At 66.2% G+C, this 54905-nt stretch carries 56 protein-coding genes and 2 pseudogenes (1 of these 58 running past the window's edge); 24 read left to right on the top strand and 34 right to left on the bottom strand.

Annotation, left to right across the window (positions count from 1 at the left end; all coding sequences use genetic code 11):
• Positions 1 to 88: the beginning of a GntR family transcriptional regulator gene (locus ASF72_RS02530; RefSeq protein WP_056596295.1), read on the bottom strand. It extends 617 nt beyond the left edge of the window; only the first 88 of its 705 coding nucleotides appear in the window; the start codon lies at positions 86 to 88; its stop codon lies beyond the left edge, outside the window.
• Between the two features lie 227 nt (positions 89 to 315).
• Between ASF72_RS02530 and ASF72_RS02525 the strand changes: the two genes are divergently transcribed.
• The 6 genes from ASF72_RS02525 to ASF72_RS02500 all read left to right on the top strand — a co-directional run bounded on the left by ASF72_RS02525 (position 316) and on the right by ASF72_RS02500 (position 7074).
• A complete protein-coding gene (locus tag ASF72_RS02525) occupies positions 316 to 1233 on the top strand; it encodes an ABC transporter permease (protein ID WP_056596292.1) in 918 nt (305 codons plus the stop codon).
• Entirely contained in the window at positions 1230 to 2171 is a 942-nt protein-coding gene (locus ASF72_RS02520) for an ABC transporter permease (protein WP_056596288.1), read from the top strand. Before ASF72_RS02525 ends, ASF72_RS02520 begins: the two co-directional genes overlap by 4 nt.
• Entirely contained in the window at positions 2168 to 3238 is a 1071-nt protein-coding gene (locus ASF72_RS02515) for an ABC transporter ATP-binding protein (RefSeq protein ID WP_082483971.1), read from the top strand. Before ASF72_RS02520 ends, ASF72_RS02515 begins: the two co-directional genes overlap by 4 nt.
• On the top strand, positions 3235 to 4245 hold the full coding sequence (locus ASF72_RS02510) for an ABC transporter ATP-binding protein (protein ID WP_082483967.1): 1011 nt from the start codon (positions 3235 to 3237) through the stop codon (positions 4243 to 4245). Before ASF72_RS02515 ends, ASF72_RS02510 begins: the two co-directional genes overlap by 4 nt.
• A gap of 61 nt (positions 4246 to 4306) precedes the next feature.
• Positions 4307 to 5872: an ABC transporter substrate-binding protein gene (locus ASF72_RS02505; protein ID WP_056596286.1), complete on the top strand. Its 1566-nt coding sequence runs from the start codon at positions 4307 to 4309 to the stop codon at positions 5870 to 5872.
• On the top strand, positions 5869 to 7074 hold the full coding sequence (locus tag ASF72_RS02500) for an amidohydrolase family protein (protein ID WP_056596283.1): 1206 nt from the start codon (positions 5869 to 5871) through the stop codon (positions 7072 to 7074). The genes ASF72_RS02505 and ASF72_RS02500 overlap by 4 nt, the downstream gene beginning before the upstream one ends.
• A 65-nt stretch (positions 7075 to 7139) precedes the next feature.
• Here the strand turns inward: ASF72_RS02500 and ASF72_RS02495 are convergent, their stop codons facing one another.
• From ASF72_RS02495 to ASF72_RS02485, 3 genes are all read right to left on the bottom strand, one after another.
• On the bottom strand, positions 7140 to 8135 hold the full coding sequence (locus tag ASF72_RS02495) for a hypothetical protein (protein WP_056596279.1): 996 nt from the start codon (positions 8133 to 8135) through the stop codon (positions 7140 to 7142).
• Between the two features lie 90 nt (positions 8136 to 8225).
• Positions 8226 to 9017 carry a TIM barrel protein gene (locus tag ASF72_RS02490; protein ID WP_056596276.1) on the bottom strand — a complete coding sequence of 264 codons (792 nt, stop codon included), beginning with the start codon at positions 9015 to 9017 and terminating at the stop codon, positions 8226 to 8228.
• Positions 9014 to 10135, bottom strand: a complete 1122-nt coding sequence (locus ASF72_RS02485; protein ID WP_056596273.1) for a Gfo/Idh/MocA family oxidoreductase — start codon at positions 10133 to 10135, stop codon at positions 9014 to 9016. Before ASF72_RS02485 ends, ASF72_RS02490 begins: the two co-directional genes overlap by 4 nt.
• Positions 10136 to 10238: 103 nt before the next feature.
• On the opposite strand from ASF72_RS02485, the gene ASF72_RS02480 reads away from it, so the two are divergent.
• Positions 10239 to 11240: a LacI family DNA-binding transcriptional regulator gene (locus tag ASF72_RS02480; RefSeq protein ID WP_056596271.1), complete on the top strand. Its 1002-nt coding sequence runs from the start codon at positions 10239 to 10241 to the stop codon at positions 11238 to 11240.
• 12 nt (positions 11241 to 11252) lie between these two features.
• Here the strand turns inward: ASF72_RS02480 and ASF72_RS02475 are convergent, their stop codons facing one another.
• Complete coding sequence (locus ASF72_RS02475; protein ID WP_050683975.1) at positions 11253 to 11519, bottom strand: hypothetical protein; 267 nt, start codon at positions 11517 to 11519, stop codon at positions 11253 to 11255.
• Positions 11520 to 11671: 152 nt separating this feature from the next.
• On the opposite strand from ASF72_RS02475, the gene ASF72_RS02470 reads away from it, so the two are divergent.
• From ASF72_RS02470 to ASF72_RS02465, 3 genes are all read left to right on the top strand, one after another.
• Positions 11672 to 12412, top strand: a complete 741-nt coding sequence (locus ASF72_RS02470; protein ID WP_056596268.1) for a YoaK family protein — start codon at positions 11672 to 11674, stop codon at positions 12410 to 12412.
• A 53-nt stretch (positions 12413 to 12465) separates the two neighbouring features.
• Positions 12466 to 12624: a hypothetical protein gene (locus ASF72_RS20235; protein ID WP_157370873.1), complete on the top strand. Its 159-nt coding sequence runs from the start codon at positions 12466 to 12468 to the stop codon at positions 12622 to 12624.
• A 76-nt stretch (positions 12625 to 12700) separates the two neighbouring features.
• On the top strand, positions 12701 to 13090 hold the full coding sequence (locus ASF72_RS02465; RefSeq protein ID WP_056596265.1) for a DUF7793 family protein: 390 nt from the start codon (positions 12701 to 12703) through the stop codon (positions 13088 to 13090).
• A gap of 131 nt (positions 13091 to 13221) precedes the next feature.
• Here the strand turns inward: ASF72_RS02465 and ASF72_RS02460 are convergent, their stop codons facing one another.
• Genes ASF72_RS02460 through ASF72_RS02450 form a run of 3 tightly spaced genes read right to left on the bottom strand, consistent with a single transcriptional unit; the run spans position 13222 to position 15110 of the window.
• Positions 13222 to 13599 (bottom strand): hypothetical protein, encoded by a 378-nt coding sequence (locus ASF72_RS02460; RefSeq protein WP_056596262.1) that lies wholly within the window; start codon positions 13597 to 13599, stop codon positions 13222 to 13224.
• A 30-nt stretch (positions 13600 to 13629) separates the two neighbouring features.
• Positions 13630 to 14313 (bottom strand): DUF4166 domain-containing protein, encoded by a 684-nt coding sequence (locus ASF72_RS02455; RefSeq protein ID WP_056596259.1) that lies wholly within the window; start codon positions 14311 to 14313, stop codon positions 13630 to 13632.
• Positions 14314 to 14330: 17 nt separating this feature from the next.
• Positions 14331 to 15110 (bottom strand): hypothetical protein, encoded by a 780-nt coding sequence (locus ASF72_RS02450; RefSeq protein ID WP_082483965.1) that lies wholly within the window; start codon positions 15108 to 15110, stop codon positions 14331 to 14333.
• A 43-nt stretch (positions 15111 to 15153) separates the two neighbouring features.
• On the opposite strand from ASF72_RS02450, the gene ASF72_RS02445 reads away from it, so the two are divergent.
• Positions 15154 to 15723 carry a DUF3995 domain-containing protein gene (locus ASF72_RS02445; RefSeq protein ID WP_056596254.1) on the top strand — a complete coding sequence of 190 codons (570 nt, stop codon included), beginning with the start codon at positions 15154 to 15156 and terminating at the stop codon, positions 15721 to 15723.
• Here ASF72_RS02445 and ASF72_RS21250 read toward each other — a convergent pair.
• Positions 15720 to 16304 (bottom strand): GNAT family N-acetyltransferase, encoded by a 585-nt coding sequence (locus ASF72_RS21250; protein WP_162242786.1) that lies wholly within the window; start codon positions 16302 to 16304, stop codon positions 15720 to 15722. The two genes, ASF72_RS02445 and ASF72_RS21250, sit on opposite strands and share 4 nt — an antisense overlap.
• A 92-nt stretch (positions 16305 to 16396) precedes the next feature.
• Between ASF72_RS21250 and ASF72_RS02440 the strand changes: the two genes are divergently transcribed.
• A complete protein-coding gene (locus ASF72_RS02440) occupies positions 16397 to 16834 on the top strand; it encodes a polyketide cyclase (RefSeq protein WP_050683880.1) in 438 nt (145 codons plus the stop codon).
• A gap of 15 nt (positions 16835 to 16849) precedes the next feature.
• On the opposite strand, the gene ASF72_RS02435 is transcribed toward ASF72_RS02440, so the two are convergent.
• Positions 16850 to 17329, bottom strand: coding sequence for a hypothetical protein (locus tag ASF72_RS02435; protein WP_050683881.1), 480 nt, complete (start codon positions 17327 to 17329; stop codon positions 16850 to 16852).
• Between the two features lie 143 nt (positions 17330 to 17472).
• On the opposite strand from ASF72_RS02435, the gene ASF72_RS02430 reads away from it, so the two are divergent.
• Positions 17473 to 18000: a hypothetical protein gene (locus tag ASF72_RS02430; protein WP_056596251.1), complete on the top strand. Its 528-nt coding sequence runs from the start codon at positions 17473 to 17475 to the stop codon at positions 17998 to 18000.
• Here ASF72_RS02430 and ASF72_RS02425 read toward each other — a convergent pair.
• Positions 17952 to 19058, bottom strand: coding sequence for a GmrSD restriction endonuclease domain-containing protein (locus tag ASF72_RS02425; RefSeq protein ID WP_056596247.1), 1107 nt, complete (start codon positions 19056 to 19058; stop codon positions 17952 to 17954). The two genes, ASF72_RS02430 and ASF72_RS02425, sit on opposite strands and share 49 nt — an antisense overlap.
• Before the next feature lie 191 nt (positions 19059 to 19249).
• Here ASF72_RS02425 and ASF72_RS02420 point away from each other — a divergent pair, with 191 nt between their 5' ends.
• On the top strand, positions 19250 to 19642 hold the full coding sequence (locus ASF72_RS02420; protein ID WP_056596244.1) for a VOC family protein: 393 nt from the start codon (positions 19250 to 19252) through the stop codon (positions 19640 to 19642).
• Here the strand turns inward: ASF72_RS02420 and ASF72_RS02415 are convergent.
• The 4 genes from ASF72_RS02415 to ASF72_RS02400 are packed head-to-tail and all read right to left on the bottom strand — an operon-like array spanning position 19639 to position 23549.
• Positions 19639 to 20667 carry a LacI family DNA-binding transcriptional regulator gene (locus ASF72_RS02415; RefSeq protein ID WP_056596241.1) on the bottom strand — a complete coding sequence of 343 codons (1029 nt, stop codon included), beginning with the start codon at positions 20665 to 20667 and terminating at the stop codon, positions 19639 to 19641. The two genes, ASF72_RS02420 and ASF72_RS02415, sit on opposite strands and share 4 nt — an antisense overlap.
• Positions 20668 to 20698: 31 nt before the next feature.
• Positions 20699 to 21430 (bottom strand): cupin domain-containing protein, encoded by a 732-nt coding sequence (locus ASF72_RS02410; RefSeq protein ID WP_056596341.1) that lies wholly within the window; start codon positions 21428 to 21430, stop codon positions 20699 to 20701.
• Between the two features lie 2 nt (positions 21431 to 21432).
• Positions 21433 to 22404 carry a PmoA family protein gene (locus tag ASF72_RS02405; RefSeq protein WP_056596239.1) on the bottom strand — a complete coding sequence of 324 codons (972 nt, stop codon included), beginning with the start codon at positions 22402 to 22404 and terminating at the stop codon, positions 21433 to 21435.
• A 26-nt stretch (positions 22405 to 22430) separates the two neighbouring features.
• Positions 22431 to 23549: a Gfo/Idh/MocA family protein gene (locus tag ASF72_RS02400; RefSeq protein ID WP_056596236.1), complete on the bottom strand. Its 1119-nt coding sequence runs from the start codon at positions 23547 to 23549 to the stop codon at positions 22431 to 22433.
• Between the two features lie 235 nt (positions 23550 to 23784).
• Here ASF72_RS02400 and ASF72_RS02395 point away from each other — a divergent pair, with 235 nt between their 5' ends.
• Positions 23785 to 26148 carry a glycoside hydrolase family 3 N-terminal domain-containing protein gene (locus ASF72_RS02395; protein ID WP_056596233.1) on the top strand — a complete coding sequence of 788 codons (2364 nt, stop codon included), beginning with the start codon at positions 23785 to 23787 and terminating at the stop codon, positions 26146 to 26148.
• A 35-nt stretch (positions 26149 to 26183) separates the two neighbouring features.
• On the opposite strand, the gene ASF72_RS02390 is transcribed toward ASF72_RS02395, so the two are convergent.
• The 5 genes from ASF72_RS02390 to ASF72_RS02370 all read right to left on the bottom strand — a co-directional run bounded on the left by ASF72_RS02390 (position 26184) and on the right by ASF72_RS02370 (position 32563).
• Complete coding sequence (locus ASF72_RS02390; protein ID WP_050683888.1) at positions 26184 to 26867, bottom strand: YesL family protein; 684 nt, start codon at positions 26865 to 26867, stop codon at positions 26184 to 26186.
• A 49-nt stretch (positions 26868 to 26916) separates the two neighbouring features.
• Positions 26917 to 28536 carry an ABC transporter substrate-binding protein gene (locus tag ASF72_RS02385; protein ID WP_050683889.1) on the bottom strand — a complete coding sequence of 540 codons (1620 nt, stop codon included), beginning with the start codon at positions 28534 to 28536 and terminating at the stop codon, positions 26917 to 26919.
• A 21-nt stretch (positions 28537 to 28557) separates the two neighbouring features.
• The gene (locus ASF72_RS02380; protein WP_157370876.1) at positions 28558 to 29427 is read right to left on the bottom strand and encodes a carbohydrate ABC transporter permease; all 870 of its coding nucleotides are present in this window, start codon (positions 29425 to 29427) and stop codon (positions 28558 to 28560) included.
• 74 nt (positions 29428 to 29501) lie between these two features.
• The gene (locus tag ASF72_RS02375) at positions 29502 to 30497 is read right to left on the bottom strand and encodes an ABC transporter permease (RefSeq protein ID WP_050683890.1); all 996 of its coding nucleotides are present in this window, start codon (positions 30495 to 30497) and stop codon (positions 29502 to 29504) included.
• Between the two features lie 8 nt (positions 30498 to 30505).
• Entirely contained in the window at positions 30506 to 32563 is a 2058-nt protein-coding gene (locus ASF72_RS02370; protein ID WP_056596231.1) for a beta-galactosidase, read from the bottom strand.
• Between the two features lie 371 nt (positions 32564 to 32934).
• Here ASF72_RS02370 and ASF72_RS02365 point away from each other — a divergent pair, with 371 nt between their 5' ends.
• Positions 32935 to 33408 (top strand): MarR family winged helix-turn-helix transcriptional regulator, encoded by a 474-nt coding sequence (locus tag ASF72_RS02365; RefSeq protein WP_056596227.1) that lies wholly within the window; start codon positions 32935 to 32937, stop codon positions 33406 to 33408.
• Positions 33405 to 34658, top strand: coding sequence for an MFS transporter (locus ASF72_RS02360; RefSeq protein ID WP_056596224.1), 1254 nt, complete (start codon positions 33405 to 33407; stop codon positions 34656 to 34658). The genes ASF72_RS02365 and ASF72_RS02360 overlap by 4 nt, the downstream gene beginning before the upstream one ends.
• A 112-nt stretch (positions 34659 to 34770) precedes the next feature.
• On the opposite strand, the gene ASF72_RS02355 is transcribed toward ASF72_RS02360, so the two are convergent.
• Positions 34771 to 35151: a VOC family protein gene (locus ASF72_RS02355; RefSeq protein WP_050683894.1), complete on the bottom strand. Its 381-nt coding sequence runs from the start codon at positions 35149 to 35151 to the stop codon at positions 34771 to 34773.
• 352 nt (positions 35152 to 35503) lie between these two features.
• On the opposite strand from ASF72_RS02355, the gene ASF72_RS02350 reads away from it, so the two are divergent.
• Positions 35504 to 37369, top strand: a complete 1866-nt coding sequence (locus tag ASF72_RS02350; protein WP_056596220.1) for a hypothetical protein — start codon at positions 35504 to 35506, stop codon at positions 37367 to 37369.
• Here the strand turns inward: ASF72_RS02350 and ASF72_RS02345 are convergent.
• Positions 37366 to 38322 carry a hypothetical protein gene (locus tag ASF72_RS02345; protein WP_157370872.1) on the bottom strand — a complete coding sequence of 319 codons (957 nt, stop codon included), beginning with the start codon at positions 38320 to 38322 and terminating at the stop codon, positions 37366 to 37368. The genes ASF72_RS02350 and ASF72_RS02345 overlap by 4 nt on opposite strands.
• Before the next feature lie 333 nt (positions 38323 to 38655).
• Between ASF72_RS02345 and ASF72_RS02340 the strand changes: the two genes are divergently transcribed.
• Positions 38656 to 39519, top strand: a complete 864-nt coding sequence (locus ASF72_RS02340) for a sugar phosphate isomerase/epimerase family protein (RefSeq protein WP_056596214.1) — start codon at positions 38656 to 38658, stop codon at positions 39517 to 39519.
• A gap of 9 nt (positions 39520 to 39528) precedes the next feature.
• Here the strand turns inward: ASF72_RS02340 and ASF72_RS02335 are convergent, their stop codons facing one another.
• The 3 genes from ASF72_RS02335 to ASF72_RS02325 all read right to left on the bottom strand — a co-directional run bounded on the left by ASF72_RS02335 (position 39529) and on the right by ASF72_RS02325 (position 41314).
• On the bottom strand, positions 39529 to 39873 hold the full coding sequence (locus ASF72_RS02335; protein WP_056596211.1) for an iron chaperone: 345 nt from the start codon (positions 39871 to 39873) through the stop codon (positions 39529 to 39531).
• A gap of 3 nt (positions 39874 to 39876) precedes the next feature.
• Entirely contained in the window at positions 39877 to 40347 is a 471-nt protein-coding gene (locus ASF72_RS02330; protein WP_056596208.1) for an SRPBCC family protein, read from the bottom strand.
• A gap of 61 nt (positions 40348 to 40408) precedes the next feature.
• Positions 40409 to 41314 (bottom strand): 2-hydroxyacid dehydrogenase, encoded by a 906-nt coding sequence (locus ASF72_RS02325; RefSeq protein ID WP_442854149.1) that lies wholly within the window; start codon positions 41312 to 41314, stop codon positions 40409 to 40411.
• Positions 41315 to 41594: 280 nt separating this feature from the next.
• Between ASF72_RS02325 and ASF72_RS02320 the strand changes: the two are divergent.
• Positions 41595 to 42850 (top strand): annotated as a pseudogene (locus ASF72_RS02320) (MFS transporter).
• Positions 42851 to 42880: 30 nt separating this feature from the next.
• On the opposite strand, the gene ASF72_RS02315 reads toward ASF72_RS02320, so the two are convergent.
• Positions 42881 to 43414 (bottom strand): hypothetical protein, encoded by a 534-nt coding sequence (locus ASF72_RS02315; protein ID WP_056596203.1) that lies wholly within the window; start codon positions 43412 to 43414, stop codon positions 42881 to 42883.
• 247 nt (positions 43415 to 43661) lie between these two features.
• Between ASF72_RS02315 and ASF72_RS02310 the strand changes: the two genes are divergently transcribed.
• The gene (locus ASF72_RS02310) at positions 43662 to 44408 is read left to right on the top strand and encodes an ArsR/SmtB family transcription factor (RefSeq protein WP_050683903.1); all 747 of its coding nucleotides are present in this window, start codon (positions 43662 to 43664) and stop codon (positions 44406 to 44408) included.
• Between the two features lie 13 nt (positions 44409 to 44421).
• Here ASF72_RS02310 and ASF72_RS02305 read toward each other — a convergent pair whose 3' ends face one another.
• The 4 genes from ASF72_RS02305 to ASF72_RS21245 form a co-directional block, all read right to left on the bottom strand.
• Positions 44422 to 44628: a hypothetical protein gene (locus ASF72_RS02305; RefSeq protein WP_056596201.1), complete on the bottom strand. Its 207-nt coding sequence runs from the start codon at positions 44626 to 44628 to the stop codon at positions 44422 to 44424.
• A gap of 47 nt (positions 44629 to 44675) precedes the next feature.
• Positions 44676 to 46037, bottom strand: coding sequence for an MFS transporter (locus ASF72_RS02300; protein ID WP_056596198.1), 1362 nt, complete (start codon positions 46035 to 46037; stop codon positions 44676 to 44678).
• An 86-nt stretch (positions 46038 to 46123) separates the two neighbouring features.
• The gene (locus tag ASF72_RS19905) at positions 46124 to 47092 is read right to left on the bottom strand and encodes a S1C family serine protease (RefSeq protein ID WP_235504637.1); all 969 of its coding nucleotides are present in this window, start codon (positions 47090 to 47092) and stop codon (positions 46124 to 46126) included.
• A gap of 415 nt (positions 47093 to 47507) precedes the next feature.
• Positions 47508 to 48122: a GNAT family N-acetyltransferase gene (locus ASF72_RS21245; protein WP_442854147.1), complete on the bottom strand. Its 615-nt coding sequence runs from the start codon at positions 48120 to 48122 to the stop codon at positions 47508 to 47510.
• A gap of 84 nt (positions 48123 to 48206) precedes the next feature.
• Between ASF72_RS21245 and ASF72_RS02285 the strand changes: the two genes are divergently transcribed.
• Positions 48207 to 48536, top strand: a complete 330-nt coding sequence (locus tag ASF72_RS02285; protein WP_050683908.1) for a DUF6457 domain-containing protein — start codon at positions 48207 to 48209, stop codon at positions 48534 to 48536.
• A 272-nt stretch (positions 48537 to 48808) separates the two neighbouring features.
• Here ASF72_RS02285 and ASF72_RS02280 read toward each other — a convergent pair whose 3' ends face one another.
• Positions 48809 to 51136 carry an FdhF/YdeP family oxidoreductase gene (locus ASF72_RS02280; protein WP_056596192.1) on the bottom strand — a complete coding sequence of 776 codons (2328 nt, stop codon included), beginning with the start codon at positions 51134 to 51136 and terminating at the stop codon, positions 48809 to 48811.
• 71 nt (positions 51137 to 51207) lie between these two features.
• Between ASF72_RS02280 and ASF72_RS02275 the strand changes: the two are divergent.
• Positions 51208 to 51510: pseudogene (locus ASF72_RS02275) on the top strand (DEAD/DEAH box helicase); the annotation flags it as partial.
• Between the two features lie 31 nt (positions 51511 to 51541).
• On the opposite strand, the gene ASF72_RS02270 reads toward ASF72_RS02275, so the two are convergent.
• Positions 51542 to 52150 carry a DUF1349 domain-containing protein gene (locus tag ASF72_RS02270; RefSeq protein ID WP_056596186.1) on the bottom strand — a complete coding sequence of 203 codons (609 nt, stop codon included), beginning with the start codon at positions 52148 to 52150 and terminating at the stop codon, positions 51542 to 51544.
• A 207-nt stretch (positions 52151 to 52357) separates the two neighbouring features.
• On the opposite strand from ASF72_RS02270, the gene ASF72_RS02265 reads away from it, so the two are divergent.
• Positions 52358 to 53554, top strand: a complete 1197-nt coding sequence (locus ASF72_RS02265; protein WP_056596183.1) for a TerC family protein — start codon at positions 52358 to 52360, stop codon at positions 53552 to 53554.
• A gap of 105 nt (positions 53555 to 53659) precedes the next feature.
• On the opposite strand, the gene ASF72_RS02260 is transcribed toward ASF72_RS02265, so the two are convergent.
• Both ASF72_RS02260 and ASF72_RS02255 read right to left on the bottom strand, forming a co-directional pair.
• Positions 53660 to 54106, bottom strand: coding sequence for a MepB family protein (locus ASF72_RS02260; RefSeq protein WP_082483959.1), 447 nt, complete (start codon positions 54104 to 54106; stop codon positions 53660 to 53662).
• A 42-nt stretch (positions 54107 to 54148) separates the two neighbouring features.
• The gene (locus tag ASF72_RS02255) at positions 54149 to 54838 is read right to left on the bottom strand and encodes a DsbA family protein (protein ID WP_056596180.1); all 690 of its coding nucleotides are present in this window, start codon (positions 54836 to 54838) and stop codon (positions 54149 to 54151) included.
• Positions 54839 to 54905: the final 67 nt, after the last annotated feature.

Here is a 54905-nt window from a genome sequence, read left to right as displayed (position 1 = left end):
TCCGGCCCGAGATGATGTCCTCCCGGAGCGCGGCAGCCACCCGCTCCGACAGGCCCGGACCGAGGTCCGCGGCTTCTGCTTGTTCCATGTCTGCACTCCTGTACGCCGGGGTCAAAACCCGGTTTGGTATGCCAATCGTGCACTTTCATCCCCAATAAAGCGAATATGGCGCTATTTGGTATTCAAAAGTTTCCGGCATGTTTAACCTCCATGACGATCCGGTCAACTCGGCGGAATGCCCAAAAACTGCCCTTACGCTGTGATCGGAGTCCCTGCCCCAGGGGTTCCCACCACCGACTTTTGAGAGGGGGCACCATGCCCCGCTACCTGCTCCACCGGATAGCCCAGGCGGCATTCACGCTCTTCTGCGTCCTCACCTTCGCGTTTGTCCTGGGCCGTGCCACGGGCAAACCGGCAGGCCTGCTGCTGCCGGACAACGCCACCGCCGCCGAAGTGGACGCGCTCAACGGGGCCCTCGGCTTCAACGAACCCCTGCACGTGCAGTTCGGCGCCTTCCTGGCCAACGTCCTGGCCGGCGACTTCGGCCAGTCCTACCGGCAGCGTGAGCCGGCCCTGGACCTGGTCATCGAACGGCTTCCGGCCACCTTTGAACTGGCCTTCTGGTCCTTCCTGCTGGGTCTGGTCCTGGCGTTGGCGGCTGCCCTGGCCATCCAGCTCACCGGCAGCCGGACGCTGCGCTCGCTGTTTATCTGGGGCGGATCGCTCCGCCAGTCCGTCCCGGATTTCTTTTTCGCGCTGCTGGCAGTGCTGGTGTTTTCCGTGGCCCTGGGCCTCCTCCCGTCCCTGGGCCGGATGAGCCCGGCCAGCCTGGTGCTGCCGGTCCTCACCATCGCCACCGGCCAGTTTGTGCTCTATGTCCGGTTGATGGACGCCGCGCTCAGCGACCAGGCCAGCCAGGACTACGTCCGGACCGCCTTCGCCAAGGGCCAAAGCCGGGCCCGGGTGCTGGTGTCCCACATGCTGCCCAACGCCCTGCTCCCGGTCCTCACCATGGCGGGGCTGAACCTGGGTTCGCTGCTGGGCGGCACCGTGGTGGTGGAAGCCGTCTTCGCCTGGCCCGGCCTGGGCCAGGTCCTCACCGACGCCGTCAGCCAGCGCGACTTCCCCATTGTCCAGGCCGGCCTGCTGGTGGTGGCCCTGATCTTCGTCACCGTGAACCTGGCCGTGGACCTCCTGTCCGCCAAGGTCGATCCGAGAGTGAGCCTGGCATGACCCAACAACTCCTTCCCGCCGGAACCCAGGTTCCCGCCACCGCGCCCACGGACCCGGACATCCAGGGAACTCCCGCAACCCCCACGCCCGCCAAGCGCAAGGGCCGCGGCACCTCCCCGGCCTTCGTCATCGGGTCCGCCATGCTGGGCCTGGTTCTGCTGCTGGCCGCGGTGGTTCCGCTGCTCCCGGGCTTCGACCCCTTCGGCCAGGACCTCTCGGCAGCGATGCGCGCACCCTTCACGGACCCGGATCATCTCCTGGGGACCGACTCGCTGGGCCGGGACCTGCTCAGCCGGCTGTCCCTGGCCAGTGCGGTGACGCTGGGAATCGCGTTCGCCGTCGTGATCCTCAATGCGGTGATCGGCACCACGCTGGGCATGGCTGCCGGCTACTTCGGCGGCCGCCTCGATTCGGCGGTGACCACTCTGGCGGACGTCAACCTGGCCATGCCCGTGGTGCTGCTGCTGATCGCCGTGGCCGCCGTCACCGGCCCCAGCGCCACCGTGACCATCGTGACGCTGGGCCTGACCTACTGGGTGGGCTACGCAAGGGTGAGCCGGAACCTGGCCCGGTCGCTGCGGCACCGTGACTTTGTCCTGGCGCCGCTGACGCAGGGTGGCGGGCACGGCTGGGTGATCCGCCGGCACATCCTGCCCAACGTCTTCTCCCAGACCCTGATCATCGGCGCAACGGACATCGCCACGATTGTGCTGATCGAGTCCTCACTGGAATACCTGGGCCTGGGGGTGCAGCCGCCGGTCCCCAGCTGGGGCTCCATGATCTTCGAAGGCCAGAAATACCTGGGCAGCAACCCCTGGTTGGCCATCCTGCCCGGCCTGGCCATGTTCCTCACCGTGGCCGGCGCCCAGTTTGTCAGCCAGCGCTTCACCGCCGAGGGCACCACCGGCGCCCTCCTCCGGAAGGGACGGACAGCATGAGCCCCGCAGCAGAATCCCGCATCCCGCTCCTGCAGGTGCAGGACCTCGCCATTGAGGCAACGGGCGACGCCGGCCCGGTCCGGTTGGTGGACGGCGTCTCCTTCGAGGTACACCAGGATGAGGTGTTCGCCCTGGTGGGCGAGTCCGGTTCCGGCAAGAGCCTGACCGTCCTGGCCATCATGGACCTCCTGCCGCCGGGCGTTCGCGTCTCAGCCGGCAGGATCCTGTTCCGGGGCCGGGACCTGACCAAACTTCCCGAACGGGACCTGCGCCGGATCCGGGGCAAGGACCTGGCCATGGTCTTCCAGGATCCGATGTCCGCCCTGAACCCGTTGCAGCGTGTGGGCCGGCAACTGGCGGAGGCCGTGAAACTGCACGCCACCGGGCTGAACCGGAAGCAGACCGCAGAAAAGGTCCACCGCCTGCTCGCCGCCGTCGGGGTCCCCGACCCGGCCGGCCGTGCGGCCGCCTACCCGCACCAGTGGTCCGGCGGGATGCGCCAGCGGGCCATGATCGCCATGGCCATGGCACACGACCCCGCCCTGCTGATCGCCGACGAGCCCACCACGGCCCTGGACGTCACCGTCCAGGCGCAGGTGATGGACGTCCTGGCTGCGGCCCGCAGCCGGGCCGGCTCGGCGATGATCCTCATCACCCATGACCTGGGCCTGGTGGCAGAGGCAGCCGACCGGGTTGCCGTGATGTACAGCGGCAAGGTAGTGGAAACGGCCGGCGTCCGGGACCTCTTCCACCGCCCGGCACACCCCTACACCGTGGGCCTGCTGGCCAGTGTCCTGGGCGAGGGCACTGCCGGCGGCCGGGCGTTCACCATTCCGGGTTCGCCCCCGGCAGCCGCCGACAGGCCAGCAGGCTGCGCCTTCGCACCGCGCTGCCACGCCAGCCTGGACCAGGGGACCTGCACCACCACCGCGCCCCTCCTGGAACTGCTGCCCACTCCCCCTGCCGGGGCCCACGGTCCCGGCCATCCCGCCGGGCCCCGCGCGGCGGCCTGCCATTTCGCCGGGGACAATGCCGGACAGCTTCTCCTGAAAGGACAGCAGGCATGAGGACAGATACTCCCGCAGCGCCGTTTTTGGACGTGCTGACCGTCCAGGACCTGGCCGTTGAATTCCCGGTCCGCGGACCACTGTTTTCCCGCACCACCCTCAAAGCCGTCAACGGGGTGTCCCTGCACGTGGCGCCCGGCGAGACGCTGGGGCTGGTGGGCGAGTCGGGCTGCGGCAAGTCCACCCTGGTCCGTGCCATCCTGGGCCTGAACAAACCCAGCTCCGGTGCGGTGGCCGTGGGCGGCCGCAACCTGGCCGGGCTGCTTAATGGCCGCCGCCGGCAGGAACGGGCGCGGATACAGATGGTGTTCCAGGACCCGTACTCGTCCCTCGATCCGCGCCTGACGGTGCACGAGATCATTGCGGAACCGCTCCGGATCAACGGCCAGTACACGGCAGCAGCAGTGACCGCCCTGCTGGAACAGGTGGGGCTCACCGCAGCCATGGGCCAGCGGAAACCCGGCGAGTTCTCCGGCGGGCAGCGGCAGCGGGTGGGGATTGCCCGGGCCCTGGCGCTCAAACCGGAGCTGCTCATCCTGGACGAACCCGTCTCCGCGCTGGACGTCTCCGTGCAGGCCCAGGTCATCAACCTCCTGCAGGACCTGCAGGCCGAACTGGGCCTGGCCTACCTGTTTATTGCCCACGACCTTTCGGTGGTCCGGCAGATCAGCCACCGCGTGGCCGTGATGTACATGGGCAGGATCGTGGAAACGGGCCCGGCCGCGGACGTTTTCACCAACCCGCAGCACCCCTATACCAAGGCCTTGATGTCCGCGGCCCCGGTGGCCGATCCGGACAAGGCTGCCAGCCGGCAGCGGGTCGTCCTGACCGGCGACCTGCCGGACGCCGCAAACCTGCCCTCCGGCTGCGCCTTCCGTACCCGCTGTCCGCAGGCAGAAGCGTCCTGCGCCGCCGTCGTGCCTTCCCTCCTGCCGCCGGTTCCCACTCAGGTGGATTTCCCGGTGGTCTCCGCCCACCAGTCGGCGTGCCTGCTGGTCCATCCCTGACCGTTCCCGTTCCCAATTTTCCGCCGGCCGTGCGCGGCCACCCATCCTTCGAGGAGAACGCATGTCTGCTTCCGCACCCCGCTCCCCCTTCCGCTCCGTGCTGCCGGTCCTCTCCGTGGGCCTCGCCGCCGCGCTGGCACTGTCCAGCTGCGCCGGCGGGTTCGAATCCAGCTCCGACGCGTCATCGTCCACAACCGGCGGGACCGGCGGCAGGATCGTGGCCGCCCTTCCCACCGACCCCACGTCCATGGACCCGGTCAAAACCGGCAGCCTGGTGGTGCTGTCCGTTTTCTTCAACACCTTTGACCAGCTCACCAAGATCACCGCGGACGGATCCCTGGAACCGAAGCTCGCCACCGAATGGACGCCCAGCGCGGACATGACCAGCTGGGACTTCACCCTCCGCGAAGGCGTCACCTTCACCAACGGCGAACCGCTGACGGCGGATGACGTGGTGTTTTCCTTCAGCAGCATCCTGGCGGACCCCACGTCGGAGAACTTCGGCTACCTCAGCTCCCTGAAGTCCGTGGCGAAGGTTGACGACACCAAGGTCCGGTTCGAGATGAAGGCGCCGTTCTCCGCCTTCCCGCGCAATACCTCATTGATCTCCATCGTCCCGGACCAGGCCTACGCGGCCATGGGGCCTGCCGCTTTTGCGGCAGCACCCGTGGGGTCCGGGCCGTTCAAGTTCGAGAAAATCCAGCGCGGGGTCTCGTATGACCTGGTGCGGAACGACTCCTATTGGGGCGAACCGGCCAAACTCGACGCAATCAGCCTGGTGCCGGTGGCCTCCGATGAATCCCGGGTCAACGGTGTGCTCTCCGGGTCCCTGGACGTGGCCCAGATCAGCCCGGCGCAGGCAGAGTCGGTGAAGGGGTCCGGCGGCGTCAACGTCCAGTCGGAGCTCTCCAACGGCGTGGTGTTCCTGGGCGTCAACTCCACGGCCGGTGTCCTGAAGGAGGAGAAGGTGCGGCGCGCCATCGGCCTGGCCATCGACAAGGAGGCGATCGTCAAAACCGTCCTGTCCGGCCTCGGCGAGCCCGCCACCCAGATGCTGGCACCCAGTGTTGAGGGGTTTGCGGACGGCCTGTCCGACGGCGGCTACAACCCGGACCAGGCTAAAAAACTGCTGGCCGAGGCCGGCTACAACGGCGAGTCCATCGATTTCGAGTACGCGCTGGACGGCCGGATCCCCTTGAGCGGGGAGGTAGCGCAGGCCATCCAGGGGTACCTCAGCGCGGCCGGGGTCAACGTCAATCTGGTGGGCGCCGACCAGGCCAGCCATACTTTGAAGGTCCGCAACCGCCAGCTGAAAGGCATCTACTTGAATACCTGGGCACCATCAACCCTGGACGGGGACCTGCCCCTCACCGACTTCTACGAGCAGGCCGGCAACAACAACTACGCCCAGGATCCCAAAACGGCGGGGCTCGCGGTCACCCAGCGGGGTGTGGACGGCGCGGCCCGGCTGGACGTCTTCAAGGAGCTGCTCACCTACAGCAATGACAAGGCCTACTTCATCCCGCTCTACGTCCCGGCCAACAACTTCGCCGTGGACAAGTCGCTGGCCTGGACCCAGCGGGCCGACGGCCTGTACGACTTCTCCGCCACCGGGCTGACCAAATGAGCGTGGTGCTGCGCAACGTCCGGCCCTGGGGCGCCCAAGCAACGGATGTGATGCTCGACGGCGGCGCTATCGCCGGCATGGGTGCAGCGCTCCCGGCCCCGCCCGGCGCCACCGAGGTTGCGGGACGCGGCCGGATCCTGCTGCCGTCCTTCTCGGATGTGCACGTCCACCTGGACTCCACCCGGCTGGGCCTGCCGTTCCGGCCGCACACCGGTTCGCCGGGCGTGTGGAACATGATGCTCAACGACCGGCAGAACTGGCGCAACGCCGAAGCCACCATCGCCGAACGGGCCACCCTGACACTCGGCGCCATGATTGAGCGCGGCACCACCCGGGTCCGCAGCTACGCCCAGGTGGATGTGGACGCCGGGCTGGAGCGCCTGGAAGCCGTCCTGGCCGCGAAACAGGAGCACCGGGACCGTGCCGACGTCGACATCATCTCCTTTCCGCAGGCCGGGTTGCTCCGCGAAGCGGGCAGCCCGGAAGTCCTCGAGGAGGCCCTGAAGCTGGGCGCCGACGTGGTGGGCGGCATCGACCCGTGCGCTTTGGACCGGGACCCGGTCCGGCACCTGGACATCGTCTTCGGCCTGGCCGAAAAATACGGTGTTCCCATCGACATCCACCTGCACGAACCGGGCCAGCTGGGCCTCTTCAGCGCCGAGCTGATCCTGGAACGCACCAAGGCGCTGGGTATGCAGGGCCTGGTCACCATCTCCCATGGCTACGGCCTGGCCGAGCTGCCCGCCGGCCAGCTGCAGGACCTGGTGGACCGGATGGGGGCGCTGGACGTTTCCATGGCCACCGTCGCACCGGCCGGCGCGCCCCTGCCACTGCAACAGCTGGTTGCCGCGGGCGTCCGGGTGGGCCTGGGCCAAGACGGGCAGCGGGACTACTGGTCCCCGTACGGCAACGCGGACATGCTGGACCGGACCTGGCAGCTGGCCTTCACGTCCAAATTCCGGGCGGACCAGCTGATCGAGCACTGCGTCGCGGTGGCCACCGTCGGCGGGGCGGCAGTGCTGGACCCGCAGGCCCCGCGCCTGGGATCGGTTGCGGACCGGCCCGGACTGGCTGTTGGGGACCCCGCCCACCTGGTCCTGGTGTCCGGCGATTCCGTCACGGCCGCGGTCATGGACCGGCTGCCGGACCGGACGGTCATCCACCGCGGCACGGTAGTGGCGGACAACCTGGCGCTGGTGTAATCACGCAGTGCGGCCGACGGCGGCGGGCGCGTCCCGCCGTCGTCATCCCTTTCCGGCGCCCGGCGCTACTCCTGCTGGTGTTTTGTTGCGGCGTGCGCGGCGTCCCACCAGTCCAGCACCCGCAGGGCGTGGAACGTGAGCCATTTGGACGGCTGTCCGGCGTCAACGTCCACTTCGAACCAGACCCGGCCCGGGTGGCGCCGTTCCTGCAGCCAGGTGCCGTCCGGTTGGCGGGCTGACCTGATGACCGCTATGGCGTCGGCCAGCCGCGAATCCGGCGCAACGCCGTCGTGCAGGGCGGCCGCGCGGAAATAGTCCGCGGCGTTCAGCGCGCTGTAGAACCAGCGGAACGGATAGACGAACCGCGGTGCCCACGGCGCCACCACCTCGCCCGTCGATTCCCGGTACAGCAGCTTGCGGGTCAGGAGATACTCCTCGCCCCGGCTCCGGAGCGTCTGCAGCTCGTCCTGTCCGGTGGCAGCCTGGTGGTAAAGCAGCCCCTTGAGGACGTTGAGGGTGGAGTGGAACGAGGACCGGGTGGAGCCGGCCACCCACTCGCAGTTCCAGCCGTCGTCGGCAAGTTGATGCTCCCGGAACCACTCGGCGATCCCGGCGACGTCGGCACCCAGCCACACACCGTTGGCCAGCGTGAACGCGTTGATGCAGCAGTCCACCTCGCCATCCCAGTAGGGCAGGTCGTCATACTCCCAGCGGCTGTTTGCCGCCAGCAGCTCTGCCGTCCCGGCAAGCGGGGCAGGGTCGAGGCCCCATTCGCGGAGCATGTTCAGCGCCCAGGTGGTGGCGGTATACGGCTGGCCCGCATCGTTGGCGGCTTCCGGCCCTTCGAAATCGAAGTCTTTCGGAAAGTACGCGCCGCCGGCCCACTGCCCGTCAAGGTCCTGCAGGGCCAGGAGCTGCGCGCCGAAACCTTCGGTGGCAATCCGGGCCCGGGTGGCTTCCCAAACACCCGGCGGGGCGCCGGTGATGTCACGTTCCACCTGCCAGCGGAGCGCGGGATCGGAGTCGAGAAGCCAGCTGTGCAGGGGCAGGTCCAGGGCCATAGCGGGGAGACTACCACGGCGCCCGCCGCCCGGCGAGGGGCGCCGGGCGGGTGGGGAAGCCCGGTCCCTGGTGCCTGGACAGCGGGTTCGTTACACCTCGAAGGCGCTCCGGAAGACCGCAAGGGCAGCATCCCCGGCGTCGAGGCCCTGACCTCCCGACGCGTAGGCTTCCATGCCGATCACTCCGCTGTAACCAGCTTCCGCGAGGGCCTTCGCCACACCCTGGTAGTTGATCTCGCCGGTTCCGGGCTCGCACCGGCCGGGAACATCGGCCACCTGGATCTCGCCGATCCACGGCATCGCGGCCCGGACCAGTTCGATCAGGTTCCCCTCCCCGATTTGGGCGTGGTACAGGTCCAGCATCATCTTCACGTTCGGGTGGTCCACCGCGGAGACCAGGGCCAGGGTGTCTTTTGCCCGGGCCAGCGGGATGCCGGGGTGGTCCAGGACGGTGTTGAGGTTTTCCAGCGCAAACGTCACGCCATGCTTCCCGCCCAGCACCGCCAGCTTTTCCAGGGTGCGGAGGCCTGTCAGCCACATTTCGCCGGTGGAGCGCTGCAGCGGACGGACGGCACGGCCGCCTTCTCCCAGCTCCGCCGGGTGCACCACCATCCGTTCGATTCCCAGTTCATGGGCGGTGGGGATCAGGGCTTCGGCCGAGGACAGGATGCTGTCGGCACCATCGGGGTCGATCAGGCTGCCACCGAAGTACCCGCTCATGGAGGAAAACCGTGCGCCGGTGGCGGCCAGGGCTTTGATGTCCTGGCCCCGCGTATCCCACACCTCCACCTCGAACCCCTGTTCGTGGATCCGGCGGGCCCGCTCGATGAGCGGGAGCCCGCCGTAAACCATTTCGGCGCAGACGGCCAGCCGGAAGCTCATGCCCGGTGGCCCGCCGGCTGGATGTCAGGTTCTGCCGGCTGCAGATCAGCCACGGCTGAGACCTCCACGGGAAGGCCGGACCGGGCGGACCTGGCAGCGGCCAGGGCCACGGCAAGGGCGTTGCGTGCATCGGTGCCGCCCGGCGCCTGCCTTGATGTGGTGGGGCTGCCTGCACGCCGCGCCCGGACCGAGTCCACAAAGTCGGCCAGTTCCGCGGTGTAGGCGTCGTGGAACAGGTCCACGTTCAGGCGCACTGTGGCCGCGCCGATGCCGGCCGCGGTATAGCTGGTGGCGCTGGATGCCTGCGGGCCGCCCGCGGTCACCATGCCGGCGGAGCCAAACACTTCGCCCCGGACGTCGTAGCCGTAGAGCGCATTGAAGTTCGCCTCGGCCACCGCGATGGCCCCGTTGCTGTAGGTGACGGTGACGACGGCGGTATCCAGCAGTCCGCCGGCCTTCGCCCCGGGTGCCACCAAGGCATCGGCCACGGCGTGGACACGGACGGGAACCGCGCCGGGGTTGAGCCAGTTCAGGGTGTCGAAGTCGTGGATCAGGGTCTCCAGGAAGATGGTGTCCGGCGCGACGCGTTCCGGCGCCGACAGCCCGGCGTCCGTGCCGGGATCGCGGGTCAGGGACCGGAGCAGCTGCGGGGTTCCCACAGCGCCGCTGTCGATCAGGTTGCGTGCAGCGGCGAAATCCTTGGCATACCGCCGGTTGAAACCGAACTGGACAATGACGCCCGCAGCGTCAGCCTCAGCGAAGGCGGCGTCGAGCTCCTCCAGGTTCCTGCCGCCGGGCTTCTCGCAGAAGACGTCCTTCCCGGCCCGAGCCGCTTCGGCGATGAGGCTGGAGTGGAAACGCAGGGGCGCCGCGATCAGTACTGCGTCGATGTCCGGATCGTTCAGCACATCGGCTGCGTCTGCACTCGTATTTTCAACACCAAGGCGGGACGCCACGTCCGCGACATTGGCTTCAACGGGATCGGCGATTGCTTCCAACCGGGCGTGCGGGACCCGGAGGGCGATGGATTCGGCATGGAAGTGTCCAATCCAGCCGGCTCCGATGAGCCCAACCCGGACGGGGCGGTCGACGGTGACCGGACGCTGCGTGTAAGCCATTACTGTTCTCCTGAAGTTCGTATAGATCGTTCTAGTAGACATATCGTGGCACGGCTTCCGGCACTTGTCTAGATCGTTCTATAGACTGCTGGAAGGAGGACTTATGACTGATTCGAAACGACCCACCCTGATGGACGTGGCGCAGGCGGCCGGTGTTTCGAGGGCCCTGGTGTCCATTGTGATGCGGGACGCCGCGGGGGCCTCGGCCGCCACCAGGGAACGGGTGCTGGAGGCCGCGGCGAAGCTGGGTTACCGGCCGGACAGCCGGGCCCGCATGCTGCGCAGCGGCCGGACCCGCCTGCTGGGGGTGAGTTTTTCCACCTCGCATGCATTCCATGCCGAAATCGTTGATGCGGCGTACGCCGCGGCCGGCCTGCGGGGTTACGAACTGGCCTTGAGCGCGGTGGCCAGCGGCAGGTCGGAGGAGCGCGCCGCGGAAGCCCTGCTCGACTGGGGCTGTGAAGCCCTCATCCTGATTTCGTCCACCCTGGGCAACGAAACGCTGGCGGCCTACGCGCGTCGGGTGCCCGTGGTGAGCCTGCTGCGGGAGGACGTCGGGGAAACCGTGGACTCCGTCAGCAGCGATGACCGCGCAGGGATCCGGATCGCCGTCGAACATCTCGCCGGACTGGGCCACCGCCGGATCGTGCACGTGGACGGCGGCACCGCGGTATCAGCGGACCGGCGCCGCACGGCCTTCCGGGAGGAAATGACGCGGCTGGGACTCGAGCCCGTGGTTGTTCCCGGCGGGGCCACGGAGGAAGAGGGAATCCTCGCCGGAGGGCTTCTTGGGGCCAGCACGCCCACGGCGGTGATCGCCTTTAATGACCGCGTGGCCCTGGGAATCCTCGAAAGCCTGCGGAACGGTGGGAAAAGTGTTCCGTCGGACATGTCCGTCCTCGGGTACGACAACAGCCATTTCGCCCGGCTGAGCTACGTCCAGTTATCGTCCGTCAGCCAGGACGGCCCCGTCCTCGCCGCCGAGGCCGTCAACCGGGCCATCGACCGGGCCGAGGGGACCGCGACGCCATCCCGGATGGTGGGAACCCCCCACCTGGTGGGCAGGCGGACCACGGCCGCCCCTGGGGCGGCCGTGGCTACCTGAACGACGGGAGGGTTACTTGCCCAGGCCCGGGTGGACCGGCACGAAATCGATCCTGTTGCCTGAGTTTGACCGTCCGGACGTGGTCCGGGAGTAGCCCCGGGCGTCCAGGTTGTTTTTGGCGCGGTAATCCGCGAGCGCGGCGTCGTAGGCGGCGTTAAGGGCCTCGCCGGAGAATTCGCCGGTGCTGCCGTCGGTGAAGGCGATGGCGATGCGGACGGCGGCCGGGTAGTGGCGGCTCATGCGGACGAAGCCTTCGGCGTCTTGGTGAAGCGTGATCACAGTGTGCTGCTTTCGGTTGATGGGACTGGCTTCCAGTTTGGCGTACTTTCCGTAACATGGGCGCCACACCGGCGGCGTCCGGCGCATACTGGACAGGTTGTTTTGAGCAACCGATAGCGTTTATCGCCGCCGGACCACCGAAAGGCACCCGCATGCCCGCCCGACTCTCCCCCGCCAACCCGGCCAGGCTGCACCTGGTGCTGATGCTGGTCCTGACGTTTTCCACCGGGGTGATCGACGCCGTCGGCTATCTGGGCCTGGACCGTGTGTTCACCGGAAACATGACCGGCAACGTGGTGATCCTGGGGATGGCGCTGATGGGCGGCGACGACCTGCCCATCCTGGGCCCCATCGTGGCGCTGGTTGGATTTATGCTGGGCGCCCTGCTGGCCGGGCGGACGCTGCGGCCCAGCACAACGGGCTGGAACCACCGGACCACCGGGCTGCTGCTCGCCGTCGGCGTGGTGATGCTCGCCGTGGCGGTGGTGTTCCTGGCCGGCGGGACACCCCGGCACGGTGAACCGCTGATCGTGGCCATCACGGGAATCCTTGCGGTGGCCATGGGCGTCCAGGCCGCCACGGCCCGGCACCTCAATGTCAAGGATGTGCCCACCGTGGTGGTTACCTCCACCATCACCGGCCTTGCGGCCGACTCCCGCTTCGGCGCCGGCACCCACCCGTTCTGGGGCCGCCGGCTCATGGCGGTGGTGCTGATCCTGGCGGGTGCCGCCGCCGGAGCCGGGCTGCTGCAGCTCCACATCGGCCTTGGAGTTTTGGCGACGTCGATGCTCACGGTGGGGGTCGCCGTCGTGGGTGGAATCCTGGGCCGTGGGCCGCGTCCGGCGCCGAAAGCCGAGGTGCCCGCCGGCGAGGCAGCCGGGGCGGTGCGCTGATCGACACTTATTGGGTCCCTTTCGACTGCGCCAACTTGCAGGTGACGTAGGGTTTGCAGGGCCCATTCCGGGACGACATGCAGGCCATGTTCCGCTGGTTCGCCGAGACTCCGGGCTATGCCGCCGACCTTGAGCAGGTCCGCAGCATCGCGCCAGGCACCTGGACGTTCGAACAGTGGCTTGGGACCGTGGGCCTCGCTCCCGCTTCTTAAGTACAAGAGCAGAACCACTAACGTCCCTGTTGACAGCAATTTTGACGCCATTGGCTCGAACACGCACAGTTGTCCCATGGACCATTTCGTTGCTTCCTACACAAACGGGCTTTTGCGGCTCAACTGGGTTCAGGGGACCTTCGTCACCTACGAAATCGCTGTCCAGGCGGCCCGTACGCTCGAGAAACTCGCTGGCGGGAAAACAGCGCCGATCCTGGTCGACGTTGAAGGCGTCACAGGAGTCGCAGCAGAAGCGAGGGCAGGTATGAACGCCTACCGGGGATTCTCCACGATTGCCATCAAGGGTGACTACCCCATGGGGACTGTCCTCTCAGCCTTTGCCCGGCAATCACTCACTCCCACCGCGTACTTCACCAGCGAGAACGCGGCCCTCCGTTGGTTGGCCCAGCAGACCGGGCACGAAAAGCGGAAAGAGGCAACGGACTACTCAGATGCTGAGGGGTGAGCACTCATGCCTCTGAGCGATTATCCGGTTCGACGTCTAAGGGCTGCAGCTCGTTTCCGCGGGCGGGCTTTTGAGCGCCGCGTCGGGGTCATCGATGTGGAAGGACAAATCCATAATCAATCATCCGTTCACTAGGAGATGGGGAAGGAATACCGCAGGTAGATTTTGAGCCCCCCGCGGTCACTGGAAATCCCGGTGCAGGTCTCCCGCAGTGTCCACAGGTTGAGGGGCTCGCAGCTTTCCGACGTCAGCCCCATTTCGGCTGCAAGCGACTGTGCCGTCTGCCGCGGTTCAACGTCCACCACCATTTCCCGCCAGCAGCCGCCTGATCCGCATTGCGTGGAAATTTCCTCTACTGCGCTGGGCGGCGGAATCGCATGGAACGCCGAGTCGGTGGGAACGGCCTCCTCATCGATGGCAGACCAGAGTAGGGAGCCAATCCAGGCGATCAAGACCAAGCCGAGGGCAAGTAATGAACCGCTGATGGCTACACGCTGTTGGGAGGTCATCCGTGGATCCTCATGGCGTCTCCTTGCTTGCTAGTCACGGATTTCCTCCCGGACGGGTTTGAGGTGGTCCGGAAATGGCTCGTCCGTGAGGGCTGGAAAGGTGCAGGTGAACTCGCCGCGGTACCCGAAGAGGAACCCGAGCAGCGGATTCCGGACCTGCATCTGGATGGTGTAAACACCCCGCTCGTCGTCAAAGTTTTCATGGAGATCAGCGGTGCCGGTCAGGCCGGAGGGAAAAGTGAAGCCCAGGAAGCCTTCATAGAAGCGCTGGGCTGTTGTCTGAAGGTGCAGCGATCCGTCCGCCAGGACGTTCAGTTTGAGGTCCGTTGCCAAGTGCTGGTGTGTGCCGAGGTAGTCAACGATGCAACCGCGCCCGGGACTGTAGACCATGGTGGCGTCGAAACGGTGCTTCCGCGAGTTGGGAAGCGCCAGGGTTCTGACGAAGGTGACCGTGGGCCTGCCGAACCCGTCAAGGTAGGGATAGTTCTCAATCGTGAACGGGATATCCGTTCCCTGGTCAGGAAAAAGGATGTTCCGATGGGCGCCGAGGAGAAGGAACGGGAGCGTCCACCAGCCACCGCTGCGTACTTCCGAGAAGACCCCTTCACCGATGCACGCATAGGCGCTCCCGACGTCGACGCCAAAGCGTTTCTGCAGCATCGGGTGCAGCTTCGCGAAGTCGGGCCCAAGGGCGAGTTCGAAAATTGAAGCCATGGTTTTTTGCTCCTTCTTCAGCTGTCGGCAGCCGATGGGGACGGCAAATCGCTGAGGGCCGAGGGGGCCCGACCGGAATGGTGGTCCGGCGCCTGTCGGAGGCAGCGTGAAGCCCTGGGTACCGTCCAATGTGGCGGGACCAAAAACGCAGCGAGCAGGGCGGCACCGGAAATCAACGCCCAACTTCCTCGTCTGCGTCCTACGGCCCTGCGGAACATTTCCAGGCCGCCGGCCACGGCACAAGTTCGTGCCGCGGCGTCCATGATCCACCGGTTGCGTGCACGTTCGGGCTCGATGCCTGATTCCGCCCACAGCCGCAGCCGGTCAAAGCTGAGGGCGGTGGCCCAGCCCAGCGCCGGCCGGATGAGGTGTGCATCGAAGATTGTTCCGATCCTCCCCATCCCCGGGCTGTAGTTGTACCCGGTGACAAACCGCACGCCTTCTTCAGTGGGGATATACCGCCAGTACCCTGATCCTTCGCCGATCGGAGACAGCACGTCGGCGGTAGTGAACCTGAGCACGGATGTGGCCTGGCCATCGGCCCGGTGCCGGCTGCCGAGGGAGATGCCGGTTCCGCGGATCGTGTGCATCGGCAGCCGGAACTCATACCGGAACCGTAGGCGCCCGTCGGGGTCGGCTGCCTCAGGGACTATCCCGGAAAAGCGGAGGTCCCAGCGCGGGTGCAGACCCGGGTCCTGGCTCAACTCCCAGATGCGTTCCATGTCGGCCCGGACGCAGGTTTCAACGTAGATCGGTTTGCGCGCTGCGGATCTCCTCCGCGCTGGACTTTCCCCCATCTGAGAATCATAAGCGTCCGCACACCCGGACTATCCTCGGCGTATGACCTCCACGGGTTCAACCAACGCAGGCCGCCGCACGTCGGGACACCGCTCAAGGATCGCGCGTATCGCCGTTGTGACGGCGTGCTGCGCGGGAGTGCTGCATGCTGCCTCGAGCTTTTACTGGGCCTTCGGGGGCCGCTGGCTGCTGGCGACAGTGGGGGCCTGGGCCGTCGAGGCCGCAGAAGACGCTCCCGCCGTGACTGGCCTGGTGCTGGGAACGGTCGGCCTGGTGAAGCTGCTGGCAGCGGTCATTCCCGTAGCGGTCGCCGCGGGCCGGGCGCCGTGGCCACGCCTCTGGCGGGCCGTCTGCTGGGTCGGCGCCCCCTTGCTGGTGGTCTACGGCGGCCTGAACATCGCCGTCAGCGGCGCGGTTCTGCTGGGGGCCATCCCCGTCGACGGCGGTTTTGACCGGGTAGCGATGGCGGGCCATGTTTTTCTTTGGGACCCGTTGTTCCTCATCTGGGGTGTTGCCCTGATGGTGTGGTTATTCTGCAGCCGGGCCCCGAAAGCCAGTCAACAGAATGAGTTCCGTGCGAAAAACAGGACTATCCGATTGCCATTCGTTTAATTGCGCGCGATGAGCCATTCAAGCTGGGACTCCGTGAGTACCCGGTCTGCATAGATCTCCCAGCGCGCCAACTCAGTGCCGATGCCCGTGGTGGGCCCTTCCCAGCGGCGAGCGAGTCCAGCCCGTTGCGCTACGACAGAGGAAGCGCGGTTATTGGAGAGTATTCGGGCCGTCACCGGCACCAAGGGGAGTGCCGCACCTGCAGCTGTCACTGCGGCCTCAGCCAGTTCGGTGGCGAGACCCCGCCCCCAGCTCCGTGGAGTCAGACGATACCCGAGGTTCCACACACCACCCTCCGTCATGGACACCCCTCCGGCTCCGATGAACGTTCCGGCGGGCAGGTCCTCATCGGCACCGGCCCCGCTGATCCTGACAGCCCACGGACCGAGACCTGCTCGTTCCCAACTCTGCCGGTGGCGCCGTGCCAGTGCTTCCGATTGCTCGCGTGCAGTATGCCGCCCGGACGGAAGATGCTCCCAGGTTGCCGGATCGCCGTACACAACAAACACATCGTCGATATCGTCGGTCGAGAGCGGGGACAAAACGAGTCGAGCGGTACTGCTCGGGATGGTCGACGTCACGGTCCATCCTCTCAGCGCCAGCCGCCTCTCCTGACATCGGCAGGCCCGGAAAGCTCAACCACGGGAACCGGTGACTGGTAGATTCAGGGTCCATGACCTGGCCGGTAGTTCACATCTCCCAATCAATCGACGCAGGATTTGAGGCGGTCATCGCCTTCGCCGCCGAGCCGCGGAACCTTCCGCTGTGGGCAGCAGGGTTGAGTACCGGCATCCGGAATGACGGCGGCCGTTGGGTTACCGATTCCCCGATGGGATCCGTCGAGGTGAAGTTCGTTGGCCCTACTGAGTGGGGCATCCTCGATCACGACGTGACGCTGCCGGACGGAACAGTGGTACATAATCCGCTGCGTGTACTCCGCAACAATAAAGGCGCCGAGGTTGTGTTCTCCATCTTCCGGCGGCCAGGCATGACTGACGCCGAATTCGAGGAGGACGCTCGCCTGGTTCGACTTGACCTGGCCCGGTTGAAGACCCTCCTCGAGCACCAAGCCGGCCCCACCGAATCGCCGGAAAAGCTGCCGCACCGCTAGCGCGCCCGTACTTAGCTAGTGATACCAGCCAACGGCGCGGTCGAACCGGAACGTGAGGGCGCCTGTTCCCGGCCCGCCTTTCCCACCTGAAGGAAAGTAAATGGCCCCGAAGTCGGCCCCTTCGGCGTCAAGCCGGGACATGGCCCACGCTTTCGCCTCATTCAGATCAGACCGCGGAATGCTTTCCCTGGTGGGTTCGACACCGCCGTGATGAATGTCGAGTTGATACGCACCTTCGCGGGAAACGTCGTGGCCGTGGCCGGTAGAGCGTTCATCGCGCCTGCTGATCAGCACCTGGGCGGACGCGTGAAGAATGGCGGGATCCCGCCGTCGCCCACCGTTGGCATACTGCTCCATCCGCAATCTGGAAACCACGCTCTCCACCGTGTCGGTGTCGCTGACCACGTAATTTGGCCCTGTGACGTCGGCTTCCGAGCCGCCCACGCTTTCCAAATACCGCATGAACTGGGACGAGCTGGACTGGATGGAGCTCATGCACCCTCCTTGAGGGTTTAACCCGGCAAGTACCGGTCCGCCTAACCTAGACCTATTCGCGTGATCGGCAGCAGAATCCCCAAAGAAGCCGGTTTTATTCCCGAACCGTCCCATGACGGTGAAAAGAAGCGCATAGTGGAGCAATGACGACCATCGCCGCTTCACGAGCCTTTTACACCCGCGGCGACTCGTTCAGCAGCAAGGCCTCCCGGGAGCACATCGAACAGGCACTCCATGCCTATGGTGCAACGGCCATCCGGTTCAGCAGCGAGGGCGCTGCCATGGCCTTGGCTTTCGCGGCTGGCGACCGCCAGTTCCGCATTGTTTTGGCGGTTCCGGAACCCGCGCTGGGCCCGCATGGCCGCACGGGCAGCGGGGCGGCCGCCGGCCCTGATCTGGCGACAAAACGCCAGGAACGCTCGGCCCGCAAGTTTTGGCACGCATTTTCCCTGGCGGTGGACGCCAAGCTCGCCGCTGTTGCGGAGGGGGTTGCCACCCTGGAATCCGAGTTCCTCGCCCACGGGCTGCTTCCGGGGAACCGGACCGTTCTCGAAGAGCTCACACCGCTCATCGACAACGCTTATCGGTCCACCCACCGGGATTCGGGCGCCACTGGTCGGGGCTATTCGCAGGCAACTCCGTCTTTGTCCCCGTCCAAGCCCGAACGGTAGCCGGCCTGGCCTGAGTACAACGGCGCAGCACCGGCAGCCTCGGCTGCCGCACAGCTCGAGAAGTAGGTGGCACCCGGGGCAGGTGCCGGAGCTACAGGCTCAGGCACAACCGGCGCAGGTGCCTGCTGGTTTGTCGGCGCCAACTGGCCTGAGCAGTCGGCCAGGATGGTGGCCATGGCGTTGTGCTCCGGCTGCGTGACCCACAGTGAGTAGGTGGCCTTCACGGAAATCTGCCGGGCCACGTACTCACAACGGAATCCCTTGTCCGGTGGCAGCCAGGTGGCGGCGTCGCCGTCGCTCTTTTGCTGGTTGGTGGGACCGTCAGTGGCCTGCAGGTTCAGCGGATCATTGGCCAACGACGTGCGCTGCTCCGTGCTCAGCTGCTGCGCGCCCTTTTGCCAGGCATCGCTGAGCGCCACCACGTGGTCGATCTGGACGGCGGTGCTGGTGGCTGGGCCGCGGAGGAAGCTGATGCTTCGGCCGGTGTAGGGGTCCGCCAAGGTTCCGGACTGGACCTTGCAGGGCACACTGTTGGTAAACACGATCCCGGTCAGGTCCCGCTGCAGGATGTCGTTGCGGGTGTCGCAGCCGTTGCGGTCCACGTCCGCCCAGGCCTGGCCGAACAGCACGCGGTCGTACCCGGTCCTGGGCGCGCGACCCTTGATGGGCAGCGTGGCCAGCAGGTCAGCGGCCTTGGTGCCGTAAGCAGGTTGGGCGTTCGGCGCCACCGCGCTTACGCCCGGCGTCAGGGCGGGCAGCGATTCCGGGTCCAGGGGTGCACCGGTTTCCTCAACCGTCGGATCGTCCGACGGCGTCGGGCCGGCTGACGCCGTCACACTCGCTGCCGCGCTGGCTGGCGTAGCCGTGGCTTCGACGGCGGCCGCTTCCTGGTCGGCGCCGTCGGAACGGGGTGAGGCCGTTAAGCCCCCGACGATCATCACTGCCAGGAAAACGGCTGTTGCGCCACCGACGATGAAGGTGGACCGGCGCGGCTTCTTCGGCGGCGCCGGCGTCAGGACGGACGGAACAGGACCCGCGAGGGTCTGGTGGTTCGACATGCTTTCCCCATTTAATGAAGGCCCGCTGCGCGCGCAGCCCGTTGTGTACCGGCAGATGTGCCGTCAGGTAGCTTAGGCGCCAGCCACGGAAAAGAGCGTTCCGCTGCCCTCGCGCGTCCGCCGGAAGTCAGAGTTTTTTGGGGTCCAGCCTGCTATTCCGCGCCGATGCGCCGGACTGTAGAGTGGCGCCCATGCAGATGCGACTCGAAGTTGTCCAGGTGCCCGTCTCGGACGTCGACAGGGCCAAAGCGTTTTACACGGAAAAGCTGGGGTTCGCCCTGGACCACGACGTTGAGCACATTCCCGGCATGCGGGTGGTCCAGCTGACTCCCCCGGGTTCCGCCACGTCCATCGTGATCGGAACGGGCATGACGTCGATGGCACCCGGGAGCCTGGAAGGCCTGCAGCTGGTGTCCCCGGATTTGCCGGCGCTGCGCACGGACCTGCTGGACCGGGGTGCCGAAATCAGCGACGTGCAGGACATGGGCGGTGTCCTGTTTGCCTACTTCAGCGATCCGGACGGCAACCGCTGGGTCCTCCAGGGCCAGACTCCCCCTTCGGTCCGGGACGCGCACCAGATCTAGGCGGCCGTGGCACCCGGCGGTGCCGTTGAGCCGCGCACCACCAGCTCGGTGCCCAGCTCGATCCGCTGCGGCAGTTCCTCATCCCCATCCAGGTGCCGGAGCAATGCCCGCATGGCGGTTTCGGCCATCTGCACCACAGGCTGGCGGACGGTGGTCAGGCCTGGCTCGATCCACTCCGCCGCAGGGATATCGTCAAATCCGATGATGGACAGGTCTTCCGGGATGCGCAGGCCCGCAGCACGGGCTGCCCGGTAGGCTCCCAGGGCCTGGTCATCGTTTCCGGTGAAGATCGCCGTGGGCCGGTCCGGCAGCTCCAGAAGCTTCCGGGTGGCGGACTCGCCGGCACCGATGGAGAAGTCCCCCGGCAGCATCAGCGCGGGGTCCGCTGCAATGCCTGCCCGGCGGAGTGCGGAGACGTACCCGTCCTCACGGGCGCTGCTGCACTGCAGGTCCTCGCGGCCGCCGATCATTGCGATCCGTCGGTGTCCCAGCTGCAGCAGGTGCTCCGTGGCGGAAAACGCACCGTCCCAGTTGGCTGCTCCTACGGTCATAAGGTCCGGACCCGGCTGGCCCACAGGGTCGATCAGTACCACGGGGATCCCGAGTGATTTGATCCGCTGGATCTGCTTGGCATCAAGCTGGTAAACGGCCATCAGCAGCCCGTCCGATTTGCGTTCCGCCAGGTTGGCCAGCCACGGACGGATCCGGGAACCGTCCATGCTCAGGCTGCTCACCACAGTGCCGTAGCCGGCGTCCTGCGCCACCCGCTCCACGCCTTCAATGATCTCCAGCGCCCACTCGGAGCCCAGCCCGGGGAACACCAGGTCCACCAGGCCGGCCTTTTGCCGGCGCTTGGCGGGGCGGCGGGCGTAGTCGCGCCGGGCGATGATTTCCTCCACCCGTGCCCGGGTTTCTGCCGCCACATGGGCGTGCCCGTTCAGCACTTTCGACACCGTGGGGACGGACACCCCCGCTTCCCGGGCAATCTCGCTGATGGTTGCGCGCCCGGTTTCCTGCTTGCTCACGCCGCCGCCTGTTCCCCGGGCCGGCCCGGTACTAGTTATCGGAAAGTTCCCATGTTTGGATTCGCCCGCACATGCCGTAGATCCTATGGTTTTCCCGTTTTCCCATGGTAGTTCGGGCGGCTCCCAAATAGAAACTTTCGGCCGCGTCCAGAGACGCCAGCTGTCCGCGGGTGGTTTCCGCCTGGCGCGCCGCCCCCTGCTCCAGCAACCGGGCCCAGGCGGCGGTTTTGCCGGCCACCAAAGCAGCCGCCGCGGCGTGGAAGTCCGCCAGGGCTTCAGGTCCGGACGCCAGCACGGCGTCCTTCAGCTCCAAATAACCCGCCAACGCCAGGTCACGACGCCGGCGGGCTGCCTCCTCGCCCGCGCCCAGTCCCGCGTCGGCATCCTTAAACTCCAGCACCGCCGCTCGCCGGTACGCCTCAGGATCAGCCAGATGGGCGCCCGGGAAGGTCATAACGGCGTCCCCGTGTTCCGGCAGCCCGGCGTTTTGCATCACCACCAGGACGGTGAGGTCGCCGGAGTCATTGATGGCCCGGTGGACCGTTCCCGGGGTGAACCACAGCACCACTCCTGGCCGCAGGGGCGTGGAGGTGAATCCGCGTGAATCCAGGGTTTCCAACCGGCCGGCCCCGCTCAGCACCACGTACGCCTCGGTGGAAGCCGTGTGCATGTGCGGGGACCCGCCTGCTGCCCCGTCGGCGCCGGGCCAGTCATAGATGCTGACTTCGGAAACCCCCGTGGCGCCGGGGAAACTGGAGGCGATGCTCACGCCCACCCCGCCAGGGCTGCCTGCGCGGCTCCCGCCAAAGCTTCGGCGCGGTCCGCGTCCACGCCGCCGTCGGCAATCACCACGGCGTACCTGTACGTGAGTGACCCGCCATCCGCCAGGGGCACTTCCGCGCTGAAGAACGGGGCTGAGCCCAGGCAGGCGAACATCGAGGAACGCGCAAACCATTGGTTGGGCGCGCCCGGATTCGCAGGGTCCTCCACAAAAGCGATGGTGGATTCCCGGCAGCTGTCGTCATGCTTGCCGGTGAAGGCGATCCAGGGGGTCCGGGTGCCCATAAACTCGTCCGCGCCGGTTCCCTCCGCGTTCCGGAATTCGCCGCCGGTGAAGGACCGCGGGCCCCGCCAGAACAAGCCGCCGTAACCGGCGTTGTTCCGGCCTTCGGTGGTGGGGCTGCCGAAGGTGATGGTGGCACCGGAGGTGTTGCGCATGGTGGTCTCGAAGAGGATGGCGTACGCGCCGGTTCCGGTGGCTGCGCCTTCAGTGGCGGCGCCGGAGTCAGCGAGGACTTCGATACGGAACCGCCGGTCCTCGGCAATCACCGGGGCGCCGTCCTGGGCGGACCAGGCCAGTGATTCGGTTGCCGTGATGCCGCCCGCGGATTCCTCGATCGCCCCGAAGTCCTGGTGGGTCATGGCGCCGTTGTTGTCCAGGTTGGCGTACTCCGTGGCGCGGGTGTAGGTGGCGCCGCCCCAGAAGTTGTCCTTGCCCACGTTGGGCAGTGCCCAGGACAGGCCCTTGTGCCAGACGTGGTCCCATGGCCGCGAGATGGTCACCTCGTCCCCGCCCAGGGTGGTGAGCGGGTGGAAAAACGGCCGGGGGCTTTCGTACTGGTCATCGGTGGGCCGGTAGGTATAGGTGGCGATGGGGCGGCCATCGACGGTAAACGCGAGCGCGGCGCCGTCATCGGTGTGGCTCACCTGGCCGGTGGCGGTTGCAAGGGTGCTCATGGTTTTCTCCTGAAAAAGTGGTTGGGTCAGATGCTGGCAGCGCGAAGGGCGGTCCCGTCCAGCACGCGGCTGCCCAGTCCCTCCCCGTCCATGCCGGTATAGAACGGGTGGCCCGGCACAATCTGGCCGCGGCTCACCGCGGCGCCGGTGAACGCCGAAGCGTAGATCGCGGCAGCAAGCTCAAGGGTTTGCCGTGCTGAGGCGGCGCCCGCCGGAAGCGGCCGGTCGGCGTCGAGCGCGTCATACATGGCCAGGAACTGCGCCACATGGCCGCTGCCCCGCTCCAAAGGCTGCGCACTCCATGCCCCGGCCACTGCATCCTCGTGGCCGGGCGCGGCAGTCACGGTCCAGTTGTCCGTGCTGTAGCCGTATAGGTGGCTGAGCTCCACTGTGGCGAACTCGCAGTCGATCCTGATGTCCGAGGTTTCCCGGGGCGAGAGCAGCGAATTGATGATGGTGGCCACGGCGCCGTTTTCGAAGCGGACGATTGCCGCGGACAGGTCTTCCGTAGAGGTGGCCCGGTCCTGCCGGGACGCAATGGCAGTGACCTCGGCCCACGGGCCCATCAGATGCAGGAGCAGATCGAACTGGTGGATCCCGTGGCCCATGGTGGGGCCGCCGCCTTCAGCATTCCAGGTTCCGCGCCACGGAAGGTCCCAGTAGCTGTCCGGGCGGTACCAGAGGGTATCGCAGCGGGCCACCAGCGGACGGCCGAAATCGCTGCCGCCGATCAGCTGCTGCGCCGCGGCTGACGCATCGCCGAACCGGTGCTGGAACACGCAGGAGAACTGCGCTCCACCGCGGGCCTGTGCCTTATCGAGCCGGTCAAAGTCTGCAAGGCTCAGGGCCGGCGGCTTCTCCGACAGGACGTGCACGCCCGCTTCAAGGCATTCGATGGCCTGGTCAATGTGCAGCATCGGCGGGGTACACAGGTGCACCACATCCGGTTTTGCCTCCTGCAGCAGTTCAGTCAGCGTTAGGTAGCGGCCGGGAATTCCGTGCTGCCCGGCAAACGCGTCCAGCCGTTCCCGGTCCACGTCGCAGGCGGCTACCAGCTCCGCCCGCCCTCCGGTCCGGGAGAGGTTGTCGGCGTGCACCGCCGCGATGCCGCCGGTTCCGACGATGGCCACTCTGTACGTCCGCATGTTTTCTCCGTCATTGCAGTGGATGTTCGTTGCGCAAGTGGACTGTCACGGACTCTCGGGACGAAAGTTTCCATCTCTGCGCATAAGTTTCTGCCGAGCCGTCAAGGCATGTTTTCGGCCTCTCCTCAACCGTAGGGATGCGCTCACAGCCACGTCAAGGACTTTGCCCCTAGAAACTTACTGGAATTTTCTGATACTTTCTTAGAAATTGATAGCCAACCCTGAGGAGAAGCCCGTGACCAGCGGTGCCGCCGAAAAACAAGCCTTCCCCTTGGCGCAGGATCCTGCGGACCCAGGCGCCGCCGTCGAACGCCTGATGCTCCAGATGACGCTCCCGGAAAAGCTGGCCCAACTGGCAGGGGTCTGGGTGAACGCCTCCACCGACGGCGATTCCGTGGCACCGCTGCAGAACGAAATGGCGGGCGACGAACGGACCTGGGAGGAAATGATCTCCCAAGGCCTGGGCCAGATCACCCGCATGTACGGGACAGTCCCGGTGGAGCCACTCGAAGGCGCTCGGCGGCTGGCCGCAGCCCAGGAACAGATCATGGCCGCCTCCCGCTTCGGTATTCCGGCCCAGGTCCATGAGGAATGCCTGGCCGGGCTGGCGGCGTGGAAAGCCACGGCGTTCCCGGTCCCGCTGGCATGGGGCGCCACCTTCAACCCCGGCCTGGTCCGGCGCATGGCCGGGCTGATCGGCGGGCAGATGCGCGCCCTCGGCGTCCACCAGGGACTGGCCCCCGTATTGGACGTGGTCCGCGACCTGCGGTGGGGTCGCGTGGAGGAAACCATCGGCGAGGACCCCTACCTGGTGGGCACGGTGGCGTCCGCCTACGTCAGCGGACTCGAGGAATCCGGCATCGTAGCCACGCTCAAGCACTTTGTGGGCTACTCCGCCTCGCGCGCCGGGCGCAACCACGCCCCTGTTTCCATGGGCCCGCGTGAACTGGCAGATGTGATGCTGCCACCCTTTGAAATGGCGATCCGGCATGGCGGGGCGCGCTCGGTGATGCACGCCTACACGGACACGGACGGCGTTCCGGCCGCCGCGAACCGGGCGTTGCTCACCGCGCTGCTGCGGGACGAATGGGGGTTCACCGGCACCGTGGTGGCAGACTACTTCGGCATTGCCTTCCTGAACGCCACCCACGGCGTGGCCGCCGATTCGGGCGAGGCCGCTGCCTTGGCGCTTGCCGCAGGCGTGGATGTGGAACTGCCCACCATGAACTGTTACGGCGCACCCCTGCTCGAGGCTGTCCGATCCGGTGCAGTGCCCGAGGCCCTGGTGGACACCGCACTGCGCCGGGTGCTGATCCAGAAACAGGAAGCCGGGCTCCTCTCCGCCGCTTTTGACCCTGCCCCGCCTGCCCTGGCTGCCGGGACCATCGACCTTGACCCCGCGGAACACCGGGCGCTGGCGAGGGAGATCGCAGCCCAGTCCTTGGTGCTGCTGACCAACAGGACGCACGACGGCGGCCCCGCCCTTCCGCTGCCGGCTGCAGCTTTGGCGTCGGTGGGCGTGGTGGGCCCGCTGTCCCAGGACCCGTTCGCCATGTTGGGCTGCTATTCCTTTGATGCGCATGTGGGCGCTTCGCACCCTGACATCCCTATGGGAATTACTGTTCCTACCGTCGCCGCGGCCGCCGCCGGCCGGTGCGGGGCGGTACAGAGCGCGGCGTCCGGGACCTGCGAGGTGATCCCGGAGGACCGGATCGAGGAGGCCTGCCGCCTGGCCGCTGCCGTGGACACCTGCGTCATTGTGGTGGGAGATAACGCGGGCCTCTTTGGCCGCGGCACTTCCGGCGAAGGCAACGACGTGGGCGACCTGCAACTGCCCGGGGACCAACGGCTGCTGCTGGACCGGGTGCTGACCGCTGCTGAGGCTGCCGGGACCCGGACGGTGGTGGTGGTCCTCAGCGGCCGGCCTTACGCGCTGGGTGAGTTTGCCGACCGGGCGGGCGCCCTGGTGCAGGGCTTCTTCCCGGGTGAGGAGGGGGCGGAAGCCTTGTGGGATGTGCTGACGGGCGCACGGACCCCCACCGGCAAACTCCCCGTTTCGGTCCCCCGGACGGCCGGCGGCCAACCCGGCACCTACCTGCACAGCAGCCTCGCCGGCGCGTCCGGCGTCAGCGCCCTGGACCCCTCGCCGCTGTTCGGCTTTGGCCACGGCCTTTCCTACACCACGTTCGGCTTTTCCGGCCACACGGCGAGCGCACCCACCATGTCCACCACGGGGACCGTCACCGTGGGCTGCACCGTCACCAACACCGGGTCCCTGTCCGGCGCCGAGGTGGTCCAGCTGTACCTGGCGGACCCGGTGGGCGAGGTGGTCCGGCCGGTCCGGGAGCTGATCGGGTACGCGCGGGTGGAGCTCGCCGCAGGTGCGTCAGCGGAACTGGAGTTCACCGTCCACGCCGACCGGACCTCTTTCACGGGCCTGGACCTGCAGCGGGTGGTCACGCCGGGACTGGTGAAGCTGCATGTGGCTACGTCGAGCACCGCTGATGTTGCCACGCATGAGGTCATTTTGCACGGCCCCCGCACGGTGGTGGGCTTCGGCCGGGAAATGCTGACACCGGTGACGGTCACGCCGCTGTAGGCAGGCAGCCGGGCCTCTCCTGGTCCGGGTGGGCCTCACTGGTGCGCGGTGAACTTCCCCTCAATGAAGGCCAGGAGCGGCCGGGAGTTGAGGCAGACCAGGAACACCACGGCCCCGGCGATGACCGGCAGCAGGTACGCCGTGGAAATGAGCAGCAGGAATCCGGCCACAAACAGGATGCCCGCGTTGCCCAGTGACACCCGTTTCCGGGCCCCGATGCTGTACAAGGACAGCCGGTAAAGATCCCGCACCCGGAATGTGAACCGGGACAGCAGCAACAGGGCAGTGGCCGCCGCCGTCAGGACCAGCAGCCCAAGCCCCACCAGGCCGATCCGGGCACCGCCGGCCACCGGGGCCGCGGCGTCCCCGCCCGGCAGCACCAGGAGGTTGAACCCGACGACGGCGAGCACCGCCAGGTACGGCAGCCAGACCAGGAGCGCCTGGCCGGCGTTCCGGCGGTAGCCGCGGACGAAGTCCCGGAACACGCCGGTGTCCTGCCCGGCCAGCAGGCGGTTAAACGCGTACATGGCCGCCACCACTGCGGGCCCCACGGGGATGCAGGCCAGGATCAGCAGCAGGGGCTGGAATCCCAGCAGAGGCACCAGCAGGAGCAGAGCGTTGGCTGCCACCAGGAGGATGGAGCCCATCATCACACCGGCAACGGTTCCGGCCACCCTGAACAGGGGGCCGGAACCGTACTCCGTCTTCTTCGCAACCACGCGCTGCCTTTCGGTTACCGCCGGAAGCCGCGCGCCGCCGTCGTCCGTCCTACTTCTTGTCCGCGTACGCCTTGTACGCCTTGTTGGCCAACTCTACGTATTTGGACATGCCCTTGGCGTCCAGCTCCTTGAGGTAGGCATCGAACTCGCCCAGGCTGCGCTGGCCCGTGATGAACTTCAGCGTGTTTTGCTTGACGTGGTCCTTGAGCGGTGTGAGCACCAGGGTGGCTTGTTCACGGTCCACGTCGCTGAACGGGACCGGCGGCGCCACGGCCTTGGGCTTTTTGGCCTGCATCGCCTTTTGGAAGGCCAGCTCCTCCTCGTTAAAGGTGGACTGCAGCAGGTCGGTGGTGCCGCCGTAGGCAAAGTTGCCGCCGGAGAAACCATAGTCAACGCGGAGGTCCTTGGTGCCGGCCGGGTTCAGGCCCTGGAAGTTGATGTCTGCCGCGGGCTTGCGCTTGCCGCCCTCCTTGGTGAATGTGGTTCCTTCCACGCCCCACTTGGCGAACTCCTGGCCGGCGTCGCTGTAGAAAAGCCAGTCCAGGTACTGCATCAGGGCCACAAAGCTGTCTTTGTCCTTGACGGACGAGTTCAGCATGATGCCGTTTTCCAGCCGGGAGCCGCCGATGATGTCGCCCGCCGGCCCGCCGGGTACGGTGATCTTGCGGACGGAGAAGTTGCCCTTGCCCAGGGACTGCTCCATGGACGTGCGGTAGGTGATGATGTTTTGGGAGTTGGCGCTGATAACAAACGACTTGCCCGAGGTGAACTTCTGGATGGCGGAATCGTCGGTCTGGGTGAAGCTTTCCGGGTCCATCAGGCCCTCGGACACCAGGGAGTTGAAGTACGTCACCAGCTCCTTGAACTGGGAGTTGCCGGCGCCGAAGCTGAACTCCTTGGCGGACTCGTCGAAGCTCAGCCCGTCCACCAGGCCCCAGCCGGCCACCGTGCCGAACGCGCTGCCGGCGATGTTCAGGACGCTGTTGCCGTTGAACCGGTCCGAGAACGGCACCACGTCCGGGTACGCCTTTTTCAGCTTCCGCAGCACCTCACGGAACTCGTCCCAGGTTTTGGGTTCGGCAATGCTTTCCTTTTCCAGGATGTCCGTGCGGAATGCCAGCGTGTAGTCCGGCCACAGTTCCTCATGCAGGCCGGGCAAGACGTAGTATTTCCCGTCCTCCTGTGTCAGGCCGGCGATCTCCGCCTCCAGCTTCCACTTCTTCACCTTGTCCTGGAAGTGCGGCATCAGGTCGACGTAGTCGCTCACCGGCAGGACGGCGCCGGACGAGACGTAGGCGCTCTCCTGGCCGGGGTAGGTTTTGGCGATGATTTCCGGGGCGCTGCCGGAGCTGATCAGGAGGCTGCGCTTTTGCTCGTAGTCGCTGCTGGGGACGATGGTGGTCTCCAGGGTGACGTTGTTGTCCGACGCCATTTTGGTGAACAGCAGCCAGTCCTTCTTATACGGGTAGGTGGGCTGGTCGCTGAAAAGGAAGGTGAAGCTCAGCGGCACCGTCGCCTTGAACGTATCCCCCACCCCAAAGCTGTCCATCGCGCCGTTGCGGGCCTTGGTGGTGTCAACCTTGCTGCCGGAATCGGAGTCACAGCCGGCGGCCACCAGGCCAAAAGCTGCCAGTGCGGACAGGCCGAGGAAATCTCGTCTGCGGATCATGGGCTTTCCTTTCGTAAGGGGTTATTCCTTGACGGAACCGAGCATGACGCCCGAGAAGAAGTACTTCTGCACAAACGGGTAGACACAAAGGATGGGGATAACGGTCAGGACGATGGTGACGGATTGGATGTTGGCCGCAATCTGGCCCACGTTTTCCGCCGTCCCGCCCGCGGATCCTGCGGTGGTGACCCCGGCGATCATGTTGCGCAGGTAGATGGTCACCGGGAACAGGTCCGGGTTGTCCAGGTAGAGGAAGGCCTGGAACCAGGAGTTCCAGTTGGCCACTGCGTAAAACAGGACCATGGTGGCCACAATCGCCTTGCTCAGTGGCAGTACCACCCTGAACAGCACGCCGTACTGGGTGAGGCCGTCAATCGCGGCGGCTTCCTCCAGTTCACGCGGCATGTTCTCGAAAAACGACTTCATGATCAGGAGGTTGAAGACGCTGATGGCGTTGGGCAGCACCACGGCCCACAGGGTGTCCCGCATGCCCAGCGAGCTGATCAGCACGTAGTTGGGGATCAGCCCGCCATTGAAGAACATGGTGAACACTGCGATGCCGATAAAAACGCTGCGGCCTTTGAGGTCCTTCTTGGCGATGGCGTACGCGAAGCTGGTGGTGAGCACCATGGAGATGGTGGTGGCCACGACCGTGTACAGCACCGTGTTGCCGTAGTTGTTCCAGAACGTGGAGTCGGCCAGGATCAGCCGGTACGTCTCCACGTTGAAGCCCATGGGGAACAGGTTGACCTGCCCGGCGTTGATAAAGCCTTCGCTGGAAAAGCTCTGGGCCACGATGTTCAGGAACGGGTACACGGTCAGGAACAGCACGGCCAGCAGGAAGACCAGGTTCACGCCCCGGAAGACCCACATGCTGCGGGAAACCTTCATGTCCTTGACCAGGACTCCCGTGTCCCTACCGGCCCGGTTCCGCTTCAGGAGGGTGTCCTTCATGGTTGTCCCTTTCACCACAGGCTCGTTCCTGCGAGCCGCTTGGAGATCGCGTTCGCGGAGAGGATCAGCGTCAGGCCGATGACGGATTCAAACATTCCGATCGCTGCGGCGTAGCTGAAGTTGCTCGATTCCAGGCCCACCCGGTACAGGTAGGTGGAGATGACATCGGAGGTTTCGTAGTTGAGCGGGTTGTAGATCAACAGGATCTTCTCGAAGCCCACAGCCATGAACGTGCCGATGTTCAGGATCAGCAGGGTGATGATGGTGGGGCGGATGGCCGGGAGCGTGACGTGCCAGGTTTGCTGCCACCGGTTGGCGCCGTCGATCCGGGCCGCCTCGTACAGGGATTCGTCCACCCGGGTCAGCGCCGCAAGGTAGAGGATGGCGCCCCAGCCCATGGTTTGCCACACCTCGGAGCTGATGTACATGGGCCGGAACCAGCCCGCGTCCTGGGTGAAGTTCACGGTGGTGCCAAAGAGGGAATTGGCCACCTGGTTCACCGTGCCGGTCATGGAGAAGTTCTGCAGGATCATGCCCGCGATGATCACCACGGACATAAAGTGCGGCAGGTACGCCACGGTCTGGACCAGCTTCTTGAACTTCTGCGAGCGCAGTTCATTGAGCATCAGCGCGAAGATGATGGGCATGGGGAAGCAAAAGAGCAGGGTCAGGACGCCGAGGATGATGGTGTTCTGGAAGGCCTGCCAGAAGCTGGGATCGTTGATGAACAAGGTGACGTACTTCAGGCCCACCCATTTTTCGCCGAAGATGCTGCCGCCGGGCTGGAACTGGCGGAATGCGATCACGTTCCCGGCCATGGGCAGGTAGCGGAACACCGCAAAGTAGATCAGCGGCAGCAGAACCAGGGTGTAGAGCCGCCAGTCACGGGTGATGGCGACTTTCCAGCTGCCGGGCTTGTTGCGGCGGCCGCCGTTCCTGTTTTTGCCGCCTTTGCCGGGCGGGTCTGCGGTGACCGCTTCGGGGGGAATTTCCAATCGCATGGCCATGGTGCCTCCTAGCGGGCCGTCTGTGGGGTGGGTTCGTCGATGACCAGGACGCCGTTCGCGGCCAGTTCCACCCTGCCGCTGACAGGGTTCCCGGTAATGAGGTCGGTGCCGCCGGCCTGCAGGTCAACCAGAGCCGGGGCATCGTTGTGGTTGAGGACCAGGAGGTAGCTGCGTGCAGCACCAGTACGACGCCGGACCTGGACTCCCGGAGGTGCCTGAAGTTCCGGGCGGATTCCGGCACCCTGGCGTTCGGTTGCGAGCAGGTCCGCCAGGTAGGAGTCGTCTACCCTGGCTGACAGATACAGGGCAGTACCTTTGCCGAACGAGTTGCGGGTGACCGCGGGAAAACCTTCCAGCCGGCCGGAGCCGTAACTGGCCAGGACGTCAGCGGACTCGGCGTGCAGGTGCTCGGTCCAGTAACCGGCGGAGGCTGTGCCGCCGTCGGTCGTGCGCAGTTTTACTTCCTCCCCCTCGCCAGCCAGCGGATGCAGTTCCTCGCTCCAGGCGCCCAGGACCGTGCGGAGGGCTCCCGGGTAGCCGCCCAAGCGGATGGTGTTGTCCTGGTCCACCATGCCGGACAGGTAGCTGGCCACCAGGCGTCCGCCGCCGGCCACGTAGTCCTCGATCCGCTGCGCGGCACCATCCGTCAGTAAATACGTGGCCGGCAGGACCACCAGGCTGTACGGGGTGAGGTCACTTTTGGTATCAACAAAGTCGACAGTGATGTTGGCGTCGAAGAACGGCCGGTACAGGCGGAGTACTTCCTGCGCATAGTTAAGGTCGGAACGCGGCGAATTCCCCAGCTCCAGGGCCCACCAACAGTCCCAGTCGAAGACCACTGCCACCTTCGCAGCGGACCGCGTTCCGGCGATGCCGCCAAGGCTCTTCAACTCCTGGCCCAGTCCGCAGACTTCGCGGAACACCCGGGTGTTGGGACCGGCGTGGTTGACCATGCCGGAGTGGTACCGCTCGGTGCCGCCCTTGGCCTGCCGCCACTGGAAAAACAGGATGGAGTCGGCGCCCTGGGCGATGGCCTGGTAGGAGCCGAGCCGCATTTTGCCCGGCAGCTTGGACACGTTCACGGACCACTGGCTGACAGCGGCGGTGGCCTGTTCCATGACCAGCCACGGCTGGCCTTTGCGCAGCGAGCGCATCAGGTCGAAGTTCAGGGCCGCCGCCACGTGGGCGTCTTCCTCCCGCGGGTCCGGGTAGATATCCAGGGCCACGGAGTCCTCCTCGGCTGCCCAGGCCCAGTAGTCGTTGTTTTTATAGAAGCGCATGAAGTTGGTGACGATGGGCAGGTCCGGGGTGTGCGTGCGCAGGATGTCCCGCTCCGCCTTGTAGTGGGCCAGCATGCTGTCCGACGTGAACCGGTGGTAGTCCAGCCTGCGTGACGGGTTGGACCAGGTGCGGGGCTGGGCCGGCGCGTTGACCTGGGCCCAGTCGGAGTAGACCTGGCCCCACACATCCGTGCTCCAGGCCTGGTTGAGCCGGTCCACGCTGCCGTACTTCTCCTGCAGCCAGATCCGGAATGCCCGGTCCGCGTGCGGGCCGTAGGACACGGGACCGTATTCGTTGTTGACGTGCCACATGCACAGCGCGGGGTGCGTGGCGTACCTCTCCCCCATGGTTTCCGCCATGGCCAGTGATTTGGCCCGGTACACAGGATGCGAAACGTCGAAGTGCTGCCGGGAGCCGAACCCGAAGGTGGACCCGTCCGCCAGGACCGGGAGGATGTCAGGGTGCTGGGTAATCAGCCAGGCGGGCGGCACGGCGTCCGGGGTGGCCAGGTCCACGCCGATGCCGTTGGCGTGCAGGAGATCCATCACTTCATCCAGCCAGTCGAAGTCGTAGACACCGTCCGCCGTTTCAAGCCTGCTCCACGAGAACACTGCGAGGGTGACCAGGTTGACGCCGGCCTCCTTCATCAGGCGGACGTCCTCATCCCAGAGCTCGCGGGGCCACTGCTCGGGGTTGTAGTCCCCGCCGTAGGCGATGCCGCCGAGCCGCTGATGCAGGGCCTTGAGTCTTTGTTCCGGGGTGCTGCTGCGTGGCTCGCTGGTCATCATTGTCCTTTGGTTGGCATGTGGCCGCCGGCATCCCCACCGTGCGACCTGCATCACAACAAGAAACTATCGTAAAGTTTACGCAATAACAACAGTCTGTGGCGAAAGCAACCGCTTTCGAGATGACGCCAGGTTGCCGCGGGACCGCCGGCCGGGACCCTTCGGCGGTGCGTCAGGACCTACGCAGACCATCCCGCCATCAACCGCCGGGCACTTCCGGTTTCGCGGAATGGGTGGAAACTATCGGAACCGTTCGCTTGAGACGAGGAACACCCGCGCGCACCTTGCCGCGAAGACCCTGCGGGAGGATACTTGTTAGCGAAGCTAATTAGCATTGCTAACGATTATCGCCAGGAGGCGCACCCGCGGATATGGCCGGCACTGACACCACGATTTCCCCCACTCAAGACACCCCTCCTGCGGACAGCCCGCAGGACAGCCTGGCCATCGAGCTCCGGACCGCCGTGATGCGGACATCCCGCCGGCTCCGCATCGAGGCCACCGGCGATGCCATCACCCCCGGCCAGTACACCGTGCTGGCCCACCTGAACAGCAACGGCCCCTTCACCCTGCGCGGCCTGGCGGACCTCGAACATGTCCAGGCGCCGTCCATGACCCGGATCGTCAACGCCCTCGCCGACCAGGAGTTTGTCTCCCGACAGGTCCACCCGGACGACGGCCGGCAGGTGAACATCACCATCACCGGCGCCGGCCGGGCCGTCCTCGCCGAGGCGAGGGAGCAGCGGACAGCGTGGCTGGCACAGCGGGTCGCAGGCCTGAGTGACGAGGACCGGGGCGTCCTTAGCCGGGCAGCCCAGCTGATGCAGGAAATGAGCGGCAAATGAGCGCCATGTTCCGGGCCCTGGAAAACCCCAACTACCGGATCTGGGCGGGCGGGGCGCTGGTATCAAACATCGGCACCTGGATGCAGCGCGTGGCCCAGGACTGGCTGGTCCTGACGGTCCTGACCAACCACTCCGGCGCCGCCGTGGGCATCACCACCGGCCTGCAGTTCCTGCCCATGCTGCTCCTGGGACCTTACGGCGGGGTGCTGGCTGACAGGTACCGCAAACGCGTCATCCTGCTCTGGACCCAGCTGGCCATGGGCCTGACCGGCCTGGCCATCGGCCTGTTGGTGGTCACCGGCACCGCCCAGCTCTGGCACGCGTATGTGGCCGCCCTGTGCCTGGGCATCGCCAGCGCCATCGATGCACCCGCACGCCAGGCTTTTGTCTCGGAGCTGGTGGGCCAGGACAACATCGCCAACGCCGTGGCCCTGAACTCCGCTTCCTTCAACACCGCACGGCTCACCGGCCCCGCCATCGCCGGTGTGCTGATCGCCTGGGTGGGCACCGGCCCGGTGTTCCTGATCAACGCCGCAAGCTTCGCCGCGGTCATCTTCTCGCTGTTCCGGATCCGCACCTCGGAACTGGGGCCGCCTGCCCCCGTCAGCCGCAGCAAACACCAAGTGGCCGAGGGCATCGCCTACGTCCGGCGCCGCCCGGACCTGGTGCTGATCATGGTGCTGGTGGGGATCCTGGGCGCCTTCGGGATGAACTTCCCCATCACCAACGCGCTGATGGCCACCACGGAATTCCGGATGGGACCCGGCGAGTTCGGCCTGCTGGGCTCCATCATGGCCGTGGGTACGCTGGCCGGTGCGCTGCTGGCGGCACGCCGGTCCGGGCCCCGGCTCCGCCTGCTCCTGGGCGGCGCCCTTGGCCTGGGCTTCTTCACCATCCTGGGCAGCGTATCGCCGACATTCTGGCTGTACGCCGTCATCCTGATCCCGGTGGGCCTGGCGTCCATCACGTTCCTGAACAGCTGCAACACCAGCATCCAGCTTTCCGTGGAACCGCAGTTCCGCGGCCGGGTCCTGGCGCTCTACCTGGCCATCCTGCAGGGCGGCACCGCCCTGGGCGCCCCGCTGATGGGTTGGATCGGATCCGAGTTCGGCGCCCGCTGGTCGGTGGCCGCCGGCGGCATCATCGTGCTGCTGACCGCGCTCGTTGCAGTAATTGTGGTCAGCCGGCGCAACCACCTCACGCTGCGCACCACGCTCCGCTCCGCCATCAAGCGGGCACCCGCGGTTTAGTTAGCGCACGACGGCGGCACCCGGCCACCGCTTCCCCGCCACCTTCCCAACGTGGCTGGCCCAGCGCGCCGGATCCCGCCGTCGTACTGCTGCTGCTTCCTGTCCCGGCGCTTCAGAGGCGCTGGGAAAGGTTGAGGATGTTCCCTTCGCTGTCCAGGAACCAGGCGGATTTGCCCCATTCATTGGCAACCACGCCGTTCTCCGTCTTCAGCCCGGGGAAGTCGTACTCCTCGAAGGTGACACCACGTCCGCGGAGTTCCTCCATGTCGCGTTCCAGGTTGTCCGTCTCCCACCCCATCTGGGTGTTCTTCGCCGAACCGGCGTTTTCAGTCTGGTAGATCAGGAAGCCGGTGCCACCGCCGGCCGTGTACATCAGGCTGTCCTCCTCCATTGACCCGGACGGCTCCATTCCCAACTTGTCCCGGTAGAAATCCTTGGCCCTGTTGATGTCCTTGGCCGCGAGGACCGCCATGATATTTGAATCCTTCAGCATGATGATTTCCTTTGTGCTTTTTCCCTCCGGCGGTTCTGCGCGCCCCCTGTTGCGGCCCCCTGCCGGGCCGCGTCGCCGCCCGTTCCGCCGACTGCCGGGGCGGCCACTTGGGACCCGGGCGCCCGGTACGGCCGTCATTGGCCGGCATCGTGGCGCGGGAATCCCCGTAGCTTATGAGGCCATTATGGAACTGAACGGGCTGCGGCGATATAGGGAATTTATGCGGCACTTGCCATCTGGCTGCGCCGGGCGCGGCGCCCTGCGGCAACCCGCACCCCGATGTGCGGGGAATCCCCTAAATGCGGCGCTTTTTCCCGGTTCCGCCGGATCATTTTCCGCGCACTATTTACCTATGTGGTCCCTCAATCGCGTGATTCCGGCACTCCGGTCCTGGTGGCGCCTTCCCGGGCAGGCACCTGTTTCCAGCACCGGGGAGCTACCCCCGGACCAGGTGGTGGTGTTTGTCCACGGCATGGGCAAGGCGCTGAAGGGCGGGACGCTGCAGGAATGGGCACAGCCGCTGGCGCAGAGCTTCCGCGACTACGCACTGGACGATGTGGGCTGCCTGACGTGTGCGCCGCTGATCATCACCGACGCCTCCGCCGTGATCGATACTCCCTCCATCCGCGCCCGCGTCCTGCGCCGCCACAACCCAGGCCCCGGGGCGGAGCACCACCCCGAATACGCCACCATCCTGATCACCGAGGCCTCCTGGGGCGCGGACTTCGTTCCCGCCACCGCCACGGACACGTATTCGTGGGCCTGGACCATGATGCCGAAGGTTTACGGCCGGTCCATGGAGCTCCTGTGGTGGAACCTTTATGCGGGGCGTCCGTCCCGCAGCAATCCCTTCTGGTTGCTCAAGCGCATCAAACAGGTCATCCTGTCTGCCAGCACCGCCGTTCTGGGTTTTGTGGTCCTGATTCCGGGTTTGGCCCTGCTGGGAGTGGTGATCTTCCTGGCAAACGTGCCCGGCCTGGGCCGCTTCGTGGGAGCTTTCGTCGGCCTGTTCGCCGAGTTTCTTGGTGATCCCCAGGTGTGGCTCCGCCGGCCGCTGCAAGCTGCGGCAATGCGCCAGCGCATTATCCGGACCCTTTCCCCCTGGAATGCCCTGGGCATCCCGATCACGTTGGTGGCGCACAGCCAGGGTGCAGCAGTGAGTGCCCAGGTCCTCTTCCAGAAAGGGCTGAGTGGCTGCAGCGCCCAAGTGACCAACTTCGTCACCGTAGGCAGTGGAGTGGGGCTACTGGGGTACGCCAAATGGGGCGGCAACGGAACAGATCCCGTTGAGGACTGGATGCACAACACCAGGTTCCGCTGGATCAACATGTGGGGAAAGTTCGATTTTGTCCCCGCAGGTCCCATCAGCACGGACCACAACGGCACGCGGCCGGTGTTCGAGAACCTGTTTGACCGGAAAAATCCCAAAAACCCCGCCCCAGGGCCCGGTCCCGAGGAACACGCCATCTACAACCGGGCAGCCCTGATTTACGATCACATCGTCTATTCGCGGAACCGGGTCGAGGTCATCGACCCACTGGCGCGGCTCGTCCTGCCGCCAGTGGTGGGCGGCGGAGCGCCGGCGCCCGCCCCCGTAGGCATCCCGATCGGCAACCCTAAGGACCGGAGGCTCCGTCCCCACCGGGTCATGGTCAAAAGCCTGGCGGCTACCCGGGCCTTGGCATCTATTGCCGGGGTGGGGCTTGCCCCGCCCATCATGTCGTGGCTGAGCACGTTGAAGCCGCTGCAGGCGGCACTGCAGTGCAGCCCGGCGGACGGTACGGAGGTGCAGTGGTGGGTAGCCTGGTTCTGCTCCTACGGGGGCTTCAGCTGGCAGGCGCCCGGCACCTGGCCGTCCAACGCTGTGGCAGCAGCGCTCATCGCTGCCTTTTACATAGCGGTACTCAACGGCCCCCTGTGGAACTGGCTGCACGGGCTGGTAGAGCGGCGCAGGAAAAGAACCCTTTCTCAGCTGAGGCCGAACCGGAAACCTGGTGACCTGCCCCGCCGGGGCCCGCTGACCGACGCCGGGAACCCTTGGCCGTGGGTGTGGCTTTATGCGGCTGGTGTGTGGACAGCTACGCTGCTGCCGCTGTATTTCGTGGCGGGCCCCACCATGGCCGCCGTGGGCGTGGGAACAGCCCTGGTACTGGTCTATGAAAGCAACCGGGGCACCGGCGTCGAACCGCTGGCCTCCCGGCCCCCGCGCCAGCCCTAGGGTTTGCAGAAGACCCGCCGTACGGCGCAGAGCGTCAGCTTGAAGGCCTTGGCACCCTGCTTGATCAGCCCGGCGTCGGCCTCCAGGATTTGCGCCTGCCCACGCGCATTCTGGATCGCCGCCAGCGGCGGAAGGTCCGCCGCGGACTGCCGGGCCGCCTGCCAGGAGGTGGCGCACTTGCCGGCACCGAAGGAGAGGCCAAGCCCGGTTTTAAGCGTCTTTCCGGTATCCCAGGTTGCAACATCGGAGGCCCCCGCAGCAGCCGCCTTGTAAACGGCCTCCGTGCAATCCCACACCGCCTTCCGGCCCGGGGAGCCGCGGGCGAACAGGTACTTGGTCCCGGCTTTCGCGGCCTTTGCGGTTCCCTGTTCAAGCCAGGCACCGCCGGTCCAGGCCAGTGACAAAAACGGATCCAGCAACCAGGACAGGCCCTCCGCCGCCCCGATGGGGACCGAAACTGTCTCGCCGGGGACCATAAATGCCGACAGATGCAGCTTCTTTTCGAACGCCACCTGGTGGAACAACACCATCGTGTCCGTTGGCGCCACCGGTGTGACCGTGGTTTTGTCAGGACTGTAGAAGGCCCACACCATTTTGGAGTTGTTGGTGATCCGCAGCGTTGCCCCATCCGCGCAGGCAACGATCTGGTCCAGGTAGGGGCGTTCCGCGTCGGATTCCGGCACGGGAAATTGCCGACGGGGCCACAGCAACTGGCACCCTGGATCGGGGCTGCCCGGTGCCAGCGCCGCCTGGCCGGCGGAGTTCGGAGCAGGTCCCACTGTCTTTGCTTTGGTGGCCGTCGCCTGCGTCTGCGCATCCAGGAAAGCCGCCTCATTGGCGCCTGCCGTCCCTTCCGCCACGGGTTGGCCAACGTTTTCCGGCCCGGCGCCGGCGGGTTCCGCAGCGCTGCAGCCGGCCACGGCAACGACAACAACCAGAACCAGCGAAGGCACAAGGACCAAACGGGGCCGTGGTGGTTTTATCCGCTGGTCCTTGCCCTGCTTTTGATGGGACCGTTCCTGGGAAACGCCGCCGAACCACATCCGGATCGCCTTCTTACGCTGTGCCGCCCGCCATGCCGTGGGCACACAGTACTCCCAGGCCTTACGGTGCGCAATGACCTGCGCTGAAGCGCCGGAAAACCCAGGTTTCAGGAATCCGGCCAGCCCCTTGCCCCTCATGGCGTGCCGCGAATCGCCATTGACAGCAAGACTTTGTCATGACAAAGTTCCACAAGTATTAGAGCGCTCCAATTATTGCCCCGGCAACCGCAACTGAAGGAACCAATGAAGATTTCGATGAACTCAACTGCCGCGTTCCATGGCACCACTTTGCGCGATATTGCCGTGGCCAAAGCGGCGGGCTATGACGCGGTGGAGTTGCAGACCCCGAAGCTGTTCCGTTTCCTCGATGCCGGCTATACCGCCCAGGACCTGTTACCCGCCCTGGCTGGATTCCCGGTTTCCGGTGTGGGGGCAATCCAGGAGGCGCCGGACCAGGACTTCATCCGGGACGCCACCCGGCTGGCCCAGGTGGCGCAAGTGGTGGGTGCGCCCTTCGTCCAGATGTGCACAGGCCCCGTGGACGTCCGCGTGGTGCACGATTTCAAGGCCGGGATCCTGGCCCCCGGAGATGCCCGCTTCCGCGGCACACTGGGCATGGATGAAAAGGACGCCCTCGCCGATACCGCCCGGCGGGTGGCCCTGGCTGCCGACATTGCGGCCGACCACGGCGTTGGCCTCTACCTTGAGCCGCTGGCCTGGGCTCCTGTCAACCGGCTGGCCCAGGCCCTGCAGATTCTCGAAACCATTGACCGGCCCAACGCAAAGCTGTGCGTGGATTTCTGGCATTTCTGGGTCACCGGCGACACCGTGGAACAAGTCGCTGCCCTTCCGGCAGAGATCATTGCCGCTGTCCACGTTTGTGATGGCCTGCCGGTTGCAGCCGGAGACGTCCCGGACCAGTCCTCTTCACGGAACGTATGGACCGGAGCCGGGAACATTCCGCTGCAGGAATGGGTGGACGCCACCAAGGCGACCGGCTTCGACGGCTGGTACTGCCCCGAGATCTTCTGCGACAAGGTGGCGGAGCAGGACGACGTCCTGGTCGCATCGTCGCTGCGCAACACCGTGGCCATGCTGCTGGCATAGCGCCGCGGCTCAGCCCCTGATTTCCGCCATCCGGAGCCGGACAATCTCAGCCACCACGCTGTCCGGAACGGGATGTTCGGGTGAGAAACGGATGGTCCCCCTGGACAGCGAAAACCCTTCCAGCGTTCCGGCAACGGCAGCCACTACGGAACCCGAGAACGGGTAAATAGACAGATGCCTGGCTGCTGCCACCACGGCGATGAGGGGCTTACCGTCCAGTTTCAGTGCCGGCATGCCGTAGCTGACCCCTTCGCATGCCTCCGGTGCCAGGTCATAGGCGATCCGGATTACCCGCTCAAGGCAACCGCGGCCCGGCTCCGGCATTGCTGCCAACGCCTCGGCCACGGTCCCCATAAGTCAGCCCTTTTTCCTGGCCGCCACGGTGCCGGCCAGCGATGCAAGGCCGCGCTCGAAGTCCGAGCCCACCATCTTGTCCATGTTCACGAAGAACGCGAAGATTTTGGCAGCTCCCTTGTTCTCGCCGGTCATCCGCCACTGGACCTCGGTGCCGCCGGGAACGGAGCTGAACGTGAAGGTGGTGGGGTTCAGGGCCTTGAACGGCTTGGTGAACTGCAGCCGGACCTTGACGGTACTGTCCGGCACGGACTCCACGATCTCCATGGTGCCGCTGCCGGCCTTGCGGTTGCCGCTCCACTCATAACCGGCACCCACACCGGTGTCGGGTCCGAAATACCGCCGGTCCATGCCGGGGTCCACGCTCTCCCAGGGCGACCAGGCGGTCCACTCTCGGAAGCTGTTGACCAGCGGAAATATCTCATTGGCGCTGGCAGGAATGACCGCACTGCGGCGGACTTCATAGGTAGACATAAGGCAAGCATAGGAGCCGGTCCCGCTCTTGGGTAGGTGCGTGCAGGACGCTTCCCGACCGTCAGCCGAGGACGATATTCACCGGCTCTTTTCCGTCCTTCAGCAGGTCGATCTGCTGCCGGATCAGCCGGACCATCCGAGGAAACATGGCCGTGCTGGCGCCACCCACGTGTGGTGTGATCAGCACGCCGGGGGTGGTCCACAGCGGGTGGTCCGCAGGCAGCGGTTCGGGATCCGTGACGTCAAGGGCCGCCCGGAGCCGGCCGGACTGCGTTTCGGCCAGCAGCGCCGCCGTGTCAGCCACCGGTCCGCGGGCCACATTCACCAGCAGGGCACCGTCCGGCATGGCCGCCAGGAACCTTGCATCCACCAGGTGCCGGGTCGCATCGCTGAGCGGAACACTGACCACCACAATCTCGTGCAGCGGCAGTTGCCCGTACAGGGAGTCGATGCCGTGGATTTTCCCGGCAGGTTCGTCCCGCTCACGGCTGGCCAGGCGGGTAACCACCGCTTCAAACGGCAGGAGCCGGTCCTCGATGGCCTTGCCCACTCCCCCGTAACCCACCAGCAGCACGCGGCGGTCCGCGAGGCTGGGCCGCATGGAGCTGTCCCACGTGCCTGACACCTGGTTCCGGGCGAAATCGGGAATCCCCCGCTGGCTGGCGATCATCATTCCCAAGGCGAGTTCCGCCGTCGACGTCTCGTGGACGCTGGCTGCGTTGGCGAAACGGCAACCGTCGGGCAGGACGGAAGCGACGCCGTCGTACCCGATGGACTGGCTCTGCACCAGCCGCACGTCGACGCCGTTGAGCGCAGCGAGCCCGGCAGGCTTGCCCATGTACGGCGGCACCAGAAGGTCCAGGCGTCCCTCAGGCGCGGTCCCCGAGAGGTCCCACTGGATGAATTCGACGCCGTCAACCGGCTCAAGTGCCGCAAGGAGGCGTTCATCGGGCAGGCTCACCCGCAGCGCCGTCACGCAGCCACCGTCCCACGTCCGATTGCCGCCCTATCCATTGAGCGCATGGCGCCTCCCTGGTCCTGTTGCCCCGACCCGGGCGACCGGAGCTTCCTCCCCTCCAACGTACCGGCAGGGCGGCCACATACGCCGCTTGGGTCCGTATGACGGCGCGTAACGCCGCCCGGCGTCATACGCCCAGCGGCGCCGGGAATCCTGTAAATTTAGGGGAGGAATTGACCGGCCAGCGAGCCGTCTTCCACCTCTCCCCCTGAATGGATCCCCCCCTCCCATGTCGTCCGCGATTTCCGCGCCGGAAAATACCCGTTTCCCGTACGCCCCGCTGCTGGTGCTGGCCACCATCGCCTTCACCGCCATCACCACCGAACTCCTGCCGTCCGGCCTGTTGCCCCAGATCAGTGCGGGCCTGGACGTGTCCGAGCCGGTGGCCGGCTATCTTGCCGCCGCCTACGCCGCGGTGATTGTGGTGACGGTGGTGCCGGCGGCCCGGCTGCTGGCCCGGATTCCCCGGCATACGCTGCTGGTGGCGCTGGTACTGACGTTCGCGCTGGCAACGCGATGGTGGCCCTGGCTCCGGACTTCACCGCAGCCATGGTGGCGCGGCTGATCGGCGGACTGGCGCACGGGCTGCTGTGGACCACCATGGCGCCGTTTGTCACCCGCGTGGTGCCGGCGGACAAAGTGGGCAAGGCCCTGGCCATCGTGTTCAGCGGCAACAGCCTGGGCCTGGCCATTGGCGCGCCCGTGGGCACGGCGCTGGGCACGCTGGTGGGCTGGCGGTCGGCGTTCCTGGTTCTGGCCGGATTCGGCCTGCTCCTGACGGTGCTGGCGTTTTTCCTGCTGCCGCGGGTCCAGCGCATCCCGGATGCCGTCCGCCCCTCCCTCCGCAAGGCCATCGCCCAGCCCGGAGTGAAAGCCATTGCCATCGCCTGGCCGCTGCTGGTCCTGGCGCACTTCGCGCTGTTCACCTACATTGCCCCGTTCATCCGCGCGGCCGGTTTCCCCGACTACGCCATCAGCCTGTCCCTGACCGTCCTGGGGCTCGCCGGCCTGCTGGGCATCTGGATCGCTGGCCTCACCGTTGATTCACGGCCGCGCCGTTCGTTGCTGATCACGACGGCGGCCATCGCCGTCTCGATGGCTTTCCTGCCGCTGGCGGTGGGCAACTTTGTGGTGGCCCTGATCCTCATGACCGTCTGGGGTGCCGGTATCGGCGCGATCGGGATCTACAACCAGTCCGCCATCCTGCGCGCCGGCGGCGAATACCAGGAGGCCGCCAACGGGCTCACCGTCCTGACCATCCAGCTGGGCATCACCATCGGTGCCCTGTACGGGTCGGCAGCGCTGGTGGCGGGCGGGCCGCTGCTGGTCCCGGTCGCCGCCGCCCTGCCGGTTGTGGTGGCGCTGGCCATCGCGTTCGGCGGGAAACGGCACGCGTACCCGGCCGGGCCGCGGGAGCGGTTGTGGCTGGATCCGCGGCCGGTCCAGGGCAGCGCCCGCGACGAGACGCAGGCACCTACCTCCTAGCCTCGGGCCCAGCCCGCTATCGTCTGCTACCTATCCCAGTACCGCGCAGACGTCGGTTATCCTCCCCTGGATCTCCAGGGAGGTGAAGGTACTCCTGTTGGCCAGCAAGTCGAAGGCGCTGCGGCCCTTGATGACGTAGCTGATGGGTCCTGCCGGCTTGTCATCAGGGAAAAGGATGATGAGGGCCGAGCCGCGGATGACGGAACTGAAGGTCCCATCGGTGTTGGGGATGGTCACCTGGCTGGAGCCGCTGGAACGAACAAAATATGTTTTGTTGGTGGCGAGGTTGGTGAAGGTCAGGTCGTAGCCCCGGCCCGTGGTCAGCTCCCGTACTACGTCACCGTTCCGATCGAGCAGCTCCCTGACCCGTCCGGTGGCGCCGGAGGCCTCCACCCGCAGGTCGAAACCGGCGCAGGCGACACCGGCAGGAAAGTCGTAGGAGAAACTTTCTGCCATGGGAGTGCCCGGCTGCGGCGGAACCGCACCGGCCGCCGTCGGGATGGCTGCGAGTGCGGCGGCGAGCAGGGTGGTATGGGCAAAACTGCGTGCTGTGGTGGTTTTCATAACGGGCTCCGATTTTTACCGGCGGCCTTGCTGGCCGCAGTCAGATAACTGGCCGCGCCGCCGGACCGTCCAGCTGCAGAGCTGCGGGCGCTCAACGCCGGGATCCGTGTCCGGTCCTGGACACCCACCGGCAATACAGTTCAACGTGTACGCGAGTGAGACTACTCAGAAGCTCCGCAGAGTCAACAATCACTTACTACACCCAACCCCTTGATAGGTGACCATATGGTCACCTATCCTGGGGAGTATGGATGATGTGTTCAAGGCACTCGCCGACCCCACCCGCAGGGATCTGCTCGATGCGCTGTTCCGCGAGGACGGGCAACCGCTGGGGGCCCTCGAGTCGCACTTCACCATGACCCGTTTCGGGATCGCCAAGCACCTCCGCATCCTTGAGGGTGCGGGCCTGGTGGTGACCCGCCGTCGGGGGCGGGAAAAGCTGCATTTCCTCAACCCCGTTCCCATCCGGCTGGTCCACGACCGCTGGGTCAGTAAATTCGCTGCACCATGGGCCGCTGCCCTCAGCGACCTCAAATCCAGATTGGAAAGTCCCATGGAAAAAATCTTCGAAATCTACATCAAAACCACGCCGGAACGGCTGTGGGAAGCGATCACGGACAGCAATATCCGCAGCCAGTACCAGTTCGGCAACACCCTCGAAGCGGACTGGACGCCCGGCGGAAAATTTGTGATGTCGAACGGCGGCGCACGCCTTGGCGAGGGAGTGAACCTGGAGGTCGACCCGCCCCGCAGGCTGGTCCAGACCATGCAGGCCCTGTGGGGCGAGGACGTCAAGGCCGAGGGCTCCTCCACCATCACCTGGGAAATCGAGCCCGTCGGCGATTCCTGCCGCCTCATCGTCACCCACAGCGACCTCCGCGACGGCGCCAACGACCAGCTTTACGGCGGCTGGCCCATGATCCTCTCCGGCCTGAAAACGTGGCTGGAAACCGGGGAGAAACTCACCACGCCTGGGTCCCTGCTGTATACGTAACGGCCGACGGCGGTCAGCCGTGGCGGGTGCCGTCCCAGCCGCGGCGGCGCATCCTCCTGCCGGCCAGCATGTTCCAGCCTCCCAGCACCACACCAAGGAACACGGCCACCACACCGGCGAAGAACCAACCGTCACGGCCAAAGATCATCAGCGCCACACCGAGCAGGCCCAGCCCCTTGGCGGCGATGTCCAGATACAGCGTTGCCCTCGGGAAGTCCATGCTTCCACGGTAACCCCCCGGTGCCCGCCAAGGGGCTTGACCTTCGGTCAGTCAGTGCGTTGACGCCACAGCAGGGTCACGCCGAACGTGACCGCGCACAACACCAGCATGGCCAGCACCATCCGCGCCCAGCTGGCCTGGTCCACGCCGCCGCCGGCAAACACCCCGATCAGCACCGTGGCGGTAATGGCGCCCACGTACCGGCACGTCTGGAAGATCCCCGCGGCCACGCCCCGTTCCTGCGGCCGGGTGGATACAAACATGCCCTGGTTGGAGGCGATGCTGACGGTCCCGTACGGGATACCCATCAAAGCCGCCAGCACCACCACCACCGGGATGGCCAGGGTGCCGGTCAGCAGCCACATCAGCCCGGCCACAGCGGAGAGGAGGACGACGCCGGCAATCAGCACCCGGCGCACGCCGAATTTCCCGATGGCCTTCACGGCCCAAGGTGTGGCCACCACGGACATGGTCGCCAGGGGCAGCATCAGCAGGCCCACGACGCCGGGTGCGTACCCGCCCGCTTCCTGCAGCAGCTGGGGCAGGCCAAAAAACACAAAGTAGTACACGCTGCTGAACACCGCGAAGCCCAGGTACACAAGCAGCAGGGGCTTGTTCCGGCCCAGCAGCCGGAGGTCCAGGAACGGCGGGCTGAAGCGGAGTTCGCGCCACGCAAAGAGGCCGGCGAGGGCTGTTCCGGCGGCCAGCATCCACCAGCGGTACCCGGGAGCAACGTTCAGGGCGGCCATCATCACCAGGAGCAGCGCACCGATGAAGGCCAGGATTCCGGGAAGGTCGGAGTCCCGCAGCAGCGAGGCCACGCTGCCGCGCTCGCGGACCTCATCCGCCGGCGCTGCCTGCCGCACCATCAGCAGGGCAGCCACAGCCAGCGGCACATTGATGAGGAACAACGCCTCCCAACCCACAAAACCCACCAGCAACCCGCCCACCACGGGCCCCACGGCCGCGGCGGACGTATTGGCCATCTGCAGCCTGCCCAATGGTTTGGCCGATTCGACCCTGGCCTGTTGGGCGATGGCGCCCACCATCACCACGGCGCTGGGATACGCGGTGGCGGTGCCCAGTGCCATCACTGCCCGGGCCACGCACAGCAGCGCGAAGTTCGGGGCCAGCGGCGCCAGCACGCAGGTGACGGCCACCAGCCCCATGCCGAGCATAAACATCCGCCGCGGCCCGAACCGGTCCGCGAGCCTGCCCATCACGGGCTGCCCGGCAGCCGATGCCAGGTAGAAGGAGGTGACCACCCAGGTCACCGCGGCCACATCCAAACCGAAGTCGGCGCGCAGCACCACCAAGGCCACAGCGATCATGGACGAGTTCAGCGGGTTCAGCGAGGCGCCCAGGCTGAGGCCGGCGAGGGCCAGGGAGGGCCGCGGTTTGTTGCTCACGGTAACAGTCTGGCAGGCAGGTCAGCAGGCGACGCGCAAAGTACCTTGCCGCTTTGCGCGTCGGGGGCTGACGATGCGCGTCCCGCTCAGACGCACGCCTGCGGATTGCCGTGCGGCAACGCCGTTCCGGCGATAAGCCACGCGGCCCCGTCCCAGACCACGGTGTAGGCGATGCGCCAGTCGGAGCATGTCTGGCCCGCCACCCCGTGCGCTGCGTCCTGCCGGGTCCTCAGGCTGACGTTGGCCACCAGGGAATCGCCGGTTCCGGTCACGTTCACCACGTCCAGCTTGGTCCAATATGAGGAACCGAGCCCTTTGCTCCACTCCGCCTCACCGCCGAAGCTGGCCCCCAGTTCCGGCGTGAACTGCTTGAAGGCAGCAGAATATGCGCCACGGTTGATTCCCTGGCCGTGCAGCAGCAGGGCCTGGCCGATGTTGGTCGCCTGATCGTGGTTGGAACTGATGGTCATGGGAAAAAAGCCGGAGTTCGGCGCCGGCGCGTTCCCGCACGTGACCGGCGCCCGCACCACCCCGCGAAGCTGCCATTCCGCGACTGCTTCCGCCGCCCTGGGGGCAGCGACCGCGTACGACATGCCCTCGGCGCCAACGGTCCCCGCGCTGATGATGCCCGTAACGAAGCCCTGCTCATCCAGCAGGGGTCCGCCACTGTTTCCCGGGTTGATGGCTGCATCCGTCTGGATCATGTTTCCAATCCGTCCGCTGCCAAAGTTCACCTCACGGTCCAGGCCGCTCACAATCCCCCGGGTCAGAGTGAGTGGCTCCCCCAACGGGAAACCCAGGGCGGCGACGTCGGTCCCGATGGGCGGCTGGGCCTCCTGGAACTGAAGTTGATGGCCCGCGACGGGCCTGTTGATCCTGACCAATGCCAGGTCCGCCAGTTCGTTGAACCCCAGGACAACTCCTTCGACGGAAGGCTCACCACCGAAGGCAATGCTGATGGCGGACGCATCATCCACCACGTGGGCAGCGGTGACCACCAGGTCCGGCGCAATCAGGAACCCTGTGCCCGTTGCACTGAATTCGCAGCCCGTCACACTGAACTGCCCGACACCGGACCGCACTTCCGCCACGACAGCCGGCCAGCCCTTCGGCGAATGGCGGTGGGGGTGGGCGTAGGAGTTGGCGTGACCGACAGCGTTGGGGTGGGGCTGACGGACGGCGTGGGGGTTGGTGTCAGTGTTGGCCCCTGCTGCCCGCCGGCTTCAGGAACCTGCGTGGGAGCCTGCGGGGACGGGCTGCTGCATCCAGCCAACAGCAGGCCGGCCACAGCCACACCGGCGGCCGACTGCCACAGTCTGGTTGGGGGGTTCTCATTCGCCATTGAAGTTGTCCTGACGTTCAGCCGGCGGCCGCAGGAAGCGGTTGCCTTCAAATTAGCCGGGACAGTTCTGGAACCCCAAGCATTTGGGGTACCCGATTGTTTACGGAGTGACTACTTGTCCGCCCGGGTCATCCGGGCGTGGGGGCTGCGAGCGCCGCGTCCAGGAACGCCAGATGCGCCGGCCTGACCGGAACGGCGCTCCCGGCAAACTCCGGATGTTTCACCAGGAACTTCTTGATGAACGGGCATACCGGCACGATGCCCAGGCCGGCCTCCACCGTGGCGGTGAGCGCTACGGTGGCGAGCTGGCCGGCGAGGCCCTGTCCGCCGTATTCCTCGTTGATTACCGTATGGTAGAAAATCCGCTGACCCTGCCCGTCGCCGTCGTAATCCCTGTAGACGGCCTTTCCGATCACATTTCCGGCATCCAGGATTTCGAAGCGGTCGCGATCAGGGCGGTGACGGACGGAGATGGCACTCACGGGGGCTCCTTCAGGGACAGGGTACGGGCGGGCTTTGAAAAGCGTAACCCGCCCCGGCCGGGAGTTATTTCCGTGACCCGGCGCTCCGCGGCGGCACGTGATGACGTCCGCCGCAATGAAGGCCCACTTTTCCCAGAGCCTGGCCCGGATGTGGGCGTCGACGGACAGTGCCGCGGCCAAGGCAGGGCCCTTGAGGGAAAGCATAATGAGGTCGTAGTGGCCGCCTTCCGCCAGGGAGGTGAGTATCTTGACCGTGTGCACCTGGCCCCCGCCAACCGGTGACTTCCGTCCCGAATCCTTGTAGTGTCGGCAAACGGAGAACATCCTGCGACAGGGAGCGGAGAAATGGCAGTCAGCGACGACGAAGCCCAGGTTTTGGACCAGTGGAGCCACCGGTTGGCGCAGGCCCTGCAAATCCTTGACCTGAAGGTGGACCAGGCACTCCTGCTGGATCTGGCCCGCGAATCGGCCGGCTCGGTGATCCATGCGGCCGCCCCCGTCACCACGTTCCTGGTGGGCTATGCAGCCGGGCTGGACGCCGGTTCCGGCAGTGCCGGATCCCGCGAGGCCTCCGCTGCCGCAGTGGAAAAGGCCGCCCGCACTGCGTTCCAGCTCTGCAGCCAAGGGCACGACGGCGGCCCGGCCGCGGGCGGTTGGGCCGATACCGCGCAGTAGAGCGCTGCGCCCCTTGTAGGCCTGCGCGCATCTTCCGGGCTTCCGCATGCGCCGGACCTCCCGGCCGGTCCGGCGCGCCGCGAAGGCGCCCCCGACTTCCGTGCTGCCCCCGGAGCCGGCCTGGGTGGATCAACCCCCGCCTGGGTGAATCCTGACGCGGTAGTTGTCATCTGGGCCGTGACGTTGTGGGACCAGTTCAACGCCATCCGGAACTACCGCACGAATGGCTCCCTGGACAGCGTGTAGCGGCAGGATCCGATGCCTGGAACCCGCTAGCCGCCCGCCGTCGGCTCCTCTTCCAGCGCCGGTACCGGCTGCAGGCGCACGACGACGGCTTTGGACGCCGGCGTCTGGCTCCCCTCCGCCACAAAATCCAGCGGCACCAGGACGTTGGCTTCCGGGTAGTAGGCGGCGGCGCAGCCCTTTGCCGACGGGTATGACACCAGCCGGTAGTTGCGCAGCACACGTTCCACGTTGTCGGCATACACACCGTGGACGTCCACGTGCTGGCCGTCCGCGAGGCCCAGCTCGGCGAGGTCGTCGGGATTTACAAACACCACTTCGCGGCCTTTCCGGATCCCGCGGTACCGGTCGTTATGGCCGTAGATGGTGGTGTTGAACTGGTCGTGGGAACGCATGCTCTGCAGGATCAAGGTGCCCGCAGGACGCTCCACGTGTTCGAGTTCATTGACCGTGAGGATCGCCTTGCCGGTGGGCGTACTGAAGGTCCGGGAATCGCGGGGGCCGTTGGGCAAAACGAACCCGCCCTTCTGCCGGATCTTAGTGTTGTAGTCACTGCACCCTGCCACCACGTGGGAAATGTGGTCCCGGATCAGGTCGTAGTCCGCTTCAAATCCTGCCCAGTCCGCCGAGGTCCTGTCCCCCACCACCGCGGCGGCAAGCCGGCAGACAATGGCCACCTCGGACAGCAGCCCCGGCGCCACCGGTTCCACCACGCCGTGGGAGGCATGGACGGCGCACACGGTGTCCTCCACGGAGACGAACTGCGGCCCGGATTTTTGCAGGTCGATTTCCGTCCTGCCCAGCGTGGGAAGGATCAGCGCTTCGGCACCGGTGACCGTGTGCGACCGGTTGAGCTTGGTGGAGATCTGCACCGAGAGGGCAGTCTTTTCCATGGCGGCCTCAGCCGCGGCCGTGTCTGAAATGGCGCCCACGAAGTTGCCGCCCATGCCCACAAATACGTCCACGCCGCCGTCGCGCATTTGCCGGACGGTTTCCACGGCGTCAAAGCCGTGCTTGCGGGGCGGGTCGAAGCTGAACTCCTCGCCCAGGGCGTCCAGGAAGGCCGGCGGCATCTGTTCCCAGATGCCCATGGTCCTGTCCCCCTGGACGTTGCTGTGCCCGCGGATGGGTGAGGCCCCCGCGCCGGGCTTGCCCATGTTGCCGCGGAGCAGGAGCAGGTTGATGATTTCCTTAATGGTGGCCACGCCTTTTTTCTGCTGCGTGATGCCCATGGCCCAGGTGATGATCACTTTGTCCGCGGCAAGGTATCGGGCGGCCAGTTCGTCGATGTCCGCCGCCTGCAGCCCGGTGGCGGCCAGGACGGCTGCTTCGTCCAGCCCGGCAAGGTGGGCCCGGAGTTCGGCCAGGCCCTCGCAGTGCTCCGCCAGGAATTTGTGGTCCAGGACGGTTCCGGGATGGGCGTCTTCCGCATCGAGCACCCGTTTGGACACCGCCTGCAGCAGGGCCATGTCCCCGCCGATCCGGATCTGCAGGAACTGGTCCGCCAGCTCCGTGCCGCGGCCAATGATGCCCTTGACCTTCTGCGGGTTTTTGTACCGCATCAGTCCGGCCTCAGGCAGCGGGTTCACTGCCACGATCCGGCAACCTGCCTCCTTGGCCTCCTCCAGTGCGGTGAGCATCCGCGGATGGTTGGTGCCCGGGTTCTGGCCCATCACGATGATCAGGTCCGCTTTTTCGAAGTCGCCATAGGAGACGGTGGCCTTGCCGATCCCAATGGTCTGGCCCATGGCCCAGCCCGAGGATTCGTGGCACATGTTGGAGCAGTCGGGCAGGTTGTTGGTGCCGTATGCGCGGATGAACAGCTGGTAAAGGAACGCGGCCTCGTTTGAGGTGCGGCCGCTGGTGTAGAAGGCTGCCCGGTCCGGGCTGGGCAGGCTTGCCAACCTGTCCGCCACGATGGTGAAGGCCTGCTCCCAGCTGACGGGTGTGTAATGGTCCGCCCCGGCCTTTTTGTACACGGGTTCGGTAAGCCGGCCCTGCATGCCCAGCCAGTATTCGGAGCGCTGCCGCAGTTCGCTGACGGGGTTCTCCGCCCAGAAGCCGCTGTGGACCAGGACGGGTGTGGCTTCCCACGTCACGGCCTTGGCGCCGTTTTCGCAGAACTCGAACGTTTTGCGGTGGCCCGGGTCCGGCCAGGCGCAGCTCATGCAGTCGAACCCGTCTTTCTGGTTCAACGCCAGCAGGGTTTTCCGTGCCCGGTCCACGCCCATGTGTGTCAGGGCGGGCTGCATCGAGTGGTAGACACCCGGCACGCCCGCTGCCCAGGCCTTGGGGTGGCCGGTGACCTCGATGCCGGACTCGTCGGCTTCATTGACCTTCGGGTTTTCGCGCTTCACGCTGCATGCTCCTTGGCTTGGTCCGGCCGCCGCCCTTCCGGACACCGCGGTTCCCTCCACAGTTGTTCAGGGTGTCCGGGAAGTCAAGGAAGCATGGGCATGCGGGCCTGGGGCCGGTTAAGCTGGCCGCCGCCGATTTTTCCCTGCTCCGACTGCACGCCGGGCAGCTGGCCGGCATGGAGGCACTGACCGATGGCAGGGATGTCCTCGCCGTGATGCCCGCTGGCTACGGAAAGTCGGCCATCTACCAGGTGGCGGCCCGGTACCTGCACAACACCACGGGACGTCCCGCCGTCGTCATTTCCCCGCTCATCGCCCTGCAGGAGGATCAGCTTGACGGGCTGTCGGCGGACCTTGGTGCGGACTGCGCCGTAGGGCGGGCCGGCTCCTGTGTCGTCCCTGGCGTTAGGAGCCGTCCCGGACGGCCCCGAGGGTGTAACGGCTGAAGCGGATGTCCCGGAACGTGGCCCAGGTTCCCTGCCCCGCCGGTGACTGCGCCACGAAGCCCACCCGGACCGGTTCTGCCGCGGGCCGGCCCAGCCGGAAGTAGCGCACCATGTTCCAGTTCTGGCCGTCGGTGGATGCGTGCAGGGCGAAGGCCGCCCCGAACCGGCTGATCCGCAGGTACGTCCCAGTGGAGTCGATGGGCCAGCTGTCGCAGTCATCCGATGCGCCGTCACGGGTTACCACTGACACCACACGGGTCATGCCGGAAGGGTCACGCTCGGCGCAGGCCTTGAACCAGGTGTCGTCGTCGAACCAGCCCAGCAGGACCCCGGAATCGAAATCGGTGGCGAAGCCTGCAGCCACGTGGGCCTGCAGCTGGAAGTCGCCCTGGACGGGAGCCGTCCAGCGCTCGGCGTCCGGCCGCGGGTCCGACGCCCCTTTCGGATCAAGGAAAAGATCAGCACCGGGGGCTGCGGTCAGCCGGACTTCACCGCCGACGACGACGGGCGCCACGGGTGCCGCGGCGCCGGCAGCTTCGAGGGGGGAAGGGCAGTCCGGGCACTGCAAGGGATCGGATGCGCAACGGGGCGACCTTCTTTCGTGGACGTGCCGGGAACCCGGGCGGTCCGGCTTGTGGCGTTGCTCGGGATAATACCGTCCAGACCCGTTTGGGCCGTCAGGCCGGATGCTGAACGGTACCCTTGGACCAGCAAAGACGGCCCGCTGGATCCCCCCGGCCGGGCCGAGTGTGTACGGCGACGAAAGGCCCACAGCATGGAAGTAGCCCCATTTGTCTGGATTTTAACCATTGTGGGAATCGTCGGTTTGCTGGCCTTCGATTTCTTCTTCCACGTGCGCAAGGCCCACACCCCCACGCTCAAGGAATCGGCCCTGTGGTCCGGCATCTACGTGGGCATCGCGGTGCTGTTCGGCCTCGGCGTCCTCTGGTTCGGCGGGCCCACCATGGGCACGGAATATTTCGCCGGCTACGTCACGGAGAAGGCCCTGTCCGTGGACAACCTCTTTGTGTTCCTCATCATCATGGCCAGCTTCAAGGTGCCCCGCGCGGACCAGCAGAAGGTACTGCTGTTCGGCATCGTCTTCTCCCTGATCGCGCGGACCGGGTTCATTTTCCTGGGCGCCGCCCTCATCAACAGCTTCGCCTGGGTGTTTTACCTCTTCGGCCTGATCCTGCTGATCACTGCCGGCAACCTGCTCAAACCCAGCAACCACGACGACGATTCCGACTCCTTTATTGTGCGGATGGCCAAGAAGTTCCTGCCGGCGTCGGAACACTACGACGGCGACAAGCTGTTCACCATGGAGAACGGTAAAAAAGTCCTCACGCCCATGCTGCTGGTGATGATCGCGATCGGTGCCACGGACATCCTGTTTGCCCTCGACTCCATCCCCGCAATCTTCGGCCTCACCCAGAATGTGTTCATTGTCTTTACGGCCACCGCGTTCTCCCTGATGGGCCTCCGGCAGCTGTTTTTCCTCATCGATGGCTTGCTGGACCGCCTCATTTTCCTCTCCTACGGCCTGGCCACCATCCTCGGATTCATCGGCGTCAAGCTCATCCTGCACGCCCTCCACGAGAACAACGTGCCGTTCATCAACGACGGCGAGCCGGTGAACGTGGTGGAGATCAGCACCGGCCTGTCCCTGTCCGTGATCCTGGGCGTCCTGGTCATCACCATCCTGGCGTCCATCTTCAGCCCCAAGGGCAAGGCCAAAAACGCTGTTTCCGGTGCCAAGCGCCACGCCACCGAATACCTGGACCTCAACTACGAGACCAACATGGGCGAGCGCGACAAGATCTTCGCCAAGATGTGCCGCGAGGAACAGCAGATCCGCAGCCTTCCGGAGAAGTACAAGCGCCTCATCCGGAACGAGACCGAGTTCATTGCCCTGATCAAGAAGGCCCACGCCGAGCATGACGAAGCCCAGGTGCGGGCCGGTATCAAGTAATTCCCCCACGTGTACGACGCCGGCCGGTTCCCTTTCGCGGGGACCGGCCGGTTTTGTTGGGCCTGCTGGAGTTGCTGGTGCTGCCGCTTGTTGGGGCTGCTGGGGTCAGTCCAGTTCGAAGAAGGCCGGGGCCTGGGACCGCTGGGTCCGGGCGGCCTGCGGGTTGAGGTCTGTGCTCCACGCCGGGTAGACGCGGAAGCCGCGTTTGCCCGGGTGCCCTGCGGATGAGGTGATGCCGAGACGCTCCAGCTGGTCAGCGGTGAAACGGAACCCGCCTCGCCGCCCGCCGTCGTCGACAAGCACCAACAGCCCGTCCTGCGCGTCCGCCGGGAACGGTGCTGTGCTGCCGTCCGCTGCCCTGCGCCAGAAGGCCAGGAAGGCACCCGGTTTCCGTGGTGTGATGCGCGCGGTCCGGACCCGCCATCGCTGGTCCCCCAGCTGGGCCACCGCTCCCTCGTAATCCTCGTTGGTAGCGTCGCCACCAACGGACCAGGGGATACCGGCGGGCGCCAGGACATCCCGGGCATACCGTTCGAAGGCAGGTTCCGTCACCGGACCGAGCCTACCCGCGCCATCGCCGGCCGGGCTGCCTGCTCAACGGACGGCGTCGTCCAGCAGTTGCCGGAACTGCGCCTCGGTATCCAGCCGGAGCTTCTTGCCGTCGAGGAAAAACGTGGGCGTTCCGGTGACGCCCAGCGCTTTGCCGTCGGCAATGTCCTGTTCCACCCGCTGCCGCGTTGCGTCGGAGGCAACCGCGGCGTCATAGACGGCGAGGTCCATGCCCAGCTCCTGCGCGTACGTCCGGAACTGCTGAGCCTTTGACTCGCTGCTTTCACCCCATTGGGGCTGCGTCTCGAACAGCCGGTCCGCCATCTCCTGGTACTTGCCCTGCTGGGCGGCGGCCTCCACCGCGAGGGCCGAGGTGACCGAGTTCCGGTGCCCGGCCAGCGGGTAGTAGCGGTGGACGAAAGTGATCCGGTCCCCGTATTCAGCCTTCAGGCTCTCGATCAGGGGAATGGCGCCCCGGCACGCTTCGCATTCGAAGTCCAGGAACTCCACCAGCTGCGCCTTCTCCTCCATGGGAGCGGTGAGCCGGTGGCTGTCAGCGCGCACCACCTGCGCGGCAGCAGCCGGCTGGACGTCGCGGGCCTGGCTTTGGCCGGCCATAACGAAATACCACGTCACGCCGGCAACCACCACGGCCGCCAGCACCACCCAGATCGCGGCCCGGACCCGTCGGGCCAGGCCGGAGGCGTTGGTGTGGTCAGCGCTGGTTTCCGTCATGGGACCACCCTTCCAGAGCCGACCCGGTTCCAGCGATTCGGGGAGTGTCACCCTATCCCCCGCCGTG

Origin of the sequence: Arthrobacter sp. Leaf141 (assembly GCF_001424565.1) — a bacterium.
Lineage (GTDB): Bacteria > Actinomycetota > Actinomycetes > Actinomycetales > Micrococcaceae > Arthrobacter.
This window is presented reverse-complemented; position numbering and strand designations above follow the sequence as displayed.

Coding starts and splice junctions, on each gene's coding strand:
- ASF72_RS02265 (WP_056596183.1), top strand. CDS start 52,358: ATGGAAGTAGCCCCATTTGTCTGGATTTTAACCATTGTGGGAATCGTC.
- ASF72_RS02500 (WP_056596283.1), top strand. CDS start 5,869: ATGAGCGTGGTGCTGCGCAACGTCCGGCCCTGGGGCGCCCAAGCAACG.
- ASF72_RS02355 (WP_050683894.1), bottom strand. CDS start 35,151: ATGCTGAAGGATTCAAATATCATGGCGGTCCTCGCGGCCAAGGACATC.
- ASF72_RS02460 (WP_056596262.1), bottom strand. CDS start 13,599: ATGACCTCCCAACAGCGTGTAGCCATCAGCGGTTCATTACTTGCCCTC.
- ASF72_RS02430 (WP_056596251.1), top strand. CDS start 17,473: ATGACGACCATCGCCGCTTCACGAGCCTTTTACACCCGCGGCGACTCG.
- ASF72_RS02400 (WP_056596236.1), bottom strand. CDS start 23,549: ATGCGGACGTACAGAGTGGCCATCGTCGGAACCGGCGGCATCGCGGCG.
- ASF72_RS02455 (WP_056596259.1), bottom strand. CDS start 14,313: ATGGCTTCAATTTTCGAACTCGCCCTTGGGCCCGACTTCGCGAAGCTG.
- ASF72_RS02435 (WP_050683881.1), bottom strand. CDS start 17,329: ATGAGCTCCATCCAGTCCAGCTCGTCCCAGTTCATGCGGTATTTGGAA.
- ASF72_RS02515 (WP_082483971.1), top strand. CDS start 2,168: ATGAGCCCCGCAGCAGAATCCCGCATCCCGCTCCTGCAGGTGCAGGAC.
- ASF72_RS02490 (WP_056596276.1), bottom strand. CDS start 9,017: ATGAGCTTCCGGCTGGCCGTCTGCGCCGAAATGGTTTACGGCGGGCTC.
- ASF72_RS02310 (WP_050683903.1), top strand. CDS start 43,662: ATGGATGATGTGTTCAAGGCACTCGCCGACCCCACCCGCAGGGATCTG.
- ASF72_RS02425 (WP_056596247.1), bottom strand. CDS start 19,058: ATGTCGAACCACCAGACCCTCGCGGGTCCTGTTCCGTCCGTCCTGACG.
- ASF72_RS02360 (WP_056596224.1), top strand. CDS start 33,405: ATGAGCGCCATGTTCCGGGCCCTGGAAAACCCCAACTACCGGATCTGG.
- ASF72_RS02440 (WP_050683880.1), top strand. CDS start 16,397: ATGACCTGGCCGGTAGTTCACATCTCCCAATCAATCGACGCAGGATTT.
- ASF72_RS02385 (WP_050683889.1), bottom strand. CDS start 28,536: ATGATCCGCAGACGAGATTTCCTCGGCCTGTCCGCACTGGCAGCTTTT.
- ASF72_RS02450 (WP_082483965.1), bottom strand. CDS start 15,110: ATGGGGGAAAGTCCAGCGCGGAGGAGATCCGCAGCGCGCAAACCGATC.
- ASF72_RS02365 (WP_056596227.1), top strand. CDS start 32,935: ATGGCCGGCACTGACACCACGATTTCCCCCACTCAAGACACCCCTCCT.
- ASF72_RS02465 (WP_056596265.1), top strand. CDS start 12,701: ATGGACCATTTCGTTGCTTCCTACACAAACGGGCTTTTGCGGCTCAAC.
- ASF72_RS02525 (WP_056596292.1), top strand. CDS start 316: ATGCCCCGCTACCTGCTCCACCGGATAGCCCAGGCGGCATTCACGCTC.
- ASF72_RS02480 (WP_056596271.1), top strand. CDS start 10,239: ATGACTGATTCGAAACGACCCACCCTGATGGACGTGGCGCAGGCGGCC.
- ASF72_RS02335 (WP_056596211.1), bottom strand. CDS start 39,873: ATGGGGACCGTGGCCGAGGCGTTGGCAGCAATGCCGGAGCCGGGCCGC.
- ASF72_RS02380 (WP_157370876.1), bottom strand. CDS start 29,427: ATGAAGGTTTCCCGCAGCATGTGGGTCTTCCGGGGCGTGAACCTGGTC.
- ASF72_RS02330 (WP_056596208.1), bottom strand. CDS start 40,347: ATGTCTACCTATGAAGTCCGCCGCAGTGCGGTCATTCCTGCCAGCGCC.
- ASF72_RS02315 (WP_056596203.1), bottom strand. CDS start 43,414: ATGAAAACCACCACAGCACGCAGTTTTGCCCATACCACCCTGCTCGCC.
- ASF72_RS02375 (WP_050683890.1), bottom strand. CDS start 30,497: ATGGCCATGCGATTGGAAATTCCCCCCGAAGCGGTCACCGCAGACCCG.
- ASF72_RS02495 (WP_056596279.1), bottom strand. CDS start 8,135: ATGGCCCTGGACCTGCCCCTGCACAGCTGGCTTCTCGACTCCGATCCC.
- ASF72_RS02285 (WP_050683908.1), top strand. CDS start 48,207: ATGGCAGTCAGCGACGACGAAGCCCAGGTTTTGGACCAGTGGAGCCAC.
- ASF72_RS02405 (WP_056596239.1), bottom strand. CDS start 22,404: ATGAGCACCCTTGCAACCGCCACCGGCCAGGTGAGCCACACCGATGAC.
- ASF72_RS02445 (WP_056596254.1), top strand. CDS start 15,154: ATGACCTCCACGGGTTCAACCAACGCAGGCCGCCGCACGTCGGGACAC.
- ASF72_RS02420 (WP_056596244.1), top strand. CDS start 19,250: ATGCAGATGCGACTCGAAGTTGTCCAGGTGCCCGTCTCGGACGTCGAC.
- ASF72_RS02350 (WP_056596220.1), top strand. CDS start 35,504: ATGTGGTCCCTCAATCGCGTGATTCCGGCACTCCGGTCCTGGTGGCGC.
- ASF72_RS02505 (WP_056596286.1), top strand. CDS start 4,307: ATGTCTGCTTCCGCACCCCGCTCCCCCTTCCGCTCCGTGCTGCCGGTC.
- ASF72_RS02485 (WP_056596273.1), bottom strand. CDS start 10,135: ATGGCTTACACGCAGCGTCCGGTCACCGTCGACCGCCCCGTCCGGGTT.
- ASF72_RS02305 (WP_056596201.1), bottom strand. CDS start 44,628: ATGGACTTCCCGAGGGCAACGCTGTATCTGGACATCGCCGCCAAGGGG.
- ASF72_RS02470 (WP_056596268.1), top strand. CDS start 11,672: ATGCCCGCCCGACTCTCCCCCGCCAACCCGGCCAGGCTGCACCTGGTG.
- ASF72_RS02520 (WP_056596288.1), top strand. CDS start 1,230: ATGACCCAACAACTCCTTCCCGCCGGAACCCAGGTTCCCGCCACCGCG.
- ASF72_RS02370 (WP_056596231.1), bottom strand. CDS start 32,563: ATGACCAGCGAGCCACGCAGCAGCACCCCGGAACAAAGACTCAAGGCC.
- ASF72_RS02340 (WP_056596214.1), top strand. CDS start 38,656: ATGAAGATTTCGATGAACTCAACTGCCGCGTTCCATGGCACCACTTTG.
- ASF72_RS02255 (WP_056596180.1), bottom strand. CDS start 54,838: ATGACGGAAACCAGCGCTGACCACACCAACGCCTCCGGCCTGGCCCGA.
- ASF72_RS02510 (WP_082483967.1), top strand. CDS start 3,235: ATGAGGACAGATACTCCCGCAGCGCCGTTTTTGGACGTGCTGACCGTC.